50 protein-coding genes and 1 pseudogene (1 of these 51 cut by a window edge) are annotated in these 55,507 nt (G+C 69.7%); 22 read left to right on the top strand and 29 right to left on the bottom strand.

Annotation, left to right across the window (positions count from 1 at the left end; genetic code table 11):
• The 4 genes from ACODR1_RS17025 to ACODR1_RS17040 all read right to left on the bottom strand — a co-directional run.
• Positions 1-463 (bottom strand): cation:dicarboxylate symporter family transporter (locus ACODR1_RS17025; protein WP_488881514.1); only part of this gene is annotated, 463 nt, incomplete at its 3' end.
• A 111-nt stretch (positions 464-574) separates the two neighbouring features.
• Complete coding sequence (locus ACODR1_RS17030; RefSeq protein ID WP_488881515.1) at positions 575-1,000, bottom strand: DUF6491 family protein; 426 nt, start codon at positions 998-1,000, stop codon at positions 575-577.
• Between the two features lie 87 nt (positions 1,001-1,087).
• Entirely contained in the window at positions 1,088-4,246 is a 3,159-nt protein-coding gene (locus ACODR1_RS17035; RefSeq protein WP_488881516.1) for a PAS domain S-box protein, read from the bottom strand.
• A 176-nt stretch (positions 4,247-4,422) separates the two neighbouring features.
• A complete protein-coding gene (locus ACODR1_RS17040; protein ID WP_058350643.1) occupies positions 4,423-4,830 on the bottom strand; it encodes a helix-turn-helix domain-containing protein in 408 nt (135 codons plus the stop codon).
• Between the two features lie 209 nt (positions 4,831-5,039).
• Between ACODR1_RS17040 and ACODR1_RS17045 the strand changes: the two genes are divergently transcribed.
• Positions 5,040-6,053 (top strand): NAD(P)/FAD-dependent oxidoreductase, encoded by a 1,014-nt coding sequence (locus ACODR1_RS17045; RefSeq protein ID WP_488881517.1) that lies wholly within the window; start codon positions 5,040-5,042, stop codon positions 6,051-6,053.
• 33 nt (positions 6,054-6,086) lie between these two features.
• The gene (locus ACODR1_RS17050) at positions 6,087-7,250 is read left to right on the top strand and encodes an acyl-CoA dehydrogenase family protein (RefSeq protein WP_488881518.1); all 1,164 of its coding nucleotides are present in this window, start codon (positions 6,087-6,089) and stop codon (positions 7,248-7,250) included.
• A 49-nt stretch (positions 7,251-7,299) separates the two neighbouring features.
• Here ACODR1_RS17050 and ACODR1_RS17055 read toward each other — a convergent pair whose 3' ends face one another.
• The 3 genes from ACODR1_RS17055 to ACODR1_RS17065 form a co-directional block, all read right to left on the bottom strand.
• On the bottom strand, positions 7,300-8,031 hold the full coding sequence (locus ACODR1_RS17055; RefSeq protein WP_488881519.1) for an energy transducer TonB family protein: 732 nt from the start codon (positions 8,029-8,031) through the stop codon (positions 7,300-7,302).
• A gap of 95 nt (positions 8,032-8,126) precedes the next feature.
• Positions 8,127-8,882, bottom strand: a complete 756-nt coding sequence (locus tag ACODR1_RS17060) for a polysaccharide deacetylase family protein (protein WP_488881520.1) — start codon at positions 8,880-8,882, stop codon at positions 8,127-8,129.
• Positions 8,882-9,706, bottom strand: a complete 825-nt coding sequence (locus ACODR1_RS17065) for a glycosyltransferase family 2 protein (RefSeq protein WP_488881521.1) — start codon at positions 9,704-9,706, stop codon at positions 8,882-8,884. The genes ACODR1_RS17060 and ACODR1_RS17065 overlap by 1 nt, the downstream gene beginning before the upstream one ends.
• 198 nt (positions 9,707-9,904) lie before the next feature.
• Between ACODR1_RS17065 and ACODR1_RS17070 the strand changes: the two genes are divergently transcribed.
• Positions 9,905-10,780: a lytic transglycosylase domain-containing protein gene (locus ACODR1_RS17070; protein ID WP_488881522.1), complete on the top strand. Its 876-nt coding sequence runs from the start codon at positions 9,905-9,907 to the stop codon at positions 10,778-10,780.
• On the opposite strand, the gene ACODR1_RS17075 is transcribed toward ACODR1_RS17070, so the two are convergent.
• On the bottom strand, positions 10,777-11,943 hold the full coding sequence (locus ACODR1_RS17075; RefSeq protein ID WP_488881523.1) for a CaiB/BaiF CoA transferase family protein: 1,167 nt from the start codon (positions 11,941-11,943) through the stop codon (positions 10,777-10,779). The genes ACODR1_RS17070 and ACODR1_RS17075 overlap by 4 nt on opposite strands.
• Positions 11,944-12,007: 64 nt before the next feature.
• A complete protein-coding gene (locus ACODR1_RS17080; protein ID WP_488881524.1) occupies positions 12,008-13,819 on the bottom strand; it encodes an ATP-binding protein in 1,812 nt (603 codons plus the stop codon).
• Between the two features lie 158 nt (positions 13,820-13,977).
• On the opposite strand from ACODR1_RS17080, the gene spbR reads away from it, so the two are divergent.
• The gene (gene spbR, locus ACODR1_RS17085; RefSeq protein ID WP_488881525.1) at positions 13,978-15,111 is read left to right on the top strand and encodes a pole-localized protein SpbR; all 1,134 of its coding nucleotides are present in this window, start codon (positions 13,978-13,980) and stop codon (positions 15,109-15,111) included.
• Positions 15,112-15,268: 157 nt separating this feature from the next.
• Here spbR and ACODR1_RS17090 read toward each other — a convergent pair whose 3' ends face one another.
• From ACODR1_RS17090 to ACODR1_RS17105, 4 genes are read right to left on the bottom strand one after another with little or no spacing between them, the layout of a single operon-like run.
• Positions 15,269-15,913, bottom strand: coding sequence for an ABC-type transport auxiliary lipoprotein family protein (locus tag ACODR1_RS17090; protein ID WP_488881526.1), 645 nt, complete (start codon positions 15,911-15,913; stop codon positions 15,269-15,271).
• Positions 15,910-16,848, bottom strand: a complete 939-nt coding sequence (locus ACODR1_RS17095) for an MlaD family protein (protein WP_116567234.1) — start codon at positions 16,846-16,848, stop codon at positions 15,910-15,912. The genes ACODR1_RS17090 and ACODR1_RS17095 overlap by 4 nt, the downstream gene beginning before the upstream one ends.
• Positions 16,848-17,663: an ABC transporter ATP-binding protein gene (locus tag ACODR1_RS17100; protein ID WP_488881527.1), complete on the bottom strand. Its 816-nt coding sequence runs from the start codon at positions 17,661-17,663 to the stop codon at positions 16,848-16,850. The genes ACODR1_RS17095 and ACODR1_RS17100 overlap by 1 nt, the downstream gene beginning before the upstream one ends.
• Complete coding sequence (locus ACODR1_RS17105; protein WP_488881528.1) at positions 17,660-18,775, bottom strand: MlaE family ABC transporter permease; 1,116 nt, start codon at positions 18,773-18,775, stop codon at positions 17,660-17,662. Before ACODR1_RS17105 ends, ACODR1_RS17100 begins: the two co-directional genes overlap by 4 nt.
• Before the next feature lie 221 nt (positions 18,776-18,996).
• Between ACODR1_RS17105 and ACODR1_RS17110 the strand changes: the two genes are divergently transcribed.
• Together ACODR1_RS17110 and ACODR1_RS17115 are read left to right on the top strand one after the other, a co-directional pair.
• Complete coding sequence (locus ACODR1_RS17110) at positions 18,997-20,520, top strand: OpgD/OpgG family glucan biosynthesis protein (protein ID WP_488881529.1); 1,524 nt, start codon at positions 18,997-18,999, stop codon at positions 20,518-20,520.
• A gap of 124 nt (positions 20,521-20,644) precedes the next feature.
• Positions 20,645-22,186, top strand: coding sequence for a globin-coupled sensor protein (locus tag ACODR1_RS17115; protein ID WP_488881530.1), 1,542 nt, complete (start codon positions 20,645-20,647; stop codon positions 22,184-22,186).
• A 66-nt stretch (positions 22,187-22,252) separates the two neighbouring features.
• Here ACODR1_RS17115 and ACODR1_RS17120 read toward each other — a convergent pair whose 3' ends face one another.
• From ACODR1_RS17120 to ACODR1_RS17130, 3 genes are all read right to left on the bottom strand, one after another.
• Positions 22,253-22,732 carry a cupin domain-containing protein gene (locus ACODR1_RS17120; protein ID WP_488881531.1) on the bottom strand — a complete coding sequence of 160 codons (480 nt, stop codon included), beginning with the start codon at positions 22,730-22,732 and terminating at the stop codon, positions 22,253-22,255.
• The gene (locus ACODR1_RS17125; RefSeq protein ID WP_488881532.1) at positions 22,729-23,679 is read right to left on the bottom strand and encodes an alpha/beta fold hydrolase; all 951 of its coding nucleotides are present in this window, start codon (positions 23,677-23,679) and stop codon (positions 22,729-22,731) included. The genes ACODR1_RS17120 and ACODR1_RS17125 overlap by 4 nt, the downstream gene beginning before the upstream one ends.
• A gap of 468 nt (positions 23,680-24,147) precedes the next feature.
• Positions 24,148-24,336, bottom strand: coding sequence for a hypothetical protein (locus ACODR1_RS17130; protein WP_488881533.1), 189 nt, complete (start codon positions 24,334-24,336; stop codon positions 24,148-24,150).
• A gap of 77 nt (positions 24,337-24,413) precedes the next feature.
• Here ACODR1_RS17130 and ACODR1_RS17135 point away from each other — a divergent pair, with 77 nt between their 5' ends.
• Together ACODR1_RS17135 and ACODR1_RS17140 are read left to right on the top strand one after the other, a co-directional pair.
• Positions 24,414-26,894, top strand: a complete 2,481-nt coding sequence (locus ACODR1_RS17135) for a sensor histidine kinase (protein WP_488881534.1) — start codon at positions 24,414-24,416, stop codon at positions 26,892-26,894.
• Positions 26,887-27,528, top strand: coding sequence for a response regulator (locus tag ACODR1_RS17140; protein WP_488881535.1), 642 nt, complete (start codon positions 26,887-26,889; stop codon positions 27,526-27,528). Before ACODR1_RS17135 ends, ACODR1_RS17140 begins: the two co-directional genes overlap by 8 nt.
• Before the next feature lie 3 nt (positions 27,529-27,531).
• On the opposite strand, the gene ACODR1_RS17145 is transcribed toward ACODR1_RS17140, so the two are convergent.
• Positions 27,532-28,596, bottom strand: a complete 1,065-nt coding sequence (locus ACODR1_RS17145; protein WP_488881536.1) for a LacI family DNA-binding transcriptional regulator — start codon at positions 28,594-28,596, stop codon at positions 27,532-27,534.
• A gap of 203 nt (positions 28,597-28,799) precedes the next feature.
• On the opposite strand from ACODR1_RS17145, the gene ACODR1_RS17150 reads away from it, so the two are divergent.
• The gene (locus ACODR1_RS17150; protein WP_488881537.1) at positions 28,800-30,056 is read left to right on the top strand and encodes an MFS transporter; all 1,257 of its coding nucleotides are present in this window, start codon (positions 28,800-28,802) and stop codon (positions 30,054-30,056) included.
• 60 nt (positions 30,057-30,116) lie between these two features.
• Here ACODR1_RS17150 and ACODR1_RS17155 read toward each other — a convergent pair.
• Positions 30,117-30,188: pseudogene (locus tag ACODR1_RS17155) on the bottom strand (hypothetical protein); the annotation flags it as partial.
• Between the two features lie 60 nt (positions 30,189-30,248).
• On the opposite strand from ACODR1_RS17155, the gene ACODR1_RS17160 reads away from it, so the two are divergent.
• Both ACODR1_RS17160 and ACODR1_RS17165 read left to right on the top strand, forming a co-directional pair.
• Positions 30,249-31,055 carry a TrmH family RNA methyltransferase gene (locus ACODR1_RS17160; RefSeq protein ID WP_488881538.1) on the top strand — a complete coding sequence of 269 codons (807 nt, stop codon included), beginning with the start codon at positions 30,249-30,251 and terminating at the stop codon, positions 31,053-31,055.
• Between the two features lie 122 nt (positions 31,056-31,177).
• Positions 31,178-32,155, top strand: coding sequence for an alpha/beta hydrolase (locus tag ACODR1_RS17165; RefSeq protein WP_488881539.1), 978 nt, complete (start codon positions 31,178-31,180; stop codon positions 32,153-32,155).
• A gap of 134 nt (positions 32,156-32,289) precedes the next feature.
• Here the strand turns inward: ACODR1_RS17165 and ACODR1_RS17170 are convergent, their stop codons facing one another.
• Both ACODR1_RS17170 and ACODR1_RS17175 read right to left on the bottom strand, forming a co-directional pair.
• Positions 32,290-32,670 carry a type II toxin-antitoxin system PemK/MazF family toxin gene (locus ACODR1_RS17170; RefSeq protein WP_488881540.1) on the bottom strand — a complete coding sequence of 127 codons (381 nt, stop codon included), beginning with the start codon at positions 32,668-32,670 and terminating at the stop codon, positions 32,290-32,292.
• 60 nt (positions 32,671-32,730) lie between these two features.
• The gene (locus ACODR1_RS17175; protein ID WP_488881541.1) at positions 32,731-34,851 is read right to left on the bottom strand and encodes a lytic transglycosylase domain-containing protein; all 2,121 of its coding nucleotides are present in this window, start codon (positions 34,849-34,851) and stop codon (positions 32,731-32,733) included.
• A 243-nt stretch (positions 34,852-35,094) separates the two neighbouring features.
• Between ACODR1_RS17175 and dapA the strand changes: the two genes are divergently transcribed.
• The 4 genes from dapA (at position 35,095) to ACODR1_RS17195 (ending at position 38,328) form a co-directional block, all read left to right on the top strand.
• Positions 35,095-35,979, top strand: coding sequence for a 4-hydroxy-tetrahydrodipicolinate synthase (gene dapA, locus ACODR1_RS17180; RefSeq protein ID WP_488881542.1), 885 nt, complete (start codon positions 35,095-35,097; stop codon positions 35,977-35,979).
• Positions 35,979-36,437, top strand: coding sequence for an SsrA-binding protein SmpB (smpB, locus tag ACODR1_RS17185; protein ID WP_058349779.1), 459 nt, complete (start codon positions 35,979-35,981; stop codon positions 36,435-36,437). The genes dapA and smpB overlap by 1 nt, the downstream gene beginning before the upstream one ends.
• Positions 36,438-36,599: 162 nt before the next feature.
• The gene (locus ACODR1_RS17190; protein ID WP_488881543.1) at positions 36,600-37,760 is read left to right on the top strand and encodes an acyltransferase family protein; all 1,161 of its coding nucleotides are present in this window, start codon (positions 36,600-36,602) and stop codon (positions 37,758-37,760) included.
• 148 nt (positions 37,761-37,908) lie between these two features.
• Positions 37,909-38,328, top strand: a complete 420-nt coding sequence (locus ACODR1_RS17195; RefSeq protein ID WP_101713653.1) for a DUF2147 domain-containing protein — start codon at positions 37,909-37,911, stop codon at positions 38,326-38,328.
• Between the two features lie 178 nt (positions 38,329-38,506).
• Here ACODR1_RS17195 and ACODR1_RS17200 read toward each other — a convergent pair whose 3' ends face one another.
• The 5 genes from ACODR1_RS17200 to ACODR1_RS17220 all read right to left on the bottom strand — a co-directional run bounded on the left by ACODR1_RS17200 (position 38,507) and on the right by ACODR1_RS17220 (position 43,897).
• Positions 38,507-40,321: an aminopeptidase P family protein gene (locus ACODR1_RS17200; protein WP_488881597.1), complete on the bottom strand. Its 1,815-nt coding sequence runs from the start codon at positions 40,319-40,321 to the stop codon at positions 38,507-38,509.
• A 41-nt stretch (positions 40,322-40,362) separates the two neighbouring features.
• On the bottom strand, positions 40,363-40,800 hold the full coding sequence (locus ACODR1_RS17205) for a hypothetical protein (protein ID WP_488881544.1): 438 nt from the start codon (positions 40,798-40,800) through the stop codon (positions 40,363-40,365).
• 90 nt (positions 40,801-40,890) lie between these two features.
• Positions 40,891-41,757, bottom strand: a complete 867-nt coding sequence (locus ACODR1_RS17210; protein WP_116487496.1) for a 50S ribosomal protein L11 methyltransferase — start codon at positions 41,755-41,757, stop codon at positions 40,891-40,893.
• Entirely contained in the window at positions 41,754-43,163 is a 1,410-nt protein-coding gene (locus ACODR1_RS17215) for an O-antigen ligase family protein (RefSeq protein ID WP_488881545.1), read from the bottom strand. Before ACODR1_RS17215 ends, ACODR1_RS17210 begins: the two co-directional genes overlap by 4 nt.
• A 215-nt stretch (positions 43,164-43,378) precedes the next feature.
• Positions 43,379-43,897: a hypothetical protein gene (locus tag ACODR1_RS17220; RefSeq protein WP_488881546.1), complete on the bottom strand. Its 519-nt coding sequence runs from the start codon at positions 43,895-43,897 to the stop codon at positions 43,379-43,381.
• Positions 43,898-43,970: 73 nt separating this feature from the next.
• Between ACODR1_RS17220 and ACODR1_RS17225 the strand changes: the two genes are divergently transcribed.
• Positions 43,971-45,152, top strand: coding sequence for a low temperature requirement protein A (locus ACODR1_RS17225; protein ID WP_488881547.1), 1,182 nt, complete (start codon positions 43,971-43,973; stop codon positions 45,150-45,152).
• A 91-nt stretch (positions 45,153-45,243) separates the two neighbouring features.
• The gene (locus ACODR1_RS17230; protein ID WP_488881548.1) at positions 45,244-45,837 is read left to right on the top strand and encodes an HAD family hydrolase; all 594 of its coding nucleotides are present in this window, start codon (positions 45,244-45,246) and stop codon (positions 45,835-45,837) included.
• Between the two features lie 144 nt (positions 45,838-45,981).
• On the opposite strand, the gene pip is transcribed toward ACODR1_RS17230, so the two are convergent.
• Entirely contained in the window at positions 45,982-46,971 is a 990-nt protein-coding gene (pip, locus tag ACODR1_RS17235; protein ID WP_488881549.1) for a prolyl aminopeptidase, read from the bottom strand.
• Between the two features lie 132 nt (positions 46,972-47,103).
• On the opposite strand from pip, the gene ACODR1_RS17240 reads away from it, so the two are divergent.
• The 3 genes from ACODR1_RS17240 to ACODR1_RS17250 all read left to right on the top strand — a co-directional run bounded on the left by ACODR1_RS17240 (position 47,104) and on the right by ACODR1_RS17250 (position 48,328).
• Positions 47,104-47,625: a TlpA family protein disulfide reductase gene (locus ACODR1_RS17240; RefSeq protein WP_488881550.1), complete on the top strand. Its 522-nt coding sequence runs from the start codon at positions 47,104-47,106 to the stop codon at positions 47,623-47,625.
• A gap of 30 nt (positions 47,626-47,655) precedes the next feature.
• Positions 47,656-47,913, top strand: a complete 258-nt coding sequence (locus ACODR1_RS17245) for a low temperature requirement protein A (RefSeq protein WP_101716585.1) — start codon at positions 47,656-47,658, stop codon at positions 47,911-47,913.
• Between the two features lie 67 nt (positions 47,914-47,980).
• Positions 47,981-48,328, top strand: coding sequence for a hypothetical protein (locus ACODR1_RS17250; RefSeq protein ID WP_488881551.1), 348 nt, complete (start codon positions 47,981-47,983; stop codon positions 48,326-48,328).
• Positions 48,329-48,372: 44 nt separating this feature from the next.
• Here ACODR1_RS17250 and ACODR1_RS17255 read toward each other — a convergent pair whose 3' ends face one another.
• Both ACODR1_RS17255 and ACODR1_RS17260 read right to left on the bottom strand, forming a co-directional pair.
• Entirely contained in the window at positions 48,373-49,485 is a 1,113-nt protein-coding gene (locus ACODR1_RS17255) for an alkaline phosphatase D family protein (protein ID WP_488881552.1), read from the bottom strand.
• Positions 49,486-49,644: 159 nt separating this feature from the next.
• On the bottom strand, positions 49,645-51,933 hold the full coding sequence (locus tag ACODR1_RS17260) for a TonB-dependent receptor (RefSeq protein ID WP_488881553.1): 2,289 nt from the start codon (positions 51,931-51,933) through the stop codon (positions 49,645-49,647).
• A 217-nt stretch (positions 51,934-52,150) separates the two neighbouring features.
• Here ACODR1_RS17260 and ettA point away from each other — a divergent pair, with 217 nt between their 5' ends.
• Positions 52,151-53,818 carry an energy-dependent translational throttle protein EttA gene (ettA, locus tag ACODR1_RS17265; protein ID WP_116487505.1) on the top strand — a complete coding sequence of 556 codons (1,668 nt, stop codon included), beginning with the start codon at positions 52,151-52,153 and terminating at the stop codon, positions 53,816-53,818.
• Positions 53,819-53,888: 70 nt separating this feature from the next.
• Here ettA and ACODR1_RS17270 read toward each other — a convergent pair whose 3' ends face one another.
• A complete protein-coding gene (locus ACODR1_RS17270) occupies positions 53,889-54,329 on the bottom strand; it encodes a hypothetical protein (RefSeq protein ID WP_488881554.1) in 441 nt (146 codons plus the stop codon).
• Between the two features lie 254 nt (positions 54,330-54,583).
• Here ACODR1_RS17270 and ACODR1_RS17275 point away from each other — a divergent pair, with 254 nt between their 5' ends.
• Positions 54,584-55,507, top strand: partial view of a 2-hydroxyacid dehydrogenase gene (locus ACODR1_RS17275; RefSeq protein WP_488881555.1) — the 5' portion only. 36 nt of this gene lie beyond the right edge of the window; the window shows 924 of its 960 coding nt (coding positions 1-924); its start codon is at positions 54,584-54,586; its stop codon lies off the right edge, out of view.

Genomic DNA, 55,507 nt, shown 5'->3' on the forward strand with positions numbered 1-55,507 from the left:
CCACGGTGGCGGGGATGATGTGCAGCAGGAAGCCGACGATGGTGGTCTCGTGGGCCTTCGCCGCATAGTCGGCGATCTTGTCGCTGTGCAGGCTGGCCGGGTCGACGTTCATGCCCGCGCCCGGCTGGACGACATTGGCGACGATCAGGCCGAGGATCAGGGCCAGGGTCGAGAAGGTCAGGAAATAGGCGAAGGCCTTCAGCGCCACCCGCCCAAAGCGCCCAAGGTCGCGCATGCCGGCGATGCCGGTGACGACGGTCAGGAAGATCACCGGGGCGATGACCATCTTCACCAGCTTGATGAAGGCGTCGCCCAGCGGCTTCAGGTCGGCCCCGAACCTGGGCCAGAAGTGACCGATCAGCGCCCCGGCCACGATGGCGACCAGCACCTGGACATAGAGGTGGGTGTACCAGGGCCCCTGGCGAGTCGGCGCGGCGCCGGCGGGGGTCGTCTGCGGGATCATCGATGGCCTCCCCGGCCGTCGTCGCCGATCCCGACGCCGCTGCGGCCACGCTCTAGATGTCGCCGCCTCGCGATGCGGGGCAAGCGTTTTCGGGCGTGGCCGGAAGGAGCCTTACGACTTGGGCTTCTTGGATTTCACGCTGGGCCAGGCGGCGGCGTATTCCTCGGGCGTCAGCTTGCGCATCGCCGAAACGCGGTAGCTGTGCGAGGAGCCGGTGACCTCGGGCACGATCACCGAGGCGTCGAGCGGCGAGCAGATCCACGAGCCGCCGCGCGACTTGATGCCGATGCGGTTGGCGACCTCCAGGTCGAAGGGCGTGTTCAGCAGGGTCAGCTGGAAGGCTTCCTTGCGGCCCAGGTCGACATTGAGCGTGCGGTCGTCGACGACCTGGTAGCCGCGGATCTGGTCGGCGAAGAAGCAGCGGTCGGCCGTGCCGGGCTTGGCCTTCGCGGCTGGGGCCGGGGTTTCGGCGAGCGCCGGGGCGACGAGGCCGGCGGCGAGGCCAAGGGCGCAGGCGAGAAGAGCGGGACGATGCATGTCGAAGGCCTCCTGATCGGACCAGCCTCTACTATAGCGCGACGGGGTCTCCGCTGTATTTCCGTTTGTAGGCCGATTGCGGCGAAATCAGGCGGCCTGGCGCGACAGGTCCTCGATCCAGGCGTCGAGATCGGCCACGGCCCGGCGGACGCCTTCACGCAGGCGCTCCAGGGGGACGGCGAGCGGCCGGCCTTCGATGCAGGCGGTCTCCAGTTCGGCGGCGTCGCGCGACAGGCGCATGAAGCCGAGGATCCCGGCCGAGCCGGCCAGGCGGTGGGCGTCCTCGCGCAGGGCCTCGAGGCTTTCGTCCTGGAAGCGTTCGAGCAGTTGCTGGCGCAGCATGTCGGCCAGTCGGGCGACACGCGCCGCGCCCATGGCGGCGGCAAGGGCGTCGCGGGCGGCGGCTTCGTCGTCGATCTCGACCGCCGGGGCGGCCATGGCGGCGGCGTTGGCCAGGTGCAGGGCCAGGGCCTGGTCGAGGTCGCGCTCGCTCAGCGGCTTGAGCAGGTGGCCGACCATGCCCGCTTCGAGGCAGGCGGCGATCTGCTGGGGCGCGCCGCTGGCGGTCAGGGCCACGATCGGGGAGGCGGTCAGGCCGCGCCGGCGGATCTCGCGGGTGGCGGTCAGGCCGTCGATCACCGGCATGTGCACGTCCATCAGCACGAGATCGAAGACGGCTTGCTCCAGGGCCTTCACCGCCTGGGCGCCGTCGTCGGCGGTCTCGACGATGCAGCCGCGGCGGCCCAGCAGCTCGCTGAACAGTTCGCGGTTCAGTTCGACGTCGTCGACCAGCAGGATCCGGCGGCCGGGGAAGGCGGTCCGGCCGGACGCCTCGACCGGCGCGACGGTGGTTGGGGTCCGGGCCAGGGGCAGTTCGATCTCGAAGGCGAAGGTCGAGCCTTCGCCCAGCTCGCTTTCCACCCAGATGCGGCCCTCCATCAGCTCGACCAGTTCGCGCGAGATCGCCAGGCCCAGCCCGGTGCCGCCGAAGGTGCGGGTGATCGAGCTGTCGGTCTGGGAGAAGCGCTTGAACAGCCGGTCCAGTTTGTCGGGCGCGATGCCGACGCCCTGGTCGACGACGCTGATCCGCAAGGTCGCGCGGCCGTCGGCTTGCCTGAGGACCTCGACCTGGGTGGTCACCGAGCCGTGGCGGGTGAACTTCACGGCGTTGGACAGCAGGTTGAGCAGGATCTGGCGCAGGCGGTGACGGTCGCCGACGTACCAGCCGTCGAGGTCGCCGACCATGCGCAGGTCGACCTGGTGCTCGTCGGCCTGGGGCTCGACCATGGCCGTGGTCTCGACCAGCATCTCCTTCAGAGCGAAGGGGGCGCTTTCGAGGGTGACGGCGCGGGCCTCGAGCTTGGAGAAGTCGAGGATGTCGTTGATCAGGGCGTTGAGGGCCTCGCCGGCCCCGCGCACCCGCTCGGCGCGGCGCCGGTCCTCGGCGGCCAGGTTCGGGCTTTCGGCCAGCAGGCGCGAGAAGCCGATCACCCCGTTCAGCGGGGTGCGCAGCTCGTGGCTCATATTGGCCAGGAACTCGGCCTTGGCGTGGTTGGCTTCCTCGGCGGCGTCGCGGGCCGAGGCCAGCTGGGTGGCCATGGCCGCCAGCTGCAGGGTCTGGTGTTCCAGGGCCTCCTGGGCCTCGACGCGGGCCGTCTGGTCCTGGACCTGGGCGATGAAGTGCTTGGGCGAGCCGTCGGGCGCACGGACCAGCGACACAGACAGGTGCACCCAGACGATGCGGCCTTCCTTGTGGATGTAGCGCTTGTCCATGCCGTAGCTGGGGATCTCGCCGGCGATCAGCTGGCCCAGCAGGGTCAGGTCCTTGTCGAGGTCGGCGGGGTAGGTGATCGTCTGGAAGTCGGTCGCCAGCATCGCCGCCTCGTCGTAGCCGACGATGTCGCAGAAGGCGGCGTTGATCTTGTTGAAGGCGCCGTCGAGCGTAACCAGGGCCATGCCCACCGAGGCGTGGTGGAAGGCGGTCTCGAACTCTTCCATCTGCGCCTTGCGGGCGCTGATGTCGTGCATCAGGGCGGTGAACTGCCAGCCGTCGGCGCTGCGGGCGGCGCTGATCGCCAGTTCGACCGGAAAGACCTCGCCGTCACGCCGTTGGGCCGAAATCTCGATCCGCTGGTCGAGCACGGCGCCGCGTCCGGTGGCGAGGAACTGGGTCAGCCCCTCGTCGTGGGCCTGGCGCAGGCCGGCGGGGATGATCAGGTCGGAAAGCCGCCGCCCTTCGGCTTCGGCGGCCGTCCAGCCGAAGGTGCGTTCGGCGAAGCGGTTCCAGTCGGTGACCACGCCGGCCTGGTCCATGGTGACGATGGCCTGGTAGGCGTCGGCGATCACCCGCCGGGCGCGGGCCTCGCTGGCTTCCAGCTTGCGGCGCAGGGCGCGCTCGTCGGTGATGTCGCGCAGCACGCCGAAGACGGCGATCACCCGGCCGTCCTCGTCCAGTTCGCAGGTGGCGCGCGAGTGGCCCTGGCGGACCGAGCCGTCGGCGCGCAGCAGCCGCAGTTCGTGCTCGAGCACCGCGCGCTCGACCACCACCTGGCGGGCCCGGGCCTCGGCGGCGGCCCGGTCGTCGGGGTGGTACATCTGCAGCCAGTTTTCGAAGGTCGGCGTGAAGGTCGCCGGATCGCGGCCGTAGATCCGATAGACTTCGTCCGACCAGGTGATCGTCTGGTTGACGAGATCGCAGCGCCAATGGCCGACGCCCGAGATCGCCTCGGTCATGGCCAGCATGCGGCGCTGTTCGACCATGTGACGCTCGGCCCGGCCCTTCTCCATCCGCGCGACCACGGCGTCGGCCAGCATCCGTAGGCGATCGAGGTCTTCTTCGGAAGGACGGGGACGGGGGGCGCTGTCGATGACGCAGAGCGTGCCCAGGTTGTGGCCGTCGCGATCGCTGAGCACGGCGCCGGCGTAGAAACGGATGTCCGGTGCGCCGGTGACCAGCGGGTTGGCGGCGAAACGCGGGTCGGCGGTGGCGTCCTCGACCACCATCACCGAATGCGGCTCCTGGCGCAGGGCGTGGGCGCAGAAGGCCATCTCACGCGGCGTGGACTCCGCGTCCAGGCCGTAGCGCGACTTGAACCACTGCCGGTGCTCGTCGACCAGCGAGATGAGGGCGATGGGCGCGTCGAACAGCTCGGCGGCAAAGCCGGTCAGCCGGTCGAAGGCCGGTTCGGGAGCCGTGTCGAGGATGCGGTAGGAGGCCAGGGCCGCCAGGCGATCGGTTTCGAGCATGTTCGGGACGCCGCTATCTCAGGTCGATAACCTGACCCGATACGCCTTCACATCTACTGAACGCCGGTATCCGCGCGCTGCGGCCTATTGAAGCAGAAGCCTCGCATGCAAACGAAAACGCGCCTCTCCGCAGGGGATGAGGCGCGCGATCGGAAGATCGAAAGAGGGAGAGGGCCTCAGGCCGGCTCGTCGTCGACCATCGCCTTGACCAGGTCGACCACGCGGCGGCGCAGGCGACGGTCGTTGAGACGGGGGAAGAGGTCGGCCAGTTCCAGGCCCTCGGGGGTGGCCACGAACTGGGTCATGCGCTGGGCGACGCCGTCGTCCTCGCCATTGTCGGTCTCTTCCAGGCCGTCGAAGAAGTAGGACACCGGCGACTGCAGCAGGCGGGCGGCGTCGTAGAGCTTGCTGGCGCTGATGCGGTTGGCGCCGCGCTCGTACTTCTGGATCTGCTGGAAGGTGATGCCCAGGGCGTCGGCGAGCTGCGTCTGGCTCAAGCCGAGAACCTTGCGCCGAATCCGCATGCGGGCGCCGACATAGATGTCGACGGGGTGAGCGACTTCGGCGGTGGGCTTCTGGGTCATGATGATCTCGTCCTCGGCTCCGGTCGGACCGTAGCGGTGCACGTGGCGCGGTTGTTTATGGTCGAGAATAGACCGCTGATCGTATTCCGTCACCTCGCCTCGACGTCGCATGTCGCTAACACGACACAAATGCCGCACCCTTGCGTCGGTCCGCCGACAGAAAGGCATTCGGACTTGACCTTTCGGCCGCTGGGCGGTGTCTGCCGCCCATGATTTTGCAGTCAGGCGCGCGCGTCGCGATCGCCGGAGCCGGCGCTTTCGGCTCGGCGACGGCGCTGATTCTCTCGCGACTCGGGTTCGCGGTGACGGTGTTCGACCCCGCGCCGCCCGGTGAAAACGCCTCGGGCGTGGCCGCCGGCATGTTGGCGCCGGTGGCCGAGGCGGTGTTCGACAAGGTCTCGCGTGGTCACCTGCCGGTGTTGCGGCGAGCGCGCGAACGCTGGACAGCCTTCGCCCAGGACCTGGGGATCGCGGTGGATCGCGAAGGTCTGGCCATCGAGGGCGATGCAGGCTTCCTGGCCGAGGTCGAGGCGGCTTTGGTCGAGGCCGGCGCGCGGTTCGAGCACCGGCCGAGCGGCTTGTTCAGCGACGAAGACTGGCGCCTCGATGCGCGCCTGGCGCTGGCGACCCTGCGCGAGGCCGCGATCGCGGCCGGCGCGACCTTCGATGCGCGGGGCGTGGCCGCCTTCGAGGGCGGTCGCGCGACGTTGGACGACGGCGAGGCTTCGGTCTTCGACATGCTGGTGGTCGCTACGGGCGGCGGCGGCCGGGGGCTGGCCCCGGAGCTTGCGGCGCTGACGCCGATCAAGGGCCAGATCCTGCGGCTCGACACCGCCATGGCCGGCGGTCCTGTCCTGCGCGGCAAGGGCGTCTACATCGCACCGGGCCAAAGGCCCGCGGTGGGCGCGACCATGGAGGCGGGGCGCGACGATCGTGAGCCCGATCCAGCCGTGGTCGAGCCGCTGCGCATCGCCGCCGAGGCGCTTCGGCCGGAACTGGCGGGCGCGGGGGCCGTGATCGAGGTCGGCGTGCGCGCCTCCACGTCCGACGGCTTGCCGCTGGTGGGCAAGAGCCGGGCGGCCGGGGTGATCCTGGCGGCCGGGGCTCGTCGCAACGGCTGGCTGCTCGCTCCGCTTGTGGCCGACATGGTCGCGGCGTATCTGACGGACGCCGATCCCGGAGAGGACGCGGCCGCCTTCGATCCGCAGCGTTTCGAGGGCTAGATAAAGAACGACAAAGCGCAGGGAAGGGACGACATGGCCGGTTTCTGGCTGACCGACGAGCAGGAAGCGATCCGCGAAGGCGTGGCCAAGGTGTGCGCCGCCTTCGACGACGAATACTGGCGGCGGACCGACGAGACCGGAAACTTCCCCGAGGAGTTCGTCGCCGCGATCGCCGAAGGCGGCTGGCTGGGCGTGGCCATGCCCGAAAGCGTCGGCGGAGCCGGTCTTGGCCTGACCGAGGCGGCCGTGATGATGCAGACCGTGGCCCAGTCGGGCGCGGGCTTCTCCGGCGCCAGCGCCATCCACCTCAACATCTTCGGCCCGATGCCGCTGGTGAAGTTCGGGACCGACGAGCAGCGCGAGCGCCTGCTGCCGCGGATCATCTCGGGCGAGGACAAGATGTGCTTCGCCGTCACCGAGCCCAATTCGGGGCTCGACACCTCGAGCCTGGAGACCAAGGCCGAGAAGGTCGACGGCGGCTATCGCCTGAATGGCCGCAAGATCTGGACGACCGGCGCCCAGCGCGCCAACAAGATCCTGATCATCGCCCGCACGACGCCCAAGGACCAGTGCGCCAAGCCCACCGGGGGCCTGAGCCTGTTCTACACCGACCGCGAGAAGATCGAGGCCAAGCCGATCCCGAAGATGGGTCGCAAGGCCGTCGAGTGTAACATGCTCTTCATCGAGGATCTGTTCGTGCCCCAGGAGGACCTGGTGGGCGAGGAGGGCAAGGGCTTCCAGTACCTGCTGCACGGCCTCAACCCCGAAAGGGTGCTGTTCGCCGTCGAGGCCATCGGCCTGGGACGGGCGGCGCTGGCCAAGGCCTCGACCTACGCCAAGGAGCGCGTGGTGTTCGGCCGTCCGATTGGCCAGAACCAGGGGGTGGCCCATCCACTGGCCAAGTCGTGGGCGGAGCTGGAAGCGGCCAACCTGATGGCCTTCAAGGCCGCGGCCCTCTACGACGCCGGCAAGGATTGCGGGGCCGAGGCCAACGCCGCCAAGTACCTGGGCGCCGAGGCGGGCTTTTCGGCCTGCGAGGCCTCGGTGCTGGCCCACGGCGGCATGGGCTACGCCAAGGAGTACGACGTCGAGCGCTATTTCCGCGAGGCGATGATCGCCCGCATCGCGCCGGTCAGCCGCGAGATGATCCTCAACTTCATCGCCGAGCGCGTGCTGGGCCTGCCCAAGAGCTACTGAAGAAACCCGGACGGACGACCAGATACGCGGTCGCCCGTCCGACGCCCCCTCAGTCAGCGGCGTTGAAGCGGATGGGGATCCTCACCTGCGCGCCGTCGACCGCCTGGCCGTTCTCGAGTTGCGGCTTCATCTTGAAGAACCGCGACAATTTCAGAGCCGCATTGCCAAAGCCCTCGCTGGCCGGGCTTTCGGCGATCACCATGCAGTTCTCCACCGTGCCCTTGGCGGTGACCGCGCAGTTCAGCGTCGCCCCGCCCGAGACCCCGCGCCGCTGGGCGCTTTCGGGGTAGTAGCGCGACATGTCGTCGGCGCTTGGCATCTTCAGCCAGCTGGCCCGGGTGATGATCCGGGGCGCGGGGGCGGTCGATGGCGGCGCGGGCGGCGCCGGGGGATCGGCCGTGAAGTTGGGCGGCGCGGCGATGGTCGGAGGGCCTGGATCCTTGGGGATGGGCACGGGCAGCGGTTCGGGCGTCGGGAACGGCGTCGACAGCGGCGGATGCACCGGGATCGGATTCGAGGCCCTGGGCGGCGTCGGCAGGGGCTTTTCCGGGGGAGGGGGAGGCGGCGGATCGGGAATGAACGGCAGCAGCTTGAAGCCTTCGTCATCCTGGATCACCGGCGGCGGCGCCACGTACTTCTGCACCGCGATGTAGGCGAACAAGGCCACGTGCGCCGCGCCGGAAATCGCCAGGGCGATGACCAGGCCCTTGGAGAGCTTGCGCTTTTCGTCGCGGTCCAGGCCGGCGATGCGCGGGTTGAAGTCGGCGGGGTGGGCGATCATGGCGACCTCCGTGAAGCGGCGTCGATCGGTGTCGACGTCTTCACGCTGTCACGGAAAATCACGCCCGTAAACAGATAAAATGACGCGCGTAAAATCTATCTTGCCCGGCCGGTCTCTGGCAGCAGGTCGCCCAGGTCGCTCCAGGTCAGGACGGGATGGCGGCGGACCATGCGCATCAGTCCGGCGAGCCACTTCCAGGCCGCCTCGTCGTGGTCGAGGTGGTGGGTCAGCAGGCCGATCGGCGCGTCCCAGGCGCCGGCCTTGCGGCGTCGCGCCAGTTGGCGACGCAATTGCGAGGCCAGGCGGCCCGCGCCCCGAAAGCGCGGAGCCGGGTTCCAGCGCAGCAGGTCCAGATGGGTGTCGACGCGTGGCGGCGCGGCTTCGGGCGCGACTTGCGACCAGGCGCTCCAGCCGACGTAGCCTTCGCTGGCCAGGGCCTCGGTCAGGCGGGGATGGATCGCGTTCCAGGGCGGCGTGAACAGCTTCAGCGCGCCGGGCAGGGGGGCGAGCCGGGTCCAGCCGTCGCGCAGGGCGGCGGCGATCTCGTCGGCGGTGCGCTCGGGCGAAAACTCGAAGGCGCCGCCGCCGGTGCTGCGGTCCACGTGGTCGGCGCCGTGCTGCACGACCCGCACGCCGCGCACGGCGGCGAGGCGCTGGGCGAGCTCGGCGCGGTCGCCGTCGGGAATGACCGCCAGGGTCAGGGGCGCGTCGAAGGCCAGGGCGTGGGCCAGCAGCCGCTCCAGCGCCGGGCCGGGCGTGCGGGCGTCGTCATCGCGCCACCACAGGCGGGCGCGACGGCCGGCGGCGCGCCAGCGCGCCAGCTCCCAGGACAGCAGAAGCGCCTGGACCATCAGGCCAGCGGCGAGGTCGAGGCCACGGCCTCGGCGCAGACCGCCGTCGGATCCTGGACCATCGAGGCCGTGCCGCGCACTTCCAGCTGCATGCGCAGCACCGACAGCAGCGGATAGATCGCGGCCATCAACGCGATCAGGAAGCCCCAGCCGCCTTCACGCCAGCCCTGCCGCGAGACGTAGCACTTGTAGAAGCGCCGCACGCCGCGGAAGGCGTTGCGGCCAAGGCCCGGCCATTCGCCGGTCTCGGCCAGGTCCCTGGCGCGCAGTTCGGTGTAGCGGTCGAGGCGGCGCAGCATGTCGGAGATGTTGTCGTCGACCTCGTGGCGGATCGGCGTGCGCAGCGACGGGCCGGCCTCGCCGACGAACTTCACCGACGGATGGACACGCTGGGTTCCCCAGCTCTTGACGCCGCGGCGGAAGAGACGAGCCACCGAGGTGGTGCCGAACGAACCGCCCCAGCCGTACTTCACGAGGCGGGCGCCGATATAGTTGTCGACGGGGATCTGCCGCCAGTCGCCCTGGCCGAACGCCACGGCGGCGCGCACCTCGGCGGCGAGCTCGGGGCTGACATATTCGTCGGCGTCGATCTCGAGGATCCAGTCGCCGGTGGCGGCGGCCGCGCCGGCCGCGCGACGGGGGCCTTCCAGCGGAAACGCGCCCTCGACCAGCACTGCGCCATACTGCTTGGCGATCGCCGCCGATCCGTCGGTGCAGCGGTCGAGCACGACCACCAGTTCGTCGGCGAAGGACAGGCGGGCCAGGCATTCGGCCAGCCGGGCTTCCTCGTTGTGTACGCAGATCAAGGCCGAGAGTCTGGCCATCGTTTCCCCCGAAAGTTGGCGCGCGGTAACATTGTTGCGTTATCGAAACAATGTTTCTCGCACAAAAGGGGAAAGCTTCAGCGTGGCAGTTTGTCGCGGGCGCCAAGAGGAGGCGGGGCGACTTGTCGCGGCCCGGTCCGGCGAACATGGAAACGTGGTTAAGGCTGCATTAACCACGCTGGTTCAGACATTCAGACCATGGCCGTCCAATCCATCCGCAACGTCGTCGAGTCGGCGATCCAGCGCGCGTCGAACGCGACTGGTGTCGACTTCACGTTCCTGATGGGGACCGCCAAGCGCGAGAGCGGCTACAATCCGGCCGCCAAGGCGCGGACCTCCTCGGCCTCGGGCCTGTTCCAGTTCGTCGACCAGACCTGGTTGTCCACGCTGAAGAAACATGGCGCCAAGTACGGCTACGCCCGCTACGCCGACCTGATCCAGCAGGGCTCGGACGGCAAGTACCGCGTCGCCGGCGACGAGGCCCGCAAGGCCGTGCTCGGCCTCAAGCTCGACCCGCACGCCGCCTCGCTGATGGCCGGCGAGCTGGCTTCGGACCATGCCTCCTATCTTCGTGGTCGGGTCGGTCGCAGCCCGACCTCGGGCGAGCTCTACGCCGCCCACTTCCTGGGCCCGCAGGGCTCGGCCCGCCTGATCGAGGCGGCCAACCGCAATCCGGGCGCCAGCGCCGCGTCGATGTTCCCCGAAGCCGCCGCCGCCAACCGCTCGATCTTCTATCGCGAGGGCCGCGCCGCCACGGTGGGCGAGGTCTATGCGAACCTGACCAAGAGCGCCGGCGGCAATGGCGGGGTTCCCACCGTCCGCGAGCGCGAGCCGCAGTCGGACGAAGGCTTCCTGCAGTACGCCTCGGGCCGGCGCCTCGACCGCATTGACCAGCAGAAGGCCGTCGTCGACCTCGTTCTGCGTGGTTCGCAGGGCTATGGCGGCGCCTTCAGCGGTACGCGTTCGGACGATGGCGGCGGCGTCAGCCGCGTGGCCAACAGCCTGTTCTCGGCCGAGATGCTGCGCATGCTGTCGGACGCCAACGCCGGCTCGGCCGGCGGCAAGGCGCGCTAGGCCGTCAGGGCCTCGATCTCCTCCTGCGAATAGCCGAGTTCGGCCAGCACGGCGGCCGTGTCCGCACCTAGCGCCGGCGCAGGCGAGCGCGGCCGCTCGTCGATGCCGGAGAAGCGGGCCGGCGCGGCCGGCGAGCGGCGACCGTCCAGCGTCTCGACGAAGCAGCCGGCGGCCTGGGCCTGCGGATCCTCGACAAGGTCGCGCGGCGTCTGCCAGGGCGCCCAGGTGATGTCGCCCGCGTCGAGCGCGGCGGCGGCGGTTTGGTAGTCCATGGCGCCGAAGGCGGCGTCGAGGATGTCGACCAGGGCGGCGGTGTTCTCGCGCCGGGCCCGGGCGCCGGAGAAGCGCGGATCGTCGACCAGTTCGGGCCGGCCGACGGCGGCGGCGATGCGTGGCCAGTCGGTCGCGCCCTGGCGGGCCAGGAGGCAGATCCAGCGGCCGTCCTTCGTCTGGAAGAAGTTGGCGAGCGGCTGCACGGCCTCGCGGCGCGGACGGGTCGAGGCCAGCTTGCCGAAGTGCAGCTGGATGGCGAGATCCGAGCCGATGGCGTAGGCGCCGGTGCGCAGCAGCGAGGTCTCGACCAGCCGCCCGACGCCGGTGCGATGCCGCTCGTGGACGGCCGCGAGGATCGCCGAGACGGTGGCAAGGGAGGTGACGTGGTCGCCCATGCCGGTGCGGATCGGGAAGGGCTCGGCGCCCTTGGGCGCGGTCAGGGCCCCGACCCCGGCGCGCGACCAGAAGGCGGCGACGTCCATGCCCGGCTTGTCGGCGTCGGGACCGGTGAGGCCGTAGCCCGTGAGGCTGCAGTAGATCAGGCGAGGGAAGGCCTCACGCAGGGTCTCGTGGTCGAGGCCGGCGCGGCGCAGGGCGGCGGGGCGGACGTTGGTCAGGAAGATGTCGGCGCCGGCGACGAGGCGCTTGAGGGCGTCGACGCCGGCCGGGGTGCGGATGTCGAGGACGACCCCGCGCTTGCCGCGGTTGTCGAGCTCGAAGACCGGGTTGGCGGCGTGGTCCGAGCCGATGGTCTCGAAGAAGCGGCGCATCGGGTCGCCCTCGGGCGACTCGACCTTGACCACGTCGGCGCCCCAGTCGGCCAGAATGCCGGCCGCGCCCGGGGCGGCGATGTAGGTGGCCAGTTCGACGACCTTGAGGTCCCGCAGCATCCGCTTCCTCCGTTCTTTTCGTTGGGAGGAAGATGGGCGGTCAAACGAGCGTTGGGAAGCCTTGTCAGGCGACGCCGCGCGAGGCCTCTGCGCGCGGCGCGCGGGTCAGGGCGGCGGCGTCGGCCACGGCGCGGGCGACGCCCGCCACGCTGACCGGCTTGCGCAGCACGGTGTCGGCGCCGGCCTCGGTGCACTCGCGGGCCTCGTCGGCGTCGCCGCCGATGACGGCGATGATCGGCAGCTGGCCGTTGGCGCCGGGCATGGCGCGCAGCTCGGCGGCGGTCTGCGGGCCGTCCAGCACCGGCATGCGGCCGTCGAGCATGACGAGGTCGAACTCGCAGACCTTGGCCAGGTCGACGGCGCGGCGGCCGTTCTGGGCATGGACCACCTGGTGGCCGAGTTGCTCGAGGATGGCGCGCAGCATGGCCGCGTTCAGGGCGTCGTCCTCGGCGATCAGCACGCGCAGGCTGCGCTGGACGTCGGGCGCGGTGTCGACGGCGGCCAGGGCCTCCTCGACGGGTTCCTGCGGGCATGGGCAGGCGGCGTCATAGGGCAGCAGCACGGTGAAGCAGCTGCCCACGCCCAGCGCGCTGCTGGTTTCCAGCGCACCGCCCATCAGCTTGGCCAGCTGGCGCGACAGCGACAGGCCAAGGCCCGCGCCGTTGACGCCCGCGCCGGTGCGCTCCACGCGGCGGAAGGGCTCGAAGGCCTGTTCCAGTTCCTCGGCCGACAGGCCAGGACCGGTGTCGGCGACCTCGATGGCGATGCGGTCGTCGCCGCGCGGCTCGATCCGCACCTCGACCCGGCCGCGGACGGTGTATTTCACCGCGTTGCCCACGAGGTTGGCGATGATCTGGCGGGTGCGCATCGGGTCGGCCATGGCTGCGCCCAGCACCCGGTTCTCCAGCGATGCGTCGACGTGGACGGCCAGCTCCAGGCCCTTGGCCAGGGCGTGCGGGCGTTCCAGCAGGACGAGGTCGCGGACCAGGCGCACAGGTTCGAAGGCCTGGCTCTCGACCGCCAGGCGGCCGGACTCGGCGGTTTCGGCGTCGAGCGTGGCGTTGAGCACCGCGATCAGGTCCTGGGCCGCGTCGAGGGCGGCGTTCAGCTGCTCGCGCGACGGCGCCGCGCGGCCGCCCTTGCCGGCCGCGGCGGCCAGCACGTGGGTGACGCCGGTCAGGCCGTTGCGGATCTCGTGGCTGAGGGTGGCGACGATGTCGGACTTGGAGCGGGCGGTGCGCTCGGCGCTTTCCAGCACGCGCATCCGTTCCTCGACCAGGGCCTCGTGGGCCACGGCCAGGGCGTGCTGGCGGCGCAGCATGCGGTTGAAGATCATCGCCATGGCCAGGGCCAAGGCCAGCCCCCCGACGGCCATCAGGCCGGTCTGGCGGCTCTCGGGACGGCTGAACAGCGCCCACAGCGGGCCCACCGCCGCCACCGGCGCAACGACGACGAGGCACTGCAGAACGGGCGAGGCGAAGAAGATGCAGACCATGCCGGCGGCCGCGGTCAGTAGCAGCAGGGTCTCGCGGATGGGGCCGGCGCCATCGGCGAAGGCCGACATCTGGATCACGCCCAGCGCCCACAGCAGGCCGCCCGCGACCTGAAGCCGCAGGCGCTTGGTCAGGTCCTCGGCCTGCGGCGTCTTCAGCCAGTTGGTGATCCCGTAGAACACGCCCCAGTTGATGGCGAAGATCGCGAAGCTCAGCGACATCCACATCGCGTTGCGGGCGAACGAGCCCGCCCAGACGAAGAAGGGCAGGCTTACGGCGAAGATGGCCAAGGCGTAGGGCAGCAGCGCCACCTGCACGCCGAGGGCGAGCGCGGTGTCGGCCCCGGGCCTTTTCACATCATGGGTTCGGCGCTCAGCGAACAAGAATCGGATCCTCGGGCGTTCAGGCGAGGACGCTAGGCGAGCACGGTTTGCGGGGGGTTACGCGGTATCGTTAATGCGCAGGGCTTTAAGGGCAAACAATCGTTAAGCCTAACCGCCCATCCTTTGATTCGACCGTCCATTCGCAGAAGGCCAGGCCCATGGCCACGACCCGCGCCGCGCTGACCAACGACGACATCCGCATGCTCGTGAAGGGCGCGACGCCCGACGAGCGCGCCCTTGCCGCCCATCGGTTGTGCCGCAAGATCGACCGCGCTGAACTTTCCGAGGAAGAGCGCCTGCAGGCTCAGGAAATCCTGCGGGTCATGGCCGCCGACGCCGCCGAACTGGTGCGCCGGGCGCTGGCCGTCACGCTGAAGACCTCGCCGCTGCTGCCGCCGGACGTGGCCAACCGCCTGGCGCGCGACGTCGAGAGCGTGTCGCTGCCGGTGATCAGCTTCTCGCCGGTGTTCACCGATCACGACCTGGCCGAGATCATCCGTCTGGGCGGTCCGGTCCGCCAGATGGCCGTCGCCCGCCGGCCCAAGCTGTCGAGCAAGGTCACCGGCCTGCTGGTCGACCAGGCCCCGGAAGACGTGGTCGCCGCGGTCTGCGCCAACGACAACGCCCGCTTCTCCGACCTGGCCCTGCAAAAGGCGCTGGACCGCTTCGCCAAGTCCGAGAGCGTGCTGCAGGCGGTCGCCTACCGTGCGGTGCTGCCGCTGTCGGTGACCGAGCGCCTGATCGACATGGTCGGCGACCAGCTGCGCGAGCACATCCTCGACAATCACGCCCTGTCGGCCGAACGGGCGCTGGAGATCATCGTCGGCGCCAAGGAGCGGGCGACCATCGACCTGGTGGACCAGGCCGGCCGCACCGCCGATCCCAAGGCCTTCGTCGCCCACCTGCACCGCGCCCAGCGTCTGACGCCGTCGCTGCTGCTGCGGGCCCTGGCCCATGGCCACATGACCTTCGTCGAATGGGGCCTGGCCGAACTGGCCGGCGTGCCGCATCACCGCACCTGGCTGATGGTGCATGACGCCGGCGCCCTGGGCCTCAAGGCCGTCTACGAGCGGGCGGGCTTGCCGTCACGGCTCTATCCGGCTTTCCGCGCCGGTGTGGACGCCTATCACGGCATGGAGTTCGACGGCCGCCCCGGCGAGCGCGAACGGTTCCAGGAACACATGCTGCAACGCTTCCTGACCTCCTCCCAGGCGGTGTCGCGCGAGGAAAGCGACTACCTGCTCGACAAGCTGGACCGCCTGGCGGGCTTCAAGGCCCGCGCGGCAGGGTAGGGGATCAAGATGCTCCCCCTGAAGGGGGAGCTGTCGGCGAAGCCGACTGAGGGGGAAGCGATTGCTGCTGTTGGGGAGGCGTTGACCTCTTCAGACACTTCCCCTTGCGGCCCTCAGGGCCACCTCCCCCTTCAGGGGGAGGATCTTGTGCGGCGCCTTACTCCGTCGGCAGGCCGGCGCCCGCCGCGTTGATCCAGCCCACCAGGTCGCCGATGACTTTCGCATTGGCCTGGTCGAAGGCGGCGACGATGGGGCCGACGCGGTTGTCGGCGGCTTTCACCTTGGCTTCGAACACCTGGTCGCCGACCAGGGCGCGGTCGCCGGTGCGGCTGATGACGCCGCGCACCTGGACGATGATCTCGGGCGGGGCCTTGGGGCCGTCGACATAGGCGGCCTCGAAGGTGCGGACCTCGAGCCGCAGGACCATCTGGGCTTTCGCCACCTCGCCGCGGCCGATCAGGCGGGCGCGGCCGGGATCGGCGTCGAAGGCCCGCGACAGGGCCTCGTCGAACTGCACGCTGGCCGGGGCGATCCAGCGGGCGCCGGCGACATAGGCGGCCTCGCCGCCGGGACCGGTGGTCAGGATGCGGTCGCCGGCCGAGGGGCGTGTGAAGACGGTCGGGGCTTTCAGCACGCCGAACATCGCGCCGGGCGGACCCTTGGAAGCGGCCGGGGCCGTGGTTCCGAAGCGGTACATGCCCGAGGGCTCGGCCTTGGGGAACACGCTGATGCAGCCCGACAGGGCGAGCGCGAGGCCGGCCAGGGCCAGGCCCGAGGTGATCTTCTTCACGGAAGCGCTCACGGCTTGATCTCCACTTCCTTGGCCGGGGCCTTGCCCACCAGGCCGCGCGGGTTCTGCTCCACCTCGCCGACCAGACGGTCGAGCGACTCGGCGGCCGACTGCAGGGTGACGATGGCCGAGGACAGCTGCGGCAGGCCGGTGGAGGCGAAGTCGCTGGTCGGGCCTTCCAGGCGGCTGACCATGGTGCGAACGTCCTTGGCGGCCAGCTTGATCTCGTCGGCGGCCGCGCCGAGGTCCTTGATCGCCTTGCGGCCGTCGCCGTCGACCACGCCCTGGGTGGAGCGCGACAGGTTGGCGATCTCCTGGGCGGTGGCGTCGATGCTCTGCAGCGCCTTCTGGGCGTCGGCGATGATCTCCTTGCGCTCGCGCAGTTCGGCGGTGACCGACTGGACGTCGGACAGGCTGGCGCTGAAGGTCTTGATGTTGCGGTCCGACAGCACGCGATTGACGCGGTCTAGCGCCTCGATGGTGCGGCTCAGCACCGTGCCGCCGCCTTCCAACAGGTCGGACAGGGCGCTGCGCTGGCTGCGGATGATCGGCACCTCGCCGCTCTTGACGGTGTCCTTCAGCAGCGGCTTGGTCGAGGTGCCGGCGGTCAGCTGGATGTAGTTGACGCCGGTGATGCCCTGCGGCTCCAGCGTGGCGTAGCTGTCGACGCGGATCGGCACGTCCGAGGTCAGGCGCGTGCGGGCGATGACGCGGTTGGGATCGCTCTTGTCGAGCTCGATCTTGGTGACCTCGCCGACCTTGATGCCGTTGAAGTGCACCTCGCCGCCCTCCGACAGGCCGCGCACCGCCCCGACGAACAGCACGTCGTAGAGGTCGTAGTCCTTGTTGAACTGCAGCTTGGCCAGCCAGACGACGAACACCACCAGACCCATGAACAGGATCAGGCAGGCCGCCCCGACGAGGGCGTAGTTGGCGTTTCTTTCCATCAGCGGCTCCTCGCCGTAGCGGCTTTCCCGGCCGCGCGTCCGCGCGGGCCCAGGAAGTATTCCTTGATCCAGGGATGGTCGGAGTGCTCGAGCTCCTCGACCGGGGCCTTGGCGATCACCTTCTTGTCGGCCAGCACGGCGACGCGGTCGGTGATGGTGTAGAGGCTGTCCAGGTCGTGGGTAATCATGAACACCGTCAGATCGAGGCTGTCGGACAGGTCCTTGATCAGCTCGTCGAAGGCAGCGGCGCCGATCGGGTCGAGGCCGGCGGTCGGTTCGTCGAGAAACAGCAGCTCCGGGTCCAGCGCCAGGGCGCGGGCCAGGCCCGCCCGCTTGCGCATGCCGCCCGACAGCTCGGCGGGCTTGAGCGCCCCCGCGCGCGGCGGCAGGCCGGTCAGGGCGATCTTCAGGTCGGCCAGCTCCAGGATCTCGCTCTTGGGCAGGCGGGTGTGCTCGAACAGGGGGGCGGCGACGTTCTCGCGCACGGTCAGGTTCGAGAACAGCGCGCCCTGTTGGAACAAGACGCCCCAGCGCCGCTCCAGCGCCGTCCACTTGCGGCGCGAGGCCTCCTGCATGTCCTCGCCGAACAGGCGGATGACGCCGCCGTCGGGGGCCTTGAGGCCGATGATGCTGTTGAGCAGCACCGACTTGCCGGTGCCCGAGCCGCCGACCACGCCCAGCACCTCGCCGCGCTCGACGGTGAGGTCGAGGTCGTCGTGCACGACGTTGTCGCCGAAGCGCGAAACCAGGCCCTCGACCTGGATCGGCGGTGCGGCCTCGGCTGGCGCAGGAGCGGGGGCGGCGGCCGCCTTCATACGTTCAGCTCCATGTAGAGCAGGGCGAAGACGGCATCGATCAGGATGATGGCGAAGATGGCGTGGACGACGGCGGCGGTGACGCGGCGGCCCAGCGACTCCACGTCGTTGCCGACTTCCATGCCCTGGCGGCAGCCGATGGCGGCGATGACCATGGCCATGACCGGGGCCTTGGACATGCCGATCCAGAAGTGGGTGGCGCCCACATAGTCGGTCATCCGCTGCAGGAAGAAGCTGGGCGACAGGTCCAGCACCACCCAGACCACGACGATGCCGCCGGCGAGACCGGCGAGCGTGGCCACGAAGGTCAGCAGCGGGATGGTGATCAGCAGGGCCGCGAAGCGCGGCAGCACCAGGGCCTCGTAGGGGTCGACGCCGATGACCTGCATGGCGTCGATTTCCTGGTTCATCTTCATCGAGCCGATCTCGGCCGCGAAGGCCGAGGCCGAGCGGCCGGCCAGCAGGATGGCGGTAATCAGGATGTTGAACTCGCGCAGCACCGACACGCCGATCAATTCGACGCTGAACACCTGGGCGCCGAAGTCGGTCAGGAGGTTGGCGCCCAAGAGGGCCACGACCGCGCCGATGAAGAAGGTGGTGGTGGCCACGATGGGCATGGCGTCCAGGCCCGCCCGCTCGGAAAGCGAGATGATCGGCGCCCAGCGGATCTTGCGCGGGTTGACGGCGCAGCGGGCCAGGGCGGTCAGCAGGTGGCCCAGGAAGACGAGCGTGCCGTAGCCGTCGCGCAGCAGGTCGAACAGGCCCCGGCCGATGCGGTCGAGCAAGGCGACGACGCCGTGCAGGCGGTTGTCGGGCGGGCATTCGGCCTGGGTGGCCTCGCCGACCAGTTCCAGCAGGCGCAGGGTCTGGGGGCGGGCCTTGATGTTGCCGGCGCTCAGGCGGCCGTCGGCGGCGCGGATGATGGCGTAGGCGCCGGCCGTGTCGCAGCGGTTCATGCCGGTGAGGTCGAGGTCGAACGACTCGGAGCCCTTCATGGCCTCGGCGAGTCGCAGGCCGGCGTCGGCCATGCCGCGCGCCGTCCAGTCCCCGGAAAGCACGACAGACTTGCCGCCGTCCTTGTCGTCCAGGGTGAATTCCGCCGGCACGCCCATCTACTGCGCTTACCCCTCGTTACCACGCACGCCCAGCCTAGCAGGGACTGTGTCGCCGGCTCAAACGCTTCAAGGCGCAGCTTGTTGCGTCCTGATCATGGCCGAACACGGACGACTCGCCTTGCAGCTTTATGCGGCGCCGCCGCAAAGACGCCGTCAACTGGCGATAATCCAACGCTCGGTTTGTAGCGTCGCCCGGACGCGCGGCATAGAAGGGCCGCATGGAATTTGCTTCTGTCAGCCGGCGCGGCGCGCTCGGCACGCTGTCTCTCGGAGCGCTGGTGGCCATGCTCCCCCGTCTTGTTGCGGCGCAACCGTCGCCAGTTGAAGGCGAGGCGTTCTCGCCCGACATTCTGCGCGCCCTGGCCGAACGCCTGGCCAAAAAGCCCTATCGCACGCCCGCCGCCGGCGGCGACAAGGGCCTGGCGGGCTTGTCCTACGACGAATATTTCCGAATCCGATTCCGTGGCGAGCATGCCCTGTGGGCCGACCGGCCGGCGCCGTTCCGCGCCGAGTTCTTCCCGCCGGCCTATCTCTATCCGCGCGTTTTCCCGATCTACGAGGTCGAGGGCGGCGTCGCCCGGCCGGTGCCGTTCGATCCGGAGATGTTCGACGTGCCGGGCGAGCACGCCGGCGCGGCCAAGGCCATCGGCGGCTTTTCGGGGCTGCGGCTGCTGTGGCCGCTGAACCGCGCCGACAAGCTGGACGAGATCGCCGTCTTCCAGGGCGCGAGCTATTTCCGCAGCCTGGGCCGCGACCAGTTCTACGGCCTGTCGTCGCGCGGCCTCGCCATCGGCGCGGGCGAGCCCAACGAGGAGTTCCCCAGCTTCGAGCGCTTCTGGCTGGAGCGTCCGGCCGACGGCGCCGAGACGGTGGTGGTTCACGCCCTGATGGACAGCCCCAGCTGCACGGGCGCCTACAGCTTCACGATCCGCCCCGGCCAGGCGGTGACCTTCGACGTCACGGCCACGATCTTCCCGCGCGTGAAGATGACGAAGATGGGCGTGGCCGCCCAGAGCAGCATGTTCCTGTTCAACGTCTCGGATGGTCCGCGCGGCGACGACTTCCGCACCGCCGTGCATGACAGCGACGGCCTGGCCATGCTGACAGGGACCGGCGAGCAGATCTGGCGACCGCTGACCAATCCGACGGCCCACCGCCTGTCGTACTTCCAGGACGAGAACCCCAAGGGCTTTGGCCTCGTGCAGCGGGCGCGGCGGCTGGAGGACTACGGCGACCTGGAAGCCCGCTACGACCTGCGTCCCAGCCTGTGGGTCGAGCCGTTGGGCGATTGGGGCAAGGGCGCGGTGGTGCTGGCCGAACTCGCCACTCGCAAGGAGAGCGACGACAACATCGCCGTCTTCTGGCGCCCCGACGCGCCCTGGGAGGCCGGCTCGCGCGTCGACCTGTCCTATCGCCTGCACTGGGGCGGCGAGCGGCTGGGCGACGGCGAGGCGAGGGTGGTGCGCACCCGCACAGGGGCCGACGCGCAGGACGGACTGCGGATGTTCACCATCGACCTGTCGGGGCCGATGCTGGCCGACGGGCTGGACGGGGTTAAGCTCGACATCGAGGCCAAGGGCGGCGAGACCACCTGGAGCAACATCACGCCCTATCCGCGCGCGGCCACCGCCCGGGCGGCGTTCGGCCTCAAGCCCACGGGCAAGCAGGCCGAGCTCAGCCTGCGCCTGACCCGCGACGGCAAGCCGATCTCGGAGACCTGGCGCTACCTCTGGACGGCGTGACGGGTCGTCGCAGGGCGACTGCTTATACGGCTTTTGCGTAAGAACCCGCCTGGGTTTCAATCTTGGTTAATGAATTGCCGTCACGGCTCTTCCGATCAGGATTCCAGTGACCAGGGGTGGCGGCATGAGCGCGCAGAACCAGCTCGACCAGCGCATGAGCTTCATGCGCTTCGACCACAAGGACCGCGCCGCCCTGCGGGCCGCCAAGCCGGTGATCGACGCCGAGATCAACGGGGCGCTGGACGCCTTCTACGCGCAGGTCCGGGCTTTCCCCGAGACCCGCAAGATGTTCTCGAGCGACGCCCACATCAGCAACGCCCAGGGGCGGCAGTCCTCGCACTGGCGTCGCCTGGCGACGGCCGAATACGGCGCCGACTACCAGCAGGACGTCGCCCGTATCGGCAAGGCCCACGCCGTCATCGGGCTTGAGCCGCGCTGGTACATCGGCGGCTACGCCCTGGTGGCCGAGAAGCTGATCCGCGCCATGGTCGAGAAGCGCGCCAAGGGCCTGTTCGCCAGCGCCAAGAGCGACGCCGACCTGGCCGACGGCCTGGTGGCGCTGAACAAGGCCGTGATGCTGGACATGGATCTGGCCATCTCGACCTATCTGGAACTGCTGCAGGACGAGCGCGACCAGCTGGAAGCCGAGCGCGCCAGCGCCGAGCAGCGCCAGGCCGACGCCGTGCGCGCGGTCGGGGACGCCCTGTCGCGCCTGGCGGCCGGCGACCTGTCGGCCCGCGTCGACGGCGCCCTGTCGCCCGAGTTCGTCAGCCTGAAGTCCGATTTCGACCAGGCCGCCGCCGCTCTCGCCGAAGCCATGGGCGCGGTCGACCGCGCCACCCGGGGCATCCGCTCGGGCGCCGACGAGATCGCCTCGGCCGCCGACGACCTGGCCATGCGCAGCGAGCAGCAGGCCGCCACGCTGGAGCAGACCGCCGCCGCCGTCGAGCAACTGACCTCGACCGTCGCCAAGACCGCCCAGAGCGCCCGCGAAGTCTCATCGCGCGTCGGCGAGGCCGCAACCGAGGCCCAGCGCTCGGGCGCGGTCGTGACCCGCGCCGCCGAGGCCATGAGCCAGATCGAAAGCTCGTCCAACCAGGTCAACCACATCCTGGGCGTCATCGACGAGATCGCCTTCCAGACCAACCTCCTGGCCCTGAACGCCGGGGTCGAGGCCGCCCGCGCCGGTGACGCCGGCAAGGGCTTCGCCGTCGTGGCCCAGGAAGTGCGGGCTCTCGCCCAGCGCTCGGCCGAAGCCGCCAAGGAGATCAAGAGCCTGATCTCCGACTCCAGCCGCCAGGTGGGCGAGGGCGTCGAGCTGGTCCGTCAGACGGGCGACGCCCTGCGCGGCATCGTCGACAAGGTTGGCGCCATCGACGGTCTGGTCAACGAGATCGCCGCCTCGGCCAACGAGCAGGCCAGCGCCCTGACCGAGGTCAACAGCGCCGTCGGCCAGCTGGACCAGGTCACCCAGCGCAACACCGCCATGGCCCAGCGCTCCACCGACGCCACCCGCGCCCTGCGCGCCGAAGCGGCGGACCTGGCCAACCACGTCGGCGGCTTCCGCATCGGGTCGGCCGCACCGGCCCAGCGCCACGCCGAGCCGGAGCATCCGGTGCACGCGGCCCGCGCCAAGGTCGCCGCGTTCGCCCGTCCGGGCCGCTAAGGCTTCCAGGCTTCGAAATCAGAAGGGGGCGCGGTCCAGCAGGGCCGCGCCCCTTTTTCGTTCGGGTCAGGGCTTGGGCGCGTCCGTGGCCACCACATAGTCGGTGCTCGTGGGGCCATAGCCGAAGATGTAGACGCTGGCCGGCTGGTCATGCGTCTGGGCGAAGTGATCCACGCCCGCCGGCTCGGTGTAGAAGCTGCCTGGCGGCAGTTCCTTGACCAGCGGGTCCTCGTTCTTCTTTCCGTAGCCGAAGAACCAGACGCCGGAGACCACCACGGCCGTGCGGTCGTCCTTGTGGCTGTGGGCGGCGATGCGCGTATGGGGCGGCACCCGGATCTCGATCGTGTAGGGGCCGGCCTTGGTTGGATCGCCGTACAGCGTCGTCGTCCGGATTCCGGCGACGCCGGAGGTGCCGGCCCCCGCGCCGCCCTTGGCCAGGGCCGCGATCTCGGGCGGGGTCAGGCGCAGATCCTGGGCGTGGAGCGGCGGGGCCGAGGCGAGGCTCGCCAGGGTCAGGCCAGCGAGGATGGCTAGGCGCGGGCTCACGGCCTGGCCGCCGGCTTGGCGTCGAGGAAGTCGTGGACGATCTTCACCGTCGCGGCCGGGTTCTCTTCCATGATCCAGTGGCCGGAGGCGGGGATCACGCCCTCGGTGACGTCGCTGGCGGTGTAGCGCATCACCGCCGCCATGGTCAGGCCGAACGACTTCTCGCCGCCAAGGGCCAGGACCGGCATCGGAAGCTTGCCCTTCTCGGCGAGTATGGCCTTGTCGTCGATGGCGTCCTGGTCGAAAGCGGCGAACTGGGAAAAGCCGGCGTGCATGGCGCCGGGCTGGGCGTAGAGCTTGGCGTAGTGGACACGGGCGCCTTCGGAGAACTTGGCCGGGTCGGCCGAGAACTCGTTCCAGAAGCGGTCGAGATAGATCCGCTCGCGGCCGGCCACCAGCCGCTCCATGTCCGGCCCGCCGAAGCGGAAGTGCCAGAGCAGCGGGTTCTTGGTGATCTCGTCCCAGGGGCCGATCCCCGGCACGGGAGCGTCGATCAGCACGAAGCGGCCCACACGCTCGGGGCTGCGCATGGCGAAGGCGTAGCCGACCATGTTGCCGATGTCGTGGGTGACGAGGTCGGCCTTGTCGATCTTCAGGGCGTCCAGCACCCCGGCCACGTCGCCGGCCTGGGTCTTCTTGTCATAGCCGCCGGCCGGGCGGGACGACAGGCCAAGGCCGCGCAGGTCGGGCACGATGACCGTGTGGTCGCGGGCCAGGTCGGCCGCCAGCGGCGCCCACATGTCGCCGGTCTCGCCATAGCCGTGCAGCAGCACGACCGCCGGTCCCTTGCCGCCCACCCGCACGTGGATCGTCGCGCCGTTGGTGGCGATCTGGCTGGTCTTGAAGGCGGCGGGGAAGGGCGGCGGCTGGGCGAGGCTGGCCGAGGCCGAGGCCAGGCCGGCGGCGAGGACGGCGGCCGCTGCGGCGGCGAGGAATGTACGGGTCATCGGTGTCTCTCCGGAGGCGTGCGGCTGGCGTTGGTCGACGCCCCCGCGATTTCCGATGACACTGTTCTTCTGGTGTGCTTGAGCCCTCAAGGCCAACCGGGGAGCGAGGGTTTACCCGGATGGGTATGAGGGCGCGGCGCGGTTCGGCGCAGTGTGAGGCTCGGCTTCAGTCCGGCTTCAGGGGGACGCGATGATCGACTGTCGAGGTTCGCGGAGCGTCCTCGCGCTGGCCCTGCTGGCCGCGTTCCTGCTGACCCCGCTGGCGGCGCTGGCGCAGTCCGACGTCCTGTCGATCGCGCAGTTCCGCCACACGGCCTGGCGAGGCGCGGCCTCGGCGCCGGGGCGGATCAACGACATCACCCAGACGCGCGACGGCTATCTGTGGATCTCGGGATCGGACGGCCTGGCCCGGTTCGACGGCGTGACCTTCGACACCTTCTCGCCGGCCAGCGACGATCCCACCGTCTTCTACGGCGTCGCCCAATTGCTGGAGACGCGGACGGGCGAGCTTTGGGTCGGCAGGTTCCAGGGCGAGGGCGTGTCGATCTTCCGGGACGGCCGCTTCGCCTCGACCGGCATGCCCGATCCCTCGCGCCAGATCACCGAACTGCTGCAGGACCAGGACGGCGTCATCTGGGCGGTCAATGCCAGGGCCACGAACTCGCTGTCGCGGTTCGTCGGCGGGCGCTGGGAGACGCTGGGGACGAACTGGGGGGGCGCCCGACGGCTGGATCATGTCGGTGGTGGCGGCGCGCGACGGCGTGCTGTGGGTGGCCACGCTGGACAAGCTGTTGTTCCTGCGCCGTGGGGCGCGCCGCTTCGAGACGACCAACGCCAGGGTCGAGAGGGGCGCCGGGCTGGCCGAGGACGCGGCCGGCCACATCTGGATCTCCGACCAGGCGGGAACGCGCCGGCTGCCCGACTACGCCGCCGGCCAGACCAGCGCGCGGGGGCTGCCCAACTATCCGGCGCCGGGGCGGCGCCTGCGCACCAAGATCGCCTTCGCGCCCGACGGCAGCCTCTGGGGCGCGACCGGCTCGGCCGGCCTGTTCCGCATCACCCATCCCGACGGGCCGGGCGTGATGACGACCTACGGCGTCAAGGACGGCCTCACCGACGACCAGGCGGCGTCGATCTTCGTCGACCGCGAGGGCACGGTCTGGACCGGCGGCGACCGGGGCCTCAACGCCTTCGTGGCGCCCAGCATCGTCGAGGAGGCGGCGATCCCGGCCGGGGCGGACGAATACTACATCGCCGAGGACGGCCGTGGCCTCGTCTATGTCAGCGACAGCGCCGGCCTCTTCGTGATCCGCCCCTACGCGCCGCCGGTGAGGATACGCCAGGGCCTGACGCGCGACATCGTCCTGTGCGGCGGCGAAGGCGCTGTGTTCCTGCTGCACGACGGCGTCGTCGACGAAATCCGGGACGGCCGCACGGTCTCGTCCTTCGCGATGGACAAGCCCCGGACGCTGTTCCGGTGCGTCGTCGGGGCGGGCGGGACGCTGTGGGTCTCGTCCAACGACCACGGGCTGGCCATGCACGACGAGACCGGCTGGCATGACCGGCGGGCGCTGACCAGCGGCGTCGACGAGCAGTTCGCGGTCGATTGGCGCGGCCGGCCGATCGTCATCAGCGGCTTTTCCAGCCTGACCCGCATCGACGGCGACAGGACCACGGCCTGGAGCCGCGCGCAGCTGCGGCTGGGCCGCCTGACCTTCGTCCACGACGGCGCGGCCGGCCTAGTCGCCGGCGGGGCGGCGGGCCTGGCGCGGCTGTCGCCCGGCCGCATCGAACACATCGACCTGCGCCGCCACCCCTGGCTGCGCAACGTGCGCTACATGCTGGAGACGCCCGACGGCGAGGTCTGGCTGTTCACCTTCTCCAGCATCGTGCGGCTGTCGGCGGCCGACCTGGACCGGGCCTTCGCTCATCCCGACGATCCGATCCCGCATCGCGTCTTCGACGAACTGGACGGCCTGACCAGCGGTTCGGCCCGCTATGACGGCGTGCGCGCCGCGCGAGGCGGCGACGGCCGGCTGTGGTTCCTGGGCACGGCCAGCGTCATGCGCATCACGCCCGGCGGCCTGATGCGCAACGATGCGCCGCCGCCGGTCTTGGTCCGCGCCGTGACGGCGGGCGGACGGCCGTTCCCCGCGACCGGTTCGATCAGCCTGCCGGTCGGGACTTCGAGACTGCAGATCGACTATGCGGCGCTGAGTCTGCGTACGCCGAGCCGGGTGCGGTTCCGCTATCGGCTGGCGGGGATCGACGAGACCTGGGTGGAGGCCGGATCGCGCCGCACGGCCTTCTACAACAACCTGCCGCCGGGCCAGTACCGCTTCACGGTCGTGGCCGCCAACGACGACGGGGTCTGGAACACCACGGGCGCCTCGCTCGACGTGACCGTGCCGCCGACCTTCTGGCAGTCGCGACTGTTCCTGGTGCTGTGCCTGCTGGCTTTCGCGGCCATGGTCTGGGGGCTCTACCGCGTTCGGCTGCGGGCGGTGACGGCGCGGATCCGTACACGGATGAATGAGCGGATCGCCGAGCGCGAGCGCATCGCCCGCGAGCTGCACGACACCCTGCTGCAGGGTGTGCAGGGGCTGATCCTGCGCTTCCAGCTGATCGTCGAGGACCTGCCGCGCGACCAGCCCCAGCGGGCGCCGCTGGAGCGGGCGCTCGACGCCGCCGACGAGGCGCTGGGCCAGGCCCGCGACCGGGTTCTGGACCTGCGCGCGGCCGATCGGGCCGAAGACCTGGAAGCAGCGCTCTCCAAGCTGATCCAGGCGCAGGGCGGCGAGGGCGGGCCGGCGGTGGGCGTCTTCGTCGAGGGAACGCCCCGGGCGCTGGACGAGATCGCCGCCGACGAGGTGCTGGCGATCGTCGGCGAGGGGGTGGCCAATGCCCGGGCCCACGCCGGCGCCGGCTGCATCGAGGTTCGCGTGACGTTCGGACCGCGCCGCCTGACCCTGGCGGTGGTCGATGACGGCAAGGGCATGGCGCCCGACATCCTGCGCGAGGGCGGCCGACACCGTCATTTCGGTCTGGCCGGCATGCGCGAGCGGGCCCGAACCCTCAGCGGCAGGCTGGCCATCGACAGTTCGCCGGGCGGAGGCACGCGCATTGTCGTCACCATCCCCGCGCGGGCGGCCTATAGTCCCAGGCCTTGGCCGTCGTGGCGCGCGCTGCTTTCCTGGAGACCCTGGCATGGATGACCCGAGCGCTCCCGCCGGCCTCATCCGGATCCTGGTGGCCGACGACCACCCGATGCTGCGGGACGGCATCGTCGGGCTGATCGACCGGCAGGCGGACATGCGGGTGGTGGGCGAGGCGGCCGACGGCGTCCAGGCGCTGGAGGCTTTCGCGGCCCTGCGCCCCGACCTCACCCTGATGGACATCCAGATGCCGGGCATGGACGGCGTGGCGGCGATCGAGCGGATCCGGGGCCTGGACCCCCGGGCGGCGGTGATCGTCCTGACCACCTATCCCGGCGACACCCTGGCCCTGCGGGCCCTGAAGGCCGGGGCCAGCGGCTATCTGCTGAAGAACTGCATCCGCAAGGAGCTCTTGGAGACCATCCGCAACGTCCATGCCGGGCGGCGGGTGCTGGCGCCGGAGATCGCCCAGGAGATCGCCCTGCACGCGCTGGAGGAGCCGCTGACCGATCGCGAGCGGGTGATCCTGCTGCAGGTCGCCGAAGGGCGGGCCAACAAGGAGATCGCCCGGCGCATGTCGGTGTCGCCGGATACGATCAAGGCCTGCCTCAAGACGATCTATCTCAAGCTCGACGTCGGCGACCGCACCCAGGCCGTCGTCGCCGCCGTGCGCCGGGGCTATATCGGTCTTTAGGCTCTAGGGCGCCGGCGGCGGGGCCGTCGAGGCGCGGTGGATCAGCTCGAACGGCAGCAGTTCGTCGATCGGGGCGGCCATGGCGCCGGCAGCTCCGCCCTTGACCTGGCCCTTGATCAGCAGGCGCGTGGCCAGTTCGGCCATCTCGACCACGGGCTGGCGCACGGTGGTCAGCTGCGGACGCGAGAAGCGGGCGCTGGGGCTGTCGTCGAAGCCGGCGACCGAGACCTCGCCGGGCACCAGCACGCCGGCCTCGGCAGCGGCGGCCAGGACGCCCAGCGCCATGTCGTCGTTGGAGGCGAAGATCGCAGTGGGGCGGTCGGGCAGGGCCAGGAGGGCCTTGGCCGCGTCGTGGCCCGACTGGAAGGTGAAGTCGCCCTGGCGGATCCAGGCCTCGTCGACGGAGAGGCCGCGGGCTTCCATCGCGGCGACATAGCCGGCTCGGCGGGCCTGGCTGGCGCCGTGGCGCGGCTCGCCGACCACGAAGCCGATGCGCTTGTGGCCAAGGCCGGCCAGGTGCTCGGTGACGTCGCGGGCGGCGGCGAAATTGTCCATGTGGACGCGCGGGCCGGGGCCGTCGGCCTCTTCCGGGCCCAGGCGCACATAGGGCGTGCCGGCCTTGTTCAGGAGTTCCAGCACGATCTCGTTGTCGGAGCTGGGCGGGGTCAGGATCACGCCGTCGGGCTTGAGGGCCGCGAGCAGGGCGCCGACCTCCTGGCGGATCTGCGGGGCCTCGTGGTCGATCAGCTCGACCAGCAGGTGGTAGCCGGCGTCGCGGCATTGCAGCGTGGCGCCCAGCTGGATGCGCGACAGGTAGTCGGCGCCGCGCTCGCTGCGCCAGTGGTCGATGGTCAGGGCCGCGTCGACGAACACGGCGATGACGAAGCTCTTGGAGCCGGCCAGGCTGCGGGCCGACAGGTTGGGGCTGTAGCCGAGCGCCTGGGCGGCCTCGAGCACGCGCTCGCGCATCATCGGCCGCACGTTGGGCTCGTTGTTCATGACCCGCGAGACGGTCTTGATCGAAACCTCGGCGCGCGCCGCCACGTCGTAGATGGTCACCGAGGCCATCGGTCTGCCGTTTCCCCCGCTAGCGGACTCAACCCTTTGTCCGAGCCTAGAGCATTTGTCGTGCCTAGGGCGACCCCGCCAGCGACGAAAAAACTCGGGGACAGGCCTGAAGGCCCCTTGCCGGGCGCTGGCGTCGCGGCGAAGGTCGCCGGGCAGGCGAACGCGGCGGCTTTAAATGACCGCGTCGGTTACAGGGAGCAGCCATGTCGCGGAGCGGCGCCAGCCGGCCGGTCGAACCGGTTCGGCCGAGTTTCATCGCCGCCTTCACCTTCGCCCAGATGGGCGCGTTCATCAGCTTCATGCCGCTGATACAGGTGCTGCTGCCGCTGAAGGCCGCCGCGCTGGATCCCGCCCAGAAGGCCCTGGTTCTCAGCCAGACGGCGTTCTGGGGCGCGCTGATCGCCAGCATCGCCAACCTGCTGGCCGGGGCGATCAGCGATCGGACGACGTCGCGCTTCGGCCGCCGGCGGCCCTGGCTGCTGATCGGCCTGGTGGGCACCGTGCTGGCCTATGGCGCGATCATGCTGGCCGACAGCCGGCTGGAGCTGATCCTCGGCGTCATCGTCTTCCAGCTGGCCTTCAACATGTTGTTCGCCGCCCTGCTGGCCCTGTTGCCCGACCGCGTGCCCGACGCCCAGAAGGGGCGGGTGGCGGCCTTCCTCAGTCTCGGCCATCCGATCGGCGCGGTGGCGGGCGCGGTTCTGGTCGGGGGGCTGCTGGCCTCGGAAGCCTCGCGCTATGCCGCCATCAGCGTGGTTCTGGTGCTGGCCATCGCCCCCTTCGCCCTGCGGCTGAAGGACCCGCCGATCACCGCCGATGCGACCGAGCGCTTCAGCCTGGTCGGGTTCCTGAAAGGCCTCTGGGTCGACCCGCGCAAGCATCCCGACTTCGCCCTGGCCTGGGTCAGCCGGTTCATGGTGCTGGTCGCGATCACCCTGACCCAGTGCTACATGCTCTATTACCTGCAGGACGCGCTGAACTACCCGGCGCTGTTCCCCGGCCAGCGGGCCGAGCAGGGCCTGGCCCTGCTGACCACCGTGGCGACCGTGGCCAATGTGGCCTGCGCGATGCTGTTTGGCATGCTGAGCGACCGGCTGGGGCGGCGAAAGCTGTTCGCGGCGGGCGCGGCGATGATCCTGGCTGCGGCCATGGTGACCTTCTCGCTGACGCCGGGCTGGACGGTGGTGCTGGTCGGCTTCGTGGTCTTCGGCTGCGGGGCGGGCTGCTACTACGCCGTCGACATCGCCCTGGTCAGCCAGGTGCTCCCCTCGCAGGACGACGCGGGCAAGGACCTGGGGGTCATCAACCTGGCCAACACGCTGCCGCAGGCCCTGGCCCCGGTGCTGGCGGTGTGGTTCCTGGGACCCAGCCGCACGGACTATCATTCGCTGTTCCTGGTGGCGGCGGGGCTGGCCATGGCTGGCGGTCTGGCGATCCTTCCGATACGGGGCGTGCGGTAGTTCTCAGACTCAATTGATATCGCTCTTCGGATCGTCATCCCGGAAACGGCAAAGCCGTTATCCGGGACCCAGGGGCCGGCGCAGTGCGGGTGGTCCTGGGTCCCGGCTCTCCGCTGCGCTGCGGCCGGGATGACGATAAATTTGAGCGTTTGATGTTGGCGAGGCCGCCGAACGTTCATCCTGGAAACAGCCTTGCCGCAGTTCGTCACCATCACCGATCCCGCCGACCCGCGCGTGGCCGCCTATCGCGACATCAAGGAGCGCGATCTCGTGGGCCGGGAAGGGCGCTTCATCGCCGAGGGCGAGACGGTGCTGCGGGCCTTCGTGCGCGACGCGCCCCAGCGCGTGGAATCGCTGCTGATCGATCCCAAGCGTCGCGACAAGCTGTCGGCGGTGTTCGACGGCCTGCCCGAGACGACCCCGGTCTACCTGGTCGAGCAGGCGGTGCTGGACGTCGTGGCCGGCTTCCACCTGCATCGCGGGGTGCTGGCGGTGGGTCGCAAGCCACGGGCGATCCCGGCTGCCGAACTGTTGGCGGGACTGCCCGAGCAGGCGGTGGTGCTGGCCCTGTTCGGCATCGCCAATCACGACAATCTCGGCGGCATCTTCCGCAACGCCGCCGCCTTCGGGGCGGACGCGGTGCTACTGGACGCCGACTGCTGCGATCCTTTCTACCGCAAGGCCATCCGCGTCTCGGTGGGCGCGACGCTGAGCGTACCGACAGGCTACATCGCCAGGGACGAGGACGCGGTCGACCTGCTGAGCGACGCGGGCTTCACGCCGCTGGCCCTGACGCCGTCGGCGGGCCGCACCCTCGCCGAGTTGGAACCGCCGGCTCGGGCGGCCGCATTGCTGGGGGCGGAGGGGCCGGGGCTGTCGACCGACGTCATCGCGCGGGCGCAGGGGATCGGCATTCCGATGGCCAATGGCTTCGACTCGCTGAACGTGGCGACCACCAGCGGGATCGTGCTGCATCACCTGAGGTTCGGCGGTCGCTGATCTTGTCCACCGGTTACCTGGCGCTCTAAGGTCCGCGCCAAACTTAAGTTGGCGCGTGATGGCCGCCGAAACCGCTGACACTTTCGGCTATCACGCTTGCAGTAGAGTTCGGGAGAAACGTCATGCCGCAACTGAACCGCCGGAGCGCCTTCGCCCTGCTGGCAGGGATCACCGCCCTGTCGACCGCGAGCATGGCCAGCGCCGCGCGCAAGCCGGCCGTGCCCGAGCCGAGCGAAGTGCGGCCGCTGTGGCCCAATGACCCGCCGGGCTCGGCGGGCGTGACGGCCCAGGAGACTGTGATCGAGCGCAGCGACGGCAAGGGCCCGCGCGACCGGGCCGTGACCCACACCCGAAAGCCGACGCTCAGCCTGTTCCGTCCGCGCAAGCCCAATGGCGCGGCGGTGATCCTGATCCCCGGCGGCGGCTATGAGCGCGTCGTCATGGACAAGGAGGGCTTCGAGACCGCCCAGTGGCTGGCCGATCGCGGCTACACCTGCTTTGTCCTGCTCTATCGCCTTCCGGGCGACGGCTGGGGCGCGGGCCCCGACGCGCCGCTGCAGGACGCCCAGCGGGCCATGCGCCTGGTGCGCTCGTGGGCGCCGGGCATGAAGTTCGATCAGCAGCGCATCGCCGTCATGGGCTTCTCGGCCGGGGGTCACCTGGCGGCCAGCCTGACCACCCGCTTCGAGGCCCAGGTCTATGATCGCGTCGACGCCGCCGATGATCTGTCGGCGCGCCCGGACCTGTCGGCCCTGATCTATCCGGTGATCACCATGGTGGCCGGGACCACCCACGCCGGCTCGCGCAAGCAACTGCTGGGCGCGTCTCCCTCGTTCGAGGCCGTACAGGCCTATTCGGCCGAGACGGGCGTCGGCGGGCGCACGCCGCCGGTGTTCCTGGTCCATGCCGCCGACGACAAGGCCGTGCCGGTCGAGAACAGCCTGATGATGTTCGCCGCCCTGAAGGCCAAGGCGATCCCGGCCGAACTGCACGTCTTCGAGGAAGGCGGCCACGGCTTCGGCCTGCGCTCGATCGCCGGCAAGCCGGTCGCGGCCTGGCCGACGCTGTTCGAGACCTATGCCAAGAAGAAGGGGATCTGAGGGGAGCCGGAAATGACAAAGGGCCGGTTTCCCGGCCCCGTTCGCGGAAGCGGCGAGACTTGTCATCGTCTGTCGCCGCACCGGCTGCCTTTTGAGGGGCAGGCTCACAAGTCCCTTACGGGAACCTTCCAAATTTAGGGCACGCCGAGAGCGATTGCAACTCCAGCGCGGATCGCTGTCAGATCCGGCGCTGGCAGCGTCGGTACGACATACCTGCCGCGTCCTGCCTTGCACCGGTCGAGGCGGGCAAGGGAGACCGTGGCCACCATGTCGCATTTTGCCCAGCAGGTTATCCCGTGCGGGTTCGGTAGGGGGCTTTGAGCCAACTGATGGTGATAAGCCTCCTGCGGATCAGGCGCCGTCGTGGAGAGCGGCACCACCGTCACGAGTTGGCGGTTACGCCGATTACGGGCCAGGACGACGACAGGTCGCCGCTTGATCATTTCCGGCGCGACATACCCCTGGAAGTCGCACATCACGACCTCGCCGGGCCGCGGCTGGTAAAGCAGAGCCATAAGACTCAGTACGCGCGACAGGCTGGCTTGAAATCAACCTTTAATTGATTTTTCCGTTTCCTACCGCCCGCCGATCGGCGCCATGGTCCCCGAGGCTGGCGCATAGCTGTAGCCGCCGCGCTTGAGGTCGGCCGAGAGGGTGAGGGGGGCGACGCCGCCGTTGAGGCGGGCGCGGTAGACCATGGTCGTCTCCAGGGTGCGCATCACGTAGTTGCGGGTCTCGCTGAACGGAATGCACTCGATGAAGTCGAGCGGGTCGGTCGATGCGCCGCGCGGATCGCCGCACAGGGCGGTCCACTGCGGCGGACGGCCGGGGCCGGCGTTATAGGCGGCCGCGGCCATGATGTAGGAGCCGCTGAAGCGGTTGATCATGTCGCCCAGGTACACCGAGCCCAGGCGCATGTTGTAGTCGGGCTCGAACAGGCGATCGACGCTGTGGCTCTCGCCCAGCTTGCGGGCGACGCCGGCGGCGGTGGGCGGCATCAGCTGCATCATGCCGCGCGCGCCGACGCCCGAGCGGGCGCGGGGGTCGAAATTGCTCTCCTGGCGCGAGATCGAATAGACGAAGGCGGTCTCGGCCGCGCCCGGAATGGGCGTGAAGTGGTGATCGAGCAGCGGATAGCCGCGCTCGGGCAGGATGAAGCCGCGCTGGGCGGCGGTGCGGACCGCGCGCATGGCCAGGTCCTGGTCGCCGGTGTTGCGCGCGAAGTCGACCAGCAGGGCCTGCTCCTGGGCGGTCGGCAGCTGGTCGTCAATATAGAGAACCAGGGCGCGGAAGGCGTCGTTGGCGCCGACGTCGCGCAGCAGCTTGGCGGCGCGGATCAGCTCGCGGCTCTCGAAGCGGGCGCGGTCGGCCTGCGTGATCACCGGATCCTTGTCGAGGCGGATCTCCTTGATCCCGGCCTTTTCGGCGGCCAGCTGGCCGTAGAAGGTGGTGATGTGGCGCGCGCCCTCGGCGTAGAAGGCCTGGGCGGCGATGACGTCGCCCTGCGCCTCGGCCGCGCGGCCCTGCCAGTAGAGGGCGCGGCCGCGGGTGATCGGCGAGGCGCCGATCTCGTTGATGCGGCTGAAGTGGGCGGCCGCGGCGTTGGCGTCCTTCAGGCGCGACAGGGCGATCCAGCCGGCGAAGAACTCGGCCTCGGCCGCATCGGCGCCGCCCGGCAGGCCGGCGTTGGCGGCGGCGTAGGCGCCGCGGCTGTCGCCGTTCTTGATGGCCGACATGACCAGTTGCTTGCGCTCGCGCCAGATGGGGCCGGCGGTGTCGTCGGACGGCGGGGCGGCGGGGAAGTAGCGCACGAGGTCGAGCGCCATCACGTCCATGCCCTTGCGGCGCAGATAGGCCGCGCGCTCGAAGGCGACGCCCGGCGAGACCTGCTGGGTCGGCGTGAGGGCGGCCACCAGGTCGTTGGCGTTGCCGGCGTTGGAGCGCAGGGCGATGCGGGCCTGGGCGGTCGCCTGCTGGTCGTAGGGCAGCATGGCGACCATGTCGCGCGCGGCAGGGCCTTGCGGGCCGTACAGCAGCATGTCGGCGCGCTGGGCGTAGTCGTCGGCGGTGAGCATCGCGCCGAAGCGGGCCTGCATGGCGCGCTGGGCGTCGGCCTCGAAGGTCTTGCCGCGCCAGAAGCGGCGGATCAGGTTCGTGGCGTCCTGGCCTCGGCCGCTGGCCTGGTAGGCGCCGGCCAGGGCCATGGCGCCTTCGGCGGTCTGCGGTTCGGAGCCGCCGAACCAGGCGATGGTCTGGGCCGGGGTGAGGCCGGAGGTCGACAGGGCCTTCTCGGCGGGCAGGTCGCGGCGCGAGCTGCGCGGCCAGCCGTTGAGGTCGCGGCGGGCCTGGTCCAGCTCGAAGAAGCTCATGCTCTCGGCGCCGACGTCGGCCAGGGCCCACAGGGCGATCTTGCGGGCCAGGGGATCGGAGATGCCCATCATCGCCGCGCGCACGGTCGAGGCCGAGCGCTGGCCCATCACGGCCGCACGCAGGTTGGCTGCGTCGGTGTCCGACAGCGTGCCGGCGTAGGCGGTGGGCGGGGTGCTGACGAGGCCGGGGCGGGCCGAACCGGTATAGGGCTGGGGCGCGCTCGGCAGGCCTTCTTCGTTCAGCTGCTCTGTCTGGGCGTCGGCGACGCTCGCGACCAGGGTCAGGCTGACGCAACCGAGAAGAAGCCGACGAATCCCAAAAGCCAAAACGCGGTCTCCTTCAGTGCCGAGGCGGTGGTCCATGCCCTTGATGAGGGCGTCTGGCGGCCGATTTTGGGCCGCATGAGCCCTATAGCCCGGTTCGCCGGTTGATCGACCCGCCTTTCAACGCCGCAGAGCGACGAAAAGGTCGGAACGACCAGTTGCGGTCGAGGGGGGCGGAGACATATTGTCCGCCCCCACGTTTCAGCCGCAACTCTCGCGGCGTCTGCTCACGGCAAATTGCAAGTCATGGTCCATTCCCCTTTCAAGGGCGTCATCCCGGCCCTGGTCACCCCGTTCCTGAACGGCGAGGTCGACGAGAAAGGGTTCGTCGCCCTGGTCGAGCGCCAGATCGCCGGCGGCGTGCACGGCCTGGTGCCGGTCGGCACGACGGGCGAGACCTCGACCCTGTCGCATGACGAGCACAAGCGCGTCGTCGAGCTGTGCGTGAAGACCGCCCGCGGCCGCGTGCCGGTGATCGCCGGCGCGGGGTCGAACTCGACCGACGAGGCCATCGACCTGGCGCGCCACGCCAAGACCGTCGGCGCCGACGCGGCCCTGGTGGTCACGCCGTACTACAACCGCCCCAGCCAGGAGGGCATGTACCAGCACTACAAGGCGATCAACGACGCCGTAGAGCTGCCGGTGTTCGTCTACAACGTGCCGGGCCGCAGCGGCGTCGACATCTCCAACGAAACGTTGGTGCGCCTGTCGAAGCTGCCCAACATCGTCGGCATCAAGGACGCCACCGGCGACCTGACGCGCATCAGCATGCAGCGCATCACCTGCGGGCCCGACTGGGTCATGCTGTCGGGCGACGATCCGACGGCCCTGGGCTACATGGCCCACGGCGGCCACGGGGTGATCTCGGTCACCTCGAACGTCGCGCCGGACGCCTGCGCCACCTTCATGAACGCCTGCGTCAGCAACGACTGGGAGACGGCCCGCTATTGGCAGGATCGCCTGATCAAGCTGCACAAGGCCCTGTTCCTCGACAGCTCGCCGGGCCCGACCAAGTTCGCCCTGGCGCAGCTGGGCCTGTCGACCGAGGACGTGCGCCTGCCGATCACGCCGTGCAGCGAGGCCGTGCGTCCGGCGATCGTCGAGGCCATGCGCGAGGCGGGTCTGGTCTGATGACCAAGCCGATCGCGGAAAACCGGCGCGCCCGGTACGACTACTTCATCGAAGAGACCTTCGAGGCCGGCATCATGCTGACCGGCACCGAGGTGAAGTCGTTGCGCGTCGGCCGGGCCAACATCGCCGAGTCCTACGCATCGGTCGAAGGGCGGGAGATCAAGCTGATCAACGCCGACATTCCCCCTTACGGCCACGCCAACCGCTTCAACCACGAGCCGCGCCGTCACCGGAAGCTGCTGCTGCATCGCAAGCAGATCGAGAAGCTGATCGGCGCGGTGCAGCGCGACGGCCGCACGCTGATCCCGCTCAAGCTCTATTGGAACGAGAAGGGCCTGGCCAAGCTGGAGATCGGCCTGGCCAAGGGCAAGAAGAACCACGACAAGCGCGAGACCGAGGCCGCTCGAGACTGGGCGCGCGACAAGGCGCGGCTGATGAAGGGCGACCGGGGGGATTGAAGGTGATCGCGAAGCGATCGGTGGGGGGAGTGGTTGCGAAGCTGGCCCCCGCCTCGAAAGCTGAAAACGGCCCCCCTCCGGCCCTTCGGGCCACCTCCCCCACAGGGGGAGGATCTTGACCCTGGCCCGGCTCTTGCTCCTTCCTTCCTGAAGGAGTCCGCCATGTCCGATACTGGTGCAAACACGGCCAAGGTCGCGCGTCCGCTGTCCCGCGGCGGGCCGCTGGACGCGCTGCGGTTCTTCGCGGCCTTCTTCATCGTGGTCTATCACTATGCCGAGCAGGCGCCGGTCTCGCTGTTTGCGATCCACCCGGCGTTCGGGCGCGGCTATCTGGCCACCGACTTCTTCCTGCTGCTGTCGGGCTATGTGCTGGGCCGGGCCTATGGCTCGCGGGTGTCTGAAGGCCGGATCCATGACGGCGCCTTCCTGGTCAAGCGCATCGGCCGGGTGTGGCCCGCGCACCTCGTCATGATCGCCGCCTTCGTGGCCCTGGTGCTGGGCACCACGGCGCTGGGCATGCAGCCGCGCAATCCGCAATGGTACCAGTGGGACCAGCTGCCCCAGCAGGTGTTCCTCATCCAGACCTGGGGGTTCCAGGGGCCGTCGGGCTGGAACATGCCGACCTGGACGCTGTCGGCCCTCTTGGTCTGCTACGCCCTGTTCCCGACCCTGTGGCGGCTGTTCGGTAAGATCGGCTCGCCGTGGATGGCGCTGCTGGTCGGCGCAGCCGTGTTCGTGGCGGTGGACGTCTTCTCGCGCCAGGTGTTCGGCCTGCCGTCGTTCCATCTGCACCTGAAGAACGGCCTCTACCGCGCCATTCCGCTGTTCCTGATGGGCGTGTTGATCGCCCGCCTGGCCCGCGAGGTCGTCATCGGCCCGAAGCTGGCCGACGCCCTGGCCGTGTTCGCGGTGGTCGGGTTCGTGGTGCTGAACATCGTCGGCGAATACGCCTATCCGAGCCTGGCCTTGCTGGGCCTGCTGATCTTCGCCGCCAGCGGCTCGGCCCAGAACGGCTGGGGCTGGGCCAAGACCGGCGGGCGCCTGTCGTTCTCGCTCTACCTGACCAACCAGTTCGTCGGCGCGGTGTGGTTCGCCATGCAGCGCCTGCTGGACCAGAAGGTCGCGCTGCCCGAGGCCGCCCACTGGGCGATCTGGGCCATGGCCTTCCCGGCCGCCCTGGTGTTCGCCTGGCTGTTCGAGCGCCTGGTCGACGCGCCGCTGCAGGACTGGATCAAGCCGCGCCTGGAGAAGGCGACAGCCGGCTGGGGGCGCAAGCGCGAGCGGAACCAGGCGGCGCAAGCGATGGTTACGACCCTGCGCTGAACGGCGCCCTGAAATCGCCTTGCCGATCGCGGCGAGATAAGCGACGAGGGATGAAACGCGCGTTCAAAACGCAATGCGCAAAAGCAGCGAGCCTGCTCATCCGCTTCGGTTCCGAAGCGGGCAGGCTGCCAAGGGAGTCGAACTACCAATGCTCAGGACCGCCATCCTCGCCGCCGTCGCCAGCGCCGCCTTCGTCGCGCCGGCCATGGCCGCCGACATCTCGGGTCTGTGGCAGACCGAGACCAACGGCGGCCAGGTCGAGATCAGCCGCTGCGGCAACAGCCTGTGCGGCAAGCTGCTGACCTCGGACAACATCAAGAAGAACCCCGCCCTCAAGGACGAGAAGAACAAGGACCCGTCGCTGCGCACGCGCCCGCTGAAGGGCCTGCAGCTACTGTGGGGCTTCAGCGGCGGTCCGACCGAATGGACCGGCGGCAAGGTCTACAAGGCCGACGACGGCAAGACCTATTCGGGCACCATCACCATGACCAACGCCGACACCCTGAAGCTGAAGGGCTGCGTGGTCGCGCCGCTGTGCAAGACCCAGACCTGGACGCGGGTGAAGTAGGAACCGCTCTTCCTTCTCCCCTTGCGGGAGAAGGTGTCAGCGAAGCTGACGGATGAGGGGTCTCTCAGACGCAAGACGCCGCGAAAGCTGATCGGCTTTCGCGGCGTTTCTGTTCGTGCGACCCCTCACCCGATCCCCGCTTTCGCGGGGACCACCCTCTCCCGCAAGGGGAGAGGGATCACAATGGCTTACACACCTCTTCCAGCCACGCCCTAACCTCCGGCTCGACGCGCGGGCCGATCTCTTTCAGCACGCGGGCGTGGTAGGCGTCGAACTGGGCGACTTCCTCGGCCGTCAGCAGGGCCTTGTCGACCAGGCGGCGGTCGATGGGGGCCAGGGTCAGGGCCTCGAAGCGGTGCATCGGGCGGTCGCCGCCGCCGACGGCTTCCGCCGGCATGACCACTTCCAGGTTCTCGATGCGGATGCCGTACTCGCCGTCCTTGTAGTAGCCGGGCTCGTTGGAGACGATCATGCCGGGCAGCAGGGGAACCGTGTTGGGCGCCTTGCTGATCCGCTGCGGGCCTTCGTGGACGCCCAGATAGACGCCGACGCCGTGGCCGGTGCCGTGGTCGTAATCCAGCCCGTGGGCCCAAAGCGCCATGCGCGCCAGGGCGTCGATCGCCGAGCCGGTGGTGCCGGCCGGGAAGCGCAGGCGGGCGATGGCCAGGTGGCCCTTCAGGACCAGCGTGTTGCGCGTGACCATCTCGGCCGAAGGCTCGCCGATGGCCACGGTGCGGGTGACGTCGGTGGTGCCATTCAGGTACTGGCCGCCGCTGTCGACCAGCAGCAGCGAGCCCAGGGCCGCGCGCTCGTTGGAGCGCTCGGTCGGGCGGTAGTGGGGCAGGGCGCCGTGGCCGTTGGCCGCGCCGATGGTGTCGAAGCTGAGGTCCTTCAGCACGCCGGTGGCCTCGCGGAAGCTTTCCAGCTTGGCGACAGCTTCCTTCTCGTCCGGCGGGCTCACCTGGCCCTCGGTGGCCAGCCAGTGCAGGAAGCGGGTCAGGGCCGCGCCGTCGCGGCGGTGGGCTTCACGCGTGCCGTCCAGCTCGACGTCGTTCTTGCAGGCGCGGGGCATGGTGCAGGGGTCCATGCCGCGCACGACCTTGGCGCCGGCGGCGACCAGGGTGTCGAAGTACCAGGCCGAGGACTGGGCCGGGTCGACCAGCACCGACTTGCCCGCCAGCTCGGCCAGGGCGCCTTCGAGGGCCTCGGGGGCTTCCAGCGAGACCTCGTTGCCGAGCCAGGCCGGCAGATCCTCGGTGACCTTGGCCGGGTCGAGGAACAGGCGGGCGCTGCCGTCGGCGCGCAGCACGGCCTGGGCCAGTGGCAGGGGCGTGCGGATGACGTCGCCGCCGCGGATGTTGAACAGCCAGGCGATCGAGGACGGGGCGGTGATGACGGCGGCGTCGGCGCCCAAGGTCGAGGCGAGGCCCGAACCGACGCGGGCGCGCTTGGCCGAGCTTTCCTCGCCGGCATACTGCACCGGATGCGGCACGACAGGGGCCTGCGGCTGGTCGGGGCGCTGAGCGCCCCAGGCCTCGTCCAGCGGGTTGGCGGCGACGGGCTTGAGCGTCGCGCCGGCGCGGGCGGCGGCGGCTTTGAGCACGTCGAGCGCGGCCGGGCTGTGCAGGCGGGCGTCGTAGCCGATCACCGCGCCCTTGTGGGCGGTCTCCAGATAGGCCGGCACGCCGCCCTCGACGAGGTCGCGGATCTCGAACACGCCCTGGTCGACCTGCTCGCGGACCTGAAGGGTGTAACGGCCGTCGACGAAGACGGCGGCGCGGTCGCTCATGATGACGCCGGCCCCGGCCGAGCCGGTGAAGCCGCTGGCCCAGGCCAGGCGGTCGTTCGCGGCGGGCAGGTACTCGTTCTGGTGCTCGTCCTCGTGCGGCACGAGGAACCCGTCCAGGCCCTGGCGGGCCATGGCCTCGCGGATCAGCGGAACGTGGCGCGGGCCAAAGCCCGGATCGGTGGATTCATCGAAGGTCTGGCGCATGACGACCGATGTATGCCGCATGCGCCCGAGTTGAAAGGGAGTTATCGCGGCTGATCGGCCTGAGGCGACGGGGCCGTGCCGTCGGTCGCGGCCGGGGCCGTGGCGGCGGCGTCATGGGCGGCGTCGGCGGCGGTCTGGGCCTGGAGCTCGGTCTGGCGACGCACGCTCTCGGCGGCGGAGGCGGCTTCGCGGGCCGAGGCTTCGGCGGCCTGGCGGGCCTGGTCGGCGCCGGTTTGCAGCCCCACTTGAGCGCCCTCGACCAGGCCGGCGGCGCGACCCTGTTCCTGGGCCTGGGCGAGCTGGTCGGAGCTGGCGTCCATCGGTCGCGCGGTCAACATGAAGGCCACGGCGATCACCGCCACGATGGCCACGACGCCGGCGACCAGCCAGCCCAGAGGGCTCGACTCGCGGCGGATCTCGACCACGCGCTCGGGCTGTCGCGGGGCCTCGGGGTGAAGCGAAGGATCGGTGTAGGTCATGGTCGTTTCCTCGAACGATGTTGTCCGGGAAAACGTGGAGCCAAGCGCAGGCGTTCCGCCCCTCGCGTTCGAGGGGCGGCGCCGGAGGTTCTACGGGCGTTGCAGGACCAGGGTCGCCCAGGCGTCGCGGTGGATGCGGCTGACCACCTTGAAGCCGCGCGACAGGTAGGCGGCCTTGACCATCCGCTCCTGGGTGCGCAGCAGGCCCGACAGGATGACCGTGCCGCCGGGAACGAGCGCGCGCTTGATGTCCTGGGCCAGGCTGATCAGCGGGCGGGCCAGGATGTTGGCGAAGACCAGGTCGTAGGGGGCGTTCTGCGCCACCAGCTTGTTGGACAGGCCCGAGGCGTGGACGAAGCGGGCGTTGGCCATGTTGACCTTGGCGTTCTCCTTGGAGATCCGCACGCTGGGCTTGTCGATGTCGGTGCCGACGGCCAGCTTGCTGCCCGTGCGGGCGGCGGCGATGGCCAGCAGGCCCGTGCCGGCGCCGACGTCGAGCACCTTGTTGAACTTCTTGGCCTTGATCAGGCGGTCATAGGCCTGCAGGCAGCCGACGGTCGTGCCGTGGTGACCGGTGCCGAAGGCGGCGCCCGCCTCGATGCGCAGGTTGACCGTGCTGGCCGGCAGGCGGCCGCGGTCGTGCATGCCGTAGACGAAGAAGCGCCCGGCGCGCACCGGCGGCAGGCCCGACAGCGCCATGGCCAGCCAGTCGGCGTCGGCCAGGGCCTCGCGCTCGACCTTCAGCGGATAGCCGCCCAGCAGTTCTAGCAGGGCCGCGTCCTCGTCCTCGGTGGTCGGGAAGGCGTCGATGCGCCAGATGCCCTTGTCCTCGTCCTCTTCCAGGATCGAGTAGGTGGCGCCTTCCAGGCCGGGCATGTTGTCGATGGCGTCGGCGGCGGCTTCGGCGTCGGCGCGCGCGCCGCGGGCGACGATCTGCTGGTGGGTGTAGTCGGTCATGCCGCTCCAATAGTCGCACGCGCGGCCAAAGGCGAGACCGTCCGACGTCCGAAAGCGGGGGCGGGGCTCCAAATTTCCGGCGCGGGGTCGGGCGGCGCCAGTCGCCAGGTCAGCGGCGGCTCTTCGCGCGGGCGCCGTTCGCGGGCCGGCAGTGTGTTTCGAGCAGCGCCGAGGGCGGGTCCCAAGAGGCGCGTGGCGGCCGCGCAGGCCAGGGCCCAGGCGATGCCGTTACGCTCCAGGATGAAGCTTTCCGAGAAGGTGGTGATCAGGAAGATGACCAGGAACAGCGTGGCCCAGTAGCCGTCGCGCACCCTGTCGAAGCGGAACAGGGCGACCAGCAGCGGCAGGCCCAGCACCAGGGCCGAAAGCCCGACGCCGATCCAGCCCAGCTGGGCCAGCACGTCCAGCCAGCCGTTGTGGGCGGTGGGCACGTTCCAGCCGGTCTCCTTGCGGATGAACAGGGCCGGCACGGAGTCGTCGCGCCAGAACACCGCATAGCCGTAGCCGGTCAGCGGGGCCTTGGCCGACTGGCGCATCAGGGCGTCCCAGATCTCGGTGCGGCCGGTGAGGGTAGGGTCCTTGCCGAGCGCCTTGAACAGCAGTTCGGGGGCCAGCCACATGACGATGGCAACGCCGCCGATGACGGTCACGCCCAGCCAGACCATGGTGATCGCGGTCGCCGGTCCGCGCCGCATCATCCCCAGCAGGCCAGAGCCCACGAGGCCGATCAGCAGCACCATCAGCGAGGTCTTGGACTTGCTCATCACGATCATGAAGGCGCACAGCACGATGGCGCCGATGAACAGCTTGCGATGGCGCGAGCCGGCCAGGATGGCGGCCATGGCCCCCAGGGCGCCGTAGACCATCATCGCGCCCATCTGGTTCTTCTCGAACCACAGGCCGCGCCAGTCGCCGGCGTTGATGTCGTGCTGCACGCCCATCTTCGGATAGGCGATCGCGGCCAGCAGGCCGCCGGCCCCGAGCACCAGGAAGGTGGTCGCCAGGATCTCGGCCATGCGGCGGCCGTCGAAGCTGGCGGCGAAATAGAAGCCGAACAGGGTGGTGAAGGCCGCCGCCAGGGCCCGGCGGTTGGTCGTGCCCGGATCGAACGACCACGAGGCCGAGGCGAACACCCAGAATACCAGCAGGCTCAGAAGGCTGGCCGGCAGCCAGAACTTCATGAGGCGAGGGGCGCGCCACAGCACCAGGGCCAGGATCAGCGCATAGACCGGCAGCCACATCAGGCGAAGGATTGGCATGTCCTCGCCGCCGGCCTGTTCCGGATCGAGAAACGGCCCGATCAGGGCGTTGGACAGCATGAACAGCACGAAGCCGCAGGCCCAGGCCTCGAGCGTGCGCAAGAGTCCGCCGTCCTCCTCGTTCCTGTCTGGCGTCGCGGCGTCCATGCGCGTTCCCGTGTGGCGCGAAACGGCACAGTTACCGGTCGCATGCGCGGGAGGCTGCAAGGGGGAGGCCGCAATCCAGGGAACCTCCCCCTGTGGGGAAGGCGATCGCGTCAGCGATGGGGGGGGGAGTTTTGAGGAAATCGGCCGATGCCGCGGAAGCTGATAACGGCCCCCCTCCGGCCCTCCGAGCCACCTCCCCCAGAGGGGGAGGATTGCTAGTATCGCAGCGCCAATTCGGTGGGGACGGGGGGCTGGGCCGGCGGACCCGCGACCACTTCCTCCGGCAGGCGCTTGTCGAGGATGTCGCCCGAGGTCGAGGCGAAGCTCCGGGGCGGCGCGTCGGCGGGTTCGGTGGGGACGGCCGGCTGGTCGTCCAGCGCCACGGTGGTGGCGCCCGAGGCCGATACGATGTCGGCGTCGGTCGGATCGGGCTCGTAGCTGGCGGGCTCGACCAGGCCCATATCGGCCATGTCGGCCGAGGTCAGAACGACCGGCGTCTCGTCGACCGGCGGGCGCAGGAAATCCTGGCCGATGACGTAGTCGGGGACCTTGCCCGAGGGCCAGACCATGGGGGCGGCGTCGGCGTACTGGCTGCCCTGGACTTCGGCGTAGGGCTGGGGCTCGCGCTCCTGCGGGCCGATCTGCATGCCGACGCCGGCGATCGCGCCGAGGGTCAGGGCGACGGGGAGGCCGACGATGGCGGCCCGGGTCTTCAAGAGGTCGAGCGGCTTCATGTGCAGATAGCGTTCGAGCCGGAGATTCGTTCTAGGCTGGGGTCAAATTCCGGGCGGAAGGGCGCGAGCGATCATGAGCAAGACCAGGGGCGGCGGCCTTCTGCGGACGCGCGAGGGCGGTCACGCGCGGGTGACCTATGTGGAGCTGTTCTTCGACCTGGTGTTCGTCTTCGCGATCACCCAGCTGTCGCACGGGCTGATCGGCCACCCCAGCCTACTGGGCGTGATCGAGACCGGCCTTCTGCTGATGGCGGTCTGGTGGGCCTGGATCTATACCGCCTGGGTCACCAACTGGCTGGATCCCGAGCGGCCGCCCGTCCAGATCATGCTGTTCCTGGTGATGGCCGCCGGCATGGTGATGACCATGTCGATCCCCACGGCCTTCGAGGGACGGGGGCTGCTGTTCGCCCTGGCCTATGTGGGCATCCAGGTGGGGCGCAGCCTGTTCACCGCCTGGAGCGTGCGCCACGACAGCGGACTGAAGCTCAACTTCCTGCGCATCACCGCCTGGCTCGTGGTGTCGGGCGTGCTGTGGATCAGCGGCGGCCTGCTGCACGACGGGGCGCGCCTGGCCTGCTGGGCGGCGGCGATCGCCATCGAGTACGCCTCGCCGGCCGCCGGCTTCTGGACCCCGGGCCTGGGACGCAGCAAGACCGCCGACTGGACCGTCGAGGGCGCGCACCTGGCCGAGCGCTGCGCCCTGTTCACGATCATCGCCCTGGGCGAGTCGATCCTGGTCATGGGCGCCACCGCGGCCGGCATGGCCTGGACGCCCGTGGTGGCGGCCTCGTTCGCCTCGGCCTTCGTGGCCAGCATCGCCATGTGGTGGATCTACTTCTCGTTCACCGCCGAGGCGGCCAGCGAGGCGATCAGCCATTCGGACGATCCGGGCCGCGTGGCGCGCATCGCCTACACCTACAGCCACCTCTTGCCGGTGGCGGGGATCATCGTGGCCGCCGTCGGCGACGAGTGGGTGATCCACCATCCCGTCGGCCACGCCGACCCGAAGATCTCGGCCGCCCTGATCGGCGGGCCGCTGCTGTTCCTGCTGGGCGGGGTGCTGTTCAAGCGGGCGGTGTTCCGCATCTGGTCGCCGTCGCGCGGGGCGGGCATGGCGGCGCTGCTGCTGCTGATCCCGGTCTCGCCGCTGGTCTCGCCGCTGGTGCTGTCGCTGCTGACCACCGGCGTGCTGGTGCTGGTCGGGGCCTGGGAGAGCCTGGCGATCCGCAGGCGTGGGCATCAGCTGCGCGGCTGACAGGGCGCCGCAACGGCGCCGCAAGACTCGTCTATAGGGTCGCCAGAAGCGCCGCCTTCCTCCCCTCGCGCGGCCGCAACCGGGACTTCCAGTGATCAAAGAGCGTTTCCCCGACACCAAGGCCCTGATCTTCGACTGCGACGGCACCCTGGTCGACAGCCTGGGCCTCTACGCCCTGGCCTGGCCGGCGGGCTTGCGGTCCACGGGCCATGCTATGGAAGCGTCCTGGTACCTGGAGCGCGGCGGCTTCTCGGGCGACATGCTGATGGACGCCTTCGAGCAGGAGGTCGGCCAGGCGCTGGACCGGGCGCAGGTGATGAAGGCGGTGTGGGCGACCTACAGCGAGGGGATCGACAGCCTGGCCGAGATCACGGCCGTCACCGTCATCGCCCGTGCGTTCCAAGGCCGCCTGCCCATGGCGGTGGCCTCCAGCGGTCCGTCGGACTTCGTGCGGCTGAGCCTGAAGTCGCGGGGGCTGGACGTCCTGTTCGACACCATCGTCACGGTCGAGGACGTGGCGGCGGCCAAGCCCGCGCCGGACCTCTTCCTGGAAGCCGCCCGCCGGCTTGGCGTGGCGCCGGGCGACTGCTTGGTGTTCGAGGACAGCATCCAGGGCTTGCAGGCGGCCGCGGCGGCCGGCTGCAAGGCGATCGACGTGCGCGAGCTGATGGAAGAGGCGGCTTAGGGGGGCGGGCAACACCCCGCGTTGGGGCGAAAACCTCGTCCTTCGACAAGCTCAGGATGAGGTTTTTCTAGATCCGAGGCTTTCAATGGTCCTCTTCCTGAGCCTGTCGAAGGACGAGGACCGCGCGGGCGGTTGAGGGCGCGTCTACCGCCCGTACGCCGCCTCGGTGGCGCGGATCAGGCCGTCGATGACGCCGGGTTCGGTCGAGGCGTGGCCGGCGTCCCAGACGATCTCGAAATGGGCCGAGGGCCAGGCGCGGTGCAGGGCCCAGGCGCTGGCCAGCGGCGTGACCACGTCGAAGCGTCCCTGGACGATCCAGGCCGGGATATGCCGGATCGTCTCGATGTTGTTGAGGATCCAGCCGTCCTCGGGAAAGAAGCCGCGATTGACGAAGAAGTGGCTCTCGATCCGCGCGAAGGCGATGGCGAAGTCTTCCTCGTTGAACTTGGGCGGTCGGGCCTCGGGGCCGCGCAGCGAGATGGTGTCGCCCTCCCACTGGCTCCAGGCGTTGGCGGCCTCGGCCTGGACCCGGCGGTCGGGATGGACCAGACGCTTGTGATAGGCGGCCATCAGGTCGCCGCGCTCCTCGGGCGGGATCGGGGCCAGGAACCGCTCCCAGGCGTCGGGGAACAGCATCGAGGCGCCGTCCTGGTAGAACCAGGCCAGCTCCTTGTCGGTCAGCAGGAAGACGCCGCGCAGCACCAGGCCCTCGACGCGGTCGGGGTGCTTGATGGCGTAGGCCAGGGCCAGGGTTGACCCCCAGGAGCCGCCGAACACGGTCCACTTCTCGATCCCCAAGTGATCGCGCAGCCGCTCGATGTCGGCGATCAGGCTCCAGGTGGTGTTGTCGTCGAGGCTGGCGTTGGGCCGCGAGCGGCCGCAGCCGCGCTGGTCGAACAGGGTCATGCGCCAGCGCGACGGGTCGAAGAACCTTCGCATGGTCGGGTTGATCGCCCCGCCGGGGCCGCCGTGCAGGATCACCGCCGGCTTGCCGCGCGGCGCGCCGCATTCCTCGTAATAGATCTCGTGGGCGCTTCCGGTGGGCAGCCAGCCGAAGGAGAACGGCTCGACCTCGCGATAGAGGCCGCGGCGGCCGATGGAGGACATGGCTGCGAGTGAAGCGTGACGGTCCATGGCGCGAGCCTAGGCGCTTTGCTTGTCCGTGTGAACGGCGCTTCGTTCGTCGGCGGAAGGCCGCTGGCAAGCTTGACCGGCGGCAACCTGGGCGATAACGCGCTTGAGGGCTGAAATTCGGGGGCGAGCGGCATGCGGCGGCGGGAACTGATGGCGGGCGGACTGGTCGCGGGGCTGGCGGCGCCGAGCCTTGTGCTGGCCAAGCCCAAGCACGCGGTCGCCGGCGACGTCGCTCCGGAGTTCTCGATCGCCACGGTCAACAACGGCGTGCATCGCCTGGCCGACATGCGCGGCGACGTCGTGGTCATCAACTACTGGGCGTCGTGGTGCGCGCCTTGCCGGGCCGAGATGCTGGCCCTGGACCAGTTCATGCGCGAGAAGGCCGGCAAGGGTCTGCGCATCTACGCCGTCAACATCGAGAGCTCGCCGCCGGAAAAGGCCATGCGCGACCTTTCGGGCGCGCTGTCGTTCCCGGTCGGGCGGCGGCTGGCGGGCAAGGGCTACGGCAAGATCGACAACGCCGTGCCGACCAATTTCGTCATCGACCGCAAGGGCGTGGTGCGCCACGCCAAGGCCGGCGCCTTCTCGTACGACAGCTTCGCGCGCCTCCTGAACCCGCTGCTGGCCGAGGCCCGTCCCGTCGAGGTCGCCTAGACGCCACGATTCCCGCTATGGTGCGCCGGTATGAGCACCACGCCCGAAGACCTGACCGACGACGACCTCCTGAACCTGCTGACCGACGATCAGCTGGCCGAGCTCGACAACTCCATCGCCGAGATGTTCGGCGCCGAGGGGCTGGACCGTGCCGAGGCGCTGCTGGTGCTGGCGAGGGTCTATTCCATGCGCGCGGCCGAGCGCGACGAGGCCTCGGCCCTGGCCCTGCTGCAACTGGCCGCCGCCATGCGCCGCCGCGCCGAGCGGCTGATGCAGCGGCCGCAGTAGGCTCGGTCGTCTTTTGCTTACCGCTCTGGCATAGGTTGCGCGACTTTCCAATCAGGAGCGTTTCGCGGTGCTGAAGGCTTTTCTCTCCCTCTCCGCCGGCTGTGTGATGGCCTGCCTTGCCGCGTCCCAGGCTGGGGCGACGGAGGCCGCCGCCGGCCTCATCACCGACGTTCAAGTGGAGCGCAGCGGCGTGGTGGTGTTCTCGCACACCGGAGAGCGGACCGGCGCGGCTCCGGCGTGTCACCAGCCGGGCTATGGCTGGACGATCAACACCACCACCTCGGCTGGTCAGGCGCAACTGGCGACGCTGCTCACCATCAAGTCTCAGGGCAAGCTGGTCAGAATCGCGGGCCTGGGTGCGTGCAGCGACCGATCGGACACGGAGTCGGTGAACGTCCTGATCATCGTGGACTAGACATCCTCCGCGTCGAATGACGATCCTCGGACCCGGGGAGGGGGTCATCCTATCCGCAGGCTCGCCGTGTCGATCGCCTGGCTGATCCTCACCTGGCCTTTTTCGTCGCGGATCTCGACCGTGACCTTGGGGGCGGGTGGCGACCAGTCGATGGTGATCAGGCCGAAGTTGCGCTCGCGCAGCACCGCCGAAGCGCGCAGGGCGTTGGGCGGGGTGACCGGCCACACTTCGGTCAGGCCCGACGAAGTGACGTCCCACATCGGGTAGGGGACGTTGAGGTCGAGCCTGGAGACCTCGGCGTAGTGGGTGTCGCCGCTGACGAAGAACAGCCGCTCGGCGCGTTGGCGGCGGATGGCCTCGAACAGCCGCTGGTGGTCGCGGGCGTAGTTGATCCAGCTTTCCCAGCCAGCGAAGTCGGCCAGCACCTGCAGGCTCGAGCCGAAGATCCGCAGGTCGGCCGGCTGGGCCAGCTGGGCCTCAAGCCAGGTCCATTGCGGCTCGCCGATCATGGTGGCGTCGTAGTCGGCGATGCGGTCGTAGGGGCCGGGCGTCTCCTTGCCCTGCAGGCCGCGGGCGACGGCCCAGGCCTTGTAGCCGCCCTTGAAGGTCTTTTCGGCCAGCGGCGTGCGGTTCCAGCGCAGGTCGGGCAGGATGATCTGCACCCTCTGGCCCGCCGGACCGAAGACGTAGGCCGCGTAGACGCCGTCGCGCGTGCGGCGCGGAGAGTTTTCCGGCTCGCCCCAGAAGTCGCAGAACTGGCGGCGGCTCTCGGCCTTCATCGGATAGTCGCCGCCGGCGTCGTTTTCGCCGAAGTCGTGGTCGTCCCAGATGGCCACGACGGGGATCTCGTCGCGCAGCCGTTTGAAGTGCGGCTTGGCGGCCAGCATGGCGTACTTGGCGGCCATCACCTTGGGATCACGGGTATCGGCGTAGATGTTGTCGCCCAGGAACATGAAGAGGTCGGGCTTGGCCGCGAAGATCGCCTCCCAGATCGGCTGGTCCTTGTCCTGCTTGGCGCAGGAGCCGAAGGCGATGCGGGTCAGCGGCTTGTCGAGCGCCGGGTGGGGCGCGTCCACCGCAGCCTGGGCGGCGGCGGGCGCGAGCGCCAGGGCGGCGGCCGACAGGCCGAGCGCCGAGCGGCGGGAGAGATCGGTCACGGAGCAGCCTCCACGAAAAAGCCCTTCCCCCTCGATGGGGGAAGGGTTGGGATGGGGGTGTCTTGCGGCAGGAGAGGGCAAAGCAGCGCTTGTTGTCCAGCGCCGCGTCACCCCCAACCCCGGCCCTTCCCCCATCGAGGGGGAAGGGAGGCGGCTTGATCAGAACGCCTTCTTGATGGTCACGAAGCCCTGGCGCGGCGGGGCCGGCAGCAGGGTCATGGTCGTGCCGGCGGTGTCGCGGTTGACGAAGCCGCCCGAGCCGACCGTCGAGATGTAGTCCTCGTCGGTCAGGTTGGTGACGTTGGCCTGGATCTCCAGGCCCTTGCTCCAGCCCTCGCCGTCGAAGCGGTAGCCGAAGGTCAGGTCGGCCACGGTGTAGCCGTCGACTTCGCCGCCGACGTTCTCGTAGGTGTAGTAGCGCTCGCCGGTGTAGCTGACGCCGAGGCGGGCGAAGAAGCCGCCCTGCTCGAACTTCACCTCGCCCTTGAACAGGTTCTTGGGCGTGTTGACGACCGTCTTGCCGGCGGTGCGGGCGGCGATGGTGCCGTCGCCGTTCATGACGTCGTCTTCGTATTCGGAATTGTTGTAGGTGTAGGAGCCGTAGACCGACCAGGCGTCGGTGAGGCGGAATTCGCCGGCCAGTTCGACGCCTTGGGTCTTCACCGAGCCGACGTTCGACAGCACGGCGGGCAGGCCCAGGATCGGCGAGGCGGTCGAAGCGCTGAGCAGGCGGTTCTCGAAGGTCACGTCATAGAGCGCCGCGACGCCCTGGAAGCGGCCGTTGCGATAGCGGACGCCGCCTTCCCAGGTCTTGGAGCTTTCCGGCTCCAGGGTCTTGGCGACGTAGTCGACGACCGTCTGGCTCTGCGAGGCGAACGGACCGGCGGTGGCGGCCGAGACGTATGCCGCCACGTTCTCGGTGTAGCCGCCGAAGACTTCCAGGCCGCCGTCGAAGGCGTAGACCGCGCCGACCTGCGGCAGGAAGGTTTCCTCGCTCTTGATCGTGCCGGCCAGCGGGTTGCCGACCACGGTCTCGACGCTGTTCTCGACCTTCATGGCCTTGAAGCCGAAATTGACCTTGAAGGCGTCGGTGATCGCCCAGCTGTCCTCGATGTAGCCGGTCAGGGTCTGCGTCTTGAACCGGTACTGCCACTGGGTGGCGAAGGGGTTCTGCTGGAAGTCGAGCGGATCGCGCGACGGGCGCGAGATCGTCTCGGCGTAGAAGCGGCGGGCCTGGTTGAAGTGGTTGGTTTCGGTCCAGAAGCCGCCGCTCAGCTTGTGGGCGCCCAGGTCGACCGAGAGGCTGGCGGTCAGGCCGCCGCGGTCGATGTCGTACTCGGTGGTGCGGATCGACAGCGGGGCGGCGTCAGAGCCGGCCGCGCCGAAGCCGGGGCTGGCGAGGTAGGGCGTGTACCACAGGCCCTGGCCCTTGTTCTTGTGCTGGTAGGCGGTGGCCTTGAAGTCGACGCGGTCGCCGAAGGGCAGGGCCAGGGTCGCGCCGTAGAGGTCGTCGTCACGCACGCCGGCGCCGGCGTAGTAGGCGTCGTCGACCGTGGCGAACGGGGCGGGCAGGGCCGTGCCGGTCTGGTAGGCGCGGGCCGCCGCGATCGCCAGGTTCCAGTTGGGGATCAGGTTGTCCCAGTCGCGGCCGAGACGCTTGATCATCTCGAACGACATGTCCTGGTAGTCCTGCTCGCGGCGTTCCGAGCGGGTGTAGAAGCCGGTCAGCGAGCCTTCGCCCAGCGGCAGGACGGCCTTGGCGTCGTACTGGCGCTGCTTCTGCTCGCTGCCGCCCTTCCACTTGTCGGTCTTCTGGTCGGCGACCGAGACGAAGGCGCGCAGGCCGCCCAGCTGTTCCAGGGCGCCCGTCTCGAAGCGGGCGAACACGCGGTGCATGTTCTGCGAGCCGCCGGTCAGGTTGACCTGGCCGCCCATCACTTCCGACGGATCGCGCGAGTAGAACTGCAGCGTGCCGCCGAGGTTCGAGGTCGAGGCGGTGCCCAGCGAGCCCGCGCCCTGGGCCAGCTCGACCTTGCCGATGTTCTCGCTGGCGATGGCGCGGCTGATGTGCAGGCCGTTGTGGTTGCCGTAGCTCATGTCGCCCAGCGGCACGCCGTCGCGGGTGAAGCCCAGCTGGTTCTGGTTGAAGCCGCGGATCGACAGGCTGGTCGACCATTCGTAGGCGCCGAACGGGTCGGCCGACTGGAACGAGACGCCCGGCAGCTTGTCGATGGCCTTCAGCGGGCTGGTTCCGGCGGCCTGGGTGGCGATGCTTTCCTCGTTGAGGACCTGGACCTGGCGGCTCTGGCCCTGGCCGATGACGACGACAGCCTCGACTTCGGCGGCGGCGTCGGGCGCGGGTTCCGGCGCGGGGTTTTCGGCGGCCAGTACGGGCGCGGCGAACAGGAGGGCGCCGAGGGCGGCGCTGAGCAGGAGGGCGGACTTCATTTGATTATCCCCTAGTGCGCCGAGGGCGGGGAGGCCGCCGGGCGCGTCTGGGGCTGTTCGCCTAACGTGGATCGGCGACGTGGCTGCGACGGTTATTTGTCGCCTCGCCGACAGTCCGGCGACGAACCTGTGAAGGGGCCGAGATTGCGCAAACCCGCCCCAGCCGCTATTTGAGCGGCCGATCCCCGAACCCGACCCGAGAGACGAAAAGCCCCTCATGGCGCAGCAATACATTTTCCAGATGCAGGGCCTGACCAAGGCCTATCCCGGCGGCAAGAAGGTCTTCGAGAACATCTGGCTGTCGTTCTATTCCGACGCCAAGATCGGCGTCGTCGGCGTCAACGGCTCGGGTAAGTCCACCCTGCTGAAGGTGATGGCCGGCCTGGACAAGGAATTCTCGGGCGAGGCCAAGGCCGCCGACGGCGTCAAGCGCGGCTATCTCCCGCAGGAGCCGCAGCTGGATCCGACCCTGGACGTCTGGGGCAACGTGATCGCCGACTGCGAAGACAAGAAGGTCTTCGACAAATATAACGAATTGGCGGCCCAGCTCGGTGAGGAATACACCGACGAGCTGATGGAGGAGATGACCAAGCTCCAGGAGATCATCGACGCCAAGGATCTGTGGGACATCGATTCCAAGATCGAGATGGCGATCGACGCCCTGCGCTGCCCGCCCAACGACGCCAACATCGAAAGCCTGTCGGGCGGTGAAAAGCGCCGTATCGCGCTGGCCCGCCTGCTGCTCAGCAAGCCCGACATGCTGCTGCTCGACGAACCGACCAACCACCTGGACGCCGAGTCGGTGGCGTGGCTGCAGCACCACCTGGAAGAGTTCCCGGGCTGCGTGATCCTGGTCACCCACGATCGCTACTTCCTGGATCAGGTCACCAAGTGGACCCTTGAACTGGATCGCGGCAAGGGCATCCCCTACGAGGGCAACTACTCGGGCTGGCTCGAGCAGAAGCAGAAGCGCGTCGTCCAGGAGCAGTCGGAATCGGAAGCCCGCCAGCGCGCGCTCACCCGCGAACTGGAATGGGTGCGCAGCTCGCCCAAGGCCCGTCAGTCCAAGTCGAAGGCCCGTCTGGCGTCGTACGAGGAAATGGTCGCCGCGCAGGAAAACGCCCGCGCCGCCCAGACCCAGGCCCACATCCAGATCCCGCCCGGCCCGCGCCTGGGCAACGTGGTTCTGGAAGTCACGGGTCTCGAGAAGGAGTACGGCGACAAGGTGCTGTTCAAGGACCTGTCGTTCCGCCTGCCGCCGAACGGCATCGTCGGCGTCATCGGCCCCAACGGCGCCGGCAAGTCGACGCTGTTCAAGCTGATCACCGGCCGCGAGACCCCCGACCAGGGCACCGTCAAGGTCGGCGAGACCGTGAAGCTGGCCTATGTCGACCAGTCGCGCGACGCCCTGGACCCGAACAAGACGGTCTGGGAAGAAGTCAGCGGCGGCACCGACGTGATGGTCGTCGGCAAGCGCGAGATCAACAGCCGCGCCTATGTCGGCAGCTTCAACTTCAAGGGCGGCGACCAGCAGAAGAAGGTCGGCCTGCTGTCGGGCGGTGAGCGCAACCGCGTCCACCTGGCCAAGACCCTGGCCACCGGCGGCAACCTGATCCTGCTCGACGAACCGACCAACGACCTGGACATCGAAACCCTGCAGGCCCTGGAAGAGGCGCTCGAAGAGTTCGCCGGCTGCGCCGTGGTCATCAGCCACGATCGCTGGTTCCTGGACCGCCTGGCGACGCACATCCTGGCCTTCGAGGGCGACAGCCACGTCGAATGGTTCGAAGGCAACTTCGAGATGTACGAGGAAGACAAGAAGCGCCGCCTGGGCGCCGACAGCCTGATCCCCAAGCGGATCAAGTTCCAGAAGTTCGCCCGCTAAACGGGGTTCTTCGGTCGAAGACGAAGAGAAAGGGGCGGCCCCATCGGGGCCGCCCCTTTTGCTTGTGCGCCTACTTGGGTTCCTTCGGCTGCATCACGGGATCCGAGCCGGGCAGGTTCGAGCCCGGGTTCGGGGCCATCATGTCGTCGGGCGGAGTGTTGGTCGGGGGCGTGACCGGCATCGAGGGCGGGGCGTCGGTGGTGGGCGGGTTCACCGCGGTGCTGGCCGCCGCGTCGCCCGACATCGAGCCGTTGGTAGTGGCGGGGGGCATGGTTGCCGAGGTATCGGCCGACGTGCCGACCATGGCTTCGCCGGCCCACCAGTCCTTGGTCGCGCGCTGCTTGGCCGAGGCCTTGGAATAGGCTTCGAGCTGGCCGTAGGGGATCGGCTGCTTGGGGCTGGCTACGGCGGCCGAGGCCTTGATCTTCGGATTGGCGACGGCCGCGCCGCAGACGGCCGAGGAGGCGACCAGGGCGAGCGTCGCGCCCGCCAGGAGGGTTTTCGTGAACATGGGAGTTCTCCCTAAAGCGCCGTTCTCGGCGCCAGTCGATAAAACCCCTTCGCGGTCAAGGCGTTCACAGCTTGGCCGCGCACGGAACCGTCGGCGCCCATGACGGGTTGAAAACGGCGCTTCAGATGTTCGTGCGTCGCGTGTTGAGTGCTGGCGCGCGGGCGTCAGAGGAGTAGCCTGTCCCCAGCAAGAACGATCGTCCCGCGGATCGGCGGCGGAGGCAGTCCGCCGCGCGCCGGGACCGGAGAAGCCGTATGTCGCAGACCCCCGTCGTGAAGCCCCACGTCGTCCTGTCCCACGAGATGCTCCTGCCGATGCAGCCGCTTCTCGAGGGCGCCTACGAGGTGCATCGCCTGTGGGACTATCCCGATCGCCTGGCCTTCCTGGAAGGGCCGGGCAAGCAGGTGCAGGCCATCGTCCACGCCGGCGAGATGGTGCTGCCGCGCGATCTGCTGGCGGAAATGCCGCGCCTGGGTTTGATCGCCTGCGTCAGCGCCGGCTATGACGGCGTCGACGTGCCCTGGTGCCGGGCGCACGGCCTGGCGGTGACCCACTCGGTGGGGCTGAACGCCGGCGACGTGGCCGACCACGCCCTGGGCCTGCTGCTGAGCGCCTGGCGCGGCATCGCCGAGGGCGATCGCCGGGTGCGCGCCGGACGCTGGAGCTCCATGGACCGCATGGGCGCGCGCCACGGCCTGCGCGGCCGCAAGGCCGGGATCATTGGCCTTGGCCACATCGGCGAAGCCGTCGCTCGCCGTCTCGAAGCCTTCGACGTCAAGGTCGCCTGGTGGGGGCCGCGCCCCAAGGAGGCCAACTGGCCGCGCGCTGAAAGCCTGCTGGCCATGGCCCGCGACAGCGACATCCTGGTGGTCTGCGCCCGGCCTGACGCCAGCAATCGCCACCTGGTCAACGCCGGGGTGATCGACGCCCTGGGGCCGCACGGCCTGCTGGTCAATGTCTCGCGCGGGTCGCTGGTCGACGAGGAGGCGCTGGTCGCGGCGCTGAAGGACGGTCGCCTGGGCATGGCCGCCCTGGACGTGTTTGAGCAGGAGCCCACCCCGCCGGCGCGCTGGGTCGACGTGCCCCACACCGTGCTGACCCCGCACATGGCGGGCGCGACGCTCGACAGCATTCCGGCCATGGTCAACCTGACCCTGGAGAACCTGCGGCGCTATTTC

The organism is Caulobacter sp. FG7, from assembly GCF_057808875.1.

Coding starts and splice junctions, on each gene's coding strand:
- ACODR1_RS17225 (WP_488881547.1), top strand. CDS start 43,971: ATGAGCAAGACCAGGGGCGGCGGCCTTCTGCGGACGCGCGAGGGCGGT.
- ACODR1_RS17240 (WP_488881550.1), top strand. CDS start 47,104: ATGCGGCGGCGGGAACTGATGGCGGGCGGACTGGTCGCGGGGCTGGCG.
- smpB (WP_058349779.1), top strand. CDS start 35,979: ATGACCAAGCCGATCGCGGAAAACCGGCGCGCCCGGTACGACTACTTC.
- ACODR1_RS17165 (WP_488881539.1), top strand. CDS start 31,178: ATGCCGCAACTGAACCGCCGGAGCGCCTTCGCCCTGCTGGCAGGGATC.
- pip (WP_488881549.1), bottom strand. CDS start 46,971: ATGGACCGTCACGCTTCACTCGCAGCCATGTCCTCCATCGGCCGCCGC.
- ACODR1_RS17195 (WP_101713653.1), top strand. CDS start 37,909: ATGCTCAGGACCGCCATCCTCGCCGCCGTCGCCAGCGCCGCCTTCGTC.
- ACODR1_RS17065 (WP_488881521.1), bottom strand. CDS start 9,706: ATGGCCAGACTCTCGGCCTTGATCTGCGTACACAACGAGGAAGCCCGG.
- ACODR1_RS17095 (WP_116567234.1), bottom strand. CDS start 16,848: ATGGAAAGAAACGCCAACTACGCCCTCGTCGGGGCGGCCTGCCTGATC.
- ACODR1_RS17055 (WP_488881519.1), bottom strand. CDS start 8,031: ATGATCGCCCACCCCGCCGACTTCAACCCGCGCATCGCCGGCCTGGAC.
- ACODR1_RS17030 (WP_488881515.1), bottom strand. CDS start 1,000: ATGCATCGTCCCGCTCTTCTCGCCTGCGCCCTTGGCCTCGCCGCCGGC.
- ACODR1_RS17170 (WP_488881540.1), bottom strand. CDS start 32,670: ATGGCTCTGCTTTACCAGCCGCGGCCCGGCGAGGTCGTGATGTGCGAC.
- spbR (WP_488881525.1), top strand. CDS start 13,978: ATGGCCACGACCCGCGCCGCGCTGACCAACGACGACATCCGCATGCTC.
- ACODR1_RS17050 (WP_488881518.1), top strand. CDS start 6,087: ATGGCCGGTTTCTGGCTGACCGACGAGCAGGAAGCGATCCGCGAAGGC.
- ACODR1_RS17150 (WP_488881537.1), top strand. CDS start 28,800: ATGTCGCGGAGCGGCGCCAGCCGGCCGGTCGAACCGGTTCGGCCGAGT.
- ACODR1_RS17190 (WP_488881543.1), top strand. CDS start 36,600: ATGTCCGATACTGGTGCAAACACGGCCAAGGTCGCGCGTCCGCTGTCC.
- ACODR1_RS17200 (WP_488881597.1), bottom strand. CDS start 40,321: ATGCGCCAGACCTTCGATGAATCCACCGATCCGGGCTTTGGCCCGCGC.
- ACODR1_RS17040 (WP_058350643.1), bottom strand. CDS start 4,830: ATGACCCAGAAGCCCACCGCCGAAGTCGCTCACCCCGTCGACATCTAT.
- ACODR1_RS17075 (WP_488881523.1), bottom strand. CDS start 11,943: ATGCTGCGGGACCTCAAGGTCGTCGAACTGGCCACCTACATCGCCGCC.
- ACODR1_RS17135 (WP_488881534.1), top strand. CDS start 24,414: ATGTCGGTGGTGGCGGCGCGCGACGGCGTGCTGTGGGTGGCCACGCTG.
- ACODR1_RS17215 (WP_488881545.1), bottom strand. CDS start 43,163: ATGGACGCCGCGACGCCAGACAGGAACGAGGAGGACGGCGGACTCTTG.
- ACODR1_RS17045 (WP_488881517.1), top strand. CDS start 5,040: ATGATTTTGCAGTCAGGCGCGCGCGTCGCGATCGCCGGAGCCGGCGCT.
- ACODR1_RS17035 (WP_488881516.1), bottom strand. CDS start 4,246: ATGCTCGAAACCGATCGCCTGGCGGCCCTGGCCTCCTACCGCATCCTC.
- ACODR1_RS17205 (WP_488881544.1), bottom strand. CDS start 40,800: ATGACCTACACCGATCCTTCGCTTCACCCCGAGGCCCCGCGACAGCCC.
- ACODR1_RS17110 (WP_488881529.1), top strand. CDS start 18,997: ATGGAATTTGCTTCTGTCAGCCGGCGCGGCGCGCTCGGCACGCTGTCT.
- ACODR1_RS17115 (WP_488881530.1), top strand. CDS start 20,645: ATGAGCGCGCAGAACCAGCTCGACCAGCGCATGAGCTTCATGCGCTTC.
- ACODR1_RS17140 (WP_488881535.1), top strand. CDS start 26,887: ATGGATGACCCGAGCGCTCCCGCCGGCCTCATCCGGATCCTGGTGGCC.
- ACODR1_RS17245 (WP_101716585.1), top strand. CDS start 47,656: ATGAGCACCACGCCCGAAGACCTGACCGACGACGACCTCCTGAACCTG.
- ACODR1_RS17125 (WP_488881532.1), bottom strand. CDS start 23,679: ATGACCCGTACATTCCTCGCCGCCGCAGCGGCCGCCGTCCTCGCCGCC.
- ACODR1_RS17210 (WP_116487496.1), bottom strand. CDS start 41,757: ATGACCGACTACACCCACCAGCAGATCGTCGCCCGCGGCGCGCGCGCC.
- ettA (WP_116487505.1), top strand. CDS start 52,151: ATGGCGCAGCAATACATTTTCCAGATGCAGGGCCTGACCAAGGCCTAT.
- ACODR1_RS17260 (WP_488881553.1), bottom strand. CDS start 51,933: ATGAAGTCCGCCCTCCTGCTCAGCGCCGCCCTCGGCGCCCTCCTGTTC.
- ACODR1_RS17105 (WP_488881528.1), bottom strand. CDS start 18,775: ATGGGCGTGCCGGCGGAATTCACCCTGGACGACAAGGACGGCGGCAAG.
- ACODR1_RS17100 (WP_488881527.1), bottom strand. CDS start 17,663: ATGAAGGCGGCCGCCGCCCCCGCTCCTGCGCCAGCCGAGGCCGCACCG.
- ACODR1_RS17060 (WP_488881520.1), bottom strand. CDS start 8,882: ATGGTCCAGGCGCTTCTGCTGTCCTGGGAGCTGGCGCGCTGGCGCGCC.
- ACODR1_RS17270 (WP_488881554.1), bottom strand. CDS start 54,329: ATGTTCACGAAAACCCTCCTGGCGGGCGCGACGCTCGCCCTGGTCGCC.
- dapA (WP_488881542.1), top strand. CDS start 35,095: ATGGTCCATTCCCCTTTCAAGGGCGTCATCCCGGCCCTGGTCACCCCG.
- ACODR1_RS17220 (WP_488881546.1), bottom strand. CDS start 43,897: ATGAAGCCGCTCGACCTCTTGAAGACCCGGGCCGCCATCGTCGGCCTC.
- ACODR1_RS17145 (WP_488881536.1), bottom strand. CDS start 28,596: ATGGCCTCGGTGACCATCTACGACGTGGCGGCGCGCGCCGAGGTTTCG.
- ACODR1_RS17070 (WP_488881522.1), top strand. CDS start 9,905: ATGGCCGTCCAATCCATCCGCAACGTCGTCGAGTCGGCGATCCAGCGC.